The sequence below is a fragment of the Xanthomonas sp. NCPPB 2632 genome, assembly GCF_041228075.2.
Taxonomy (GTDB): Bacteria; Pseudomonadota; Gammaproteobacteria; order Xanthomonadales; family Rhodanobacteraceae; genus Luteibacter.
This window is the reverse complement of record NZ_CM192979.1, coordinates 459,105-516,775: the sequence shown is the minus strand read 5'-3', so window position 1 is coordinate 516,775 and position 57,671 is coordinate 459,105. Positions and strand designations below refer to the sequence as shown.

The window sequence follows — 57,671 nt, the reverse complement described above, 5'->3', positions numbered from 1 at the left end:
AATGACCCAGCAGGCCCGATTAGGGCTGCGAGGAGGATTCGATCGCCGGAACTGAGACTCCACCATTCGGTCATCTTCGCTCAATGAGCGTTTACGGCGAATCGATCCGGTGTCCGACTGAAGACCGAACAGCGCGAGAATCTGATATACGTCGGATGCGGGCATCCCCTCCAACTCGGTATAGGAATAAGACCCGAGTCCTTTTCTGGCGAAGACAAGCGATTCCAGAAAGCTTTCCATGGCGGATGCGCCTAGCCGATGAATCGGCGAATCAGGATGCGTCTCGAGATAACTGTCGAGCTCAGCCTTCGAGTGGATGGGCGCTACCATCACATCAAGCAGTACGCGCCGCGTAGCTGCGTCCATATTATTTCCGGCATCTTCCGCGTGAAGAACTCCGGTTGCTGCCAGGCCAAGACCCAGCAGCATGGCAAGTCGTTTCATATCGATCTCCTTCGGTGTGAGAGGTTCAAGGTCGTAGAGCCACCAAGTACCCGAGCGTTTCGTTTGTTCCGCTTGCTATGCACCTCATCTAAAAAGTGTTTTACGAGGCAAAACGAGGATGCACCCGCACTCAATTAAACAAAGCCAGCACACTCAGACGGGTGATGTCAGGCCACGCACCCCAGCACGTGAGGACACGCGAACGAGCCAAGCGGACTTGCGGCCAGCGCCGGCAACTCCGATGCTTGTTTGTCCCCACCCCAAGGATTCATCCATGCAGTCCCTCGGCGCCATCACCTTCCTCGTCCACGATTACGACGAGGCCATCGCGTTCTTCGTCGATGCACTGGGCTTCTCGCTGGTGGAGGACACGCCCCAGGGCGAGGGCAAGCGCTGGGTCACGGTCGCGCCGCGGGGCTCGGAAGGGACGAAGCTTCTGTTGGCCCGCGCCATCGACGACGGTCAGCGCGCCCAGGTCGGCAAGCAGGGTGGCGGCCGCGTCTTCCTGTTCCTGCACACCGACGACTTCGCCGCCGATCACGCGCGCATGCAGGCACACGGCGTACGCTTCCGGGAAACACCGCGCCATGAGCCCTACGGCACGGTCGCGGTGTTCGACGATCTCTACGGCAACGGATGGGACCTGATCCAGCCGGCCGGCTGACAAGGAACATGTATGAACGACCCGATTCGCGTGGCGGTGCTGGATGACTACCAGAAGGTCGCGCGCACCAGCGCCGACTGGTCGGCCGTGGAAGCCAGGGCGGAACTCACCGTCTTCCACGACCACCTGCACGATCACGAGGCGCTGGTGCGTCGACTGGCCCCCTTCGATGTCATCTGCGTGATGCGCGAGCGCACGCCGATGACAGCCGCCCTGATCGCCGCCCTGCCCCGCCTGCGGCTGATCGCCTCCACCGGAGCGGCCAACGCGTCCATCGACACCGAGGCCGCGGCGGCGCATGGAATCACGGTGGTACACACCGGCTACGCGTCCACGCCCACCATCGAATTCACCTGGGCCGCCATCCTCGGGCTGGCGCGCGACATCGCCGGCGAAGCGGCTTCCGTGCGCACCGGCGGCTGGCAGGTCGGACTGGGCAGCGAACTGCATGGCAAGACACTCGGCATCCTGGGCCTGGGCCGTATCGGTTCGGCGGTGGCGAGGATCGGCCAGGCCTTCGGCATGCATGTCATCGCATGGAGCGAAAACCTCGAGGACGAAACCGCCAGCGAGCTCGGCGTACAACGCGTCGACAAGCGGGCACTGTTCTCGCGATCCGACTTTCTCACCATCCACACACGGCTCAGCGAACGGACGCGAGGCCTCGTCGGCGCGGTGGAGCTGGCGACCATGAAACCGACCGCGCGGCTCATCAACAGCTCACGCGGGCCGATCGTGGACGAGGCCGCCCTGGTAGATGCACTGATAGCCGGACGCATCGCCGGCGCCGCGGTGGATGTTTTCGAGACCGAACCGCTACCGGCCAATCACCCTTTCCGCGACCTGCCGAACGTGCTGGCCACGCCGCACATCGGCTACGTTACCGAGGAGATGTACCGGACGTTCCACGGCGACACGGTGACCAACATTGTGGCCTGGCTGGACGCGCTGCCCTGAGTCGTCGCCTGGGCCGGCCGCCGGCACGCGCAACCGCAGGCGGGCAGCGACGTGCCTAGCCCAATCGGGCCGGCTACCGGGATGCCACCTTGGCGCCGTCCTTCGCTGCCGATGTCCCGTCCTTCTTGCTGTCCTTGGGCTTGATCGTCATCAGCTCCAACGGCTTGCCGTCCGGCTGACGTACCGTCCAGCCACGCTGGAGATCGGCCAGGTCGTTGAGTTGCGGGCAGATCTGGTCGGAACGATGCTCCAGCGCCTTCGACCGTTTGTCCATGGCGCCGTCCAGCGATTTTTCGAGCGACTCGGCACGGGCCTGCAGCGCCGCGACCTTACTCGCATCGCCAGACAGGGCGGCCGTGACGGCACTGGACGTGACCGAGCCGACCAGTTCGCCGACGGTATCGGAAACGGAGCCCCCGACGGTTTCCGCCATGTGGTCGTTCGACCAGTGCCCGGCGCCCACGCCTTCGTCGATCTGGCGCAGGGCCTGGGCCTGTTTGCGCTTGAGCTTTTCCAGCAGGCTGGCGCGCTGCTCGCCATCGGCGAAGGACAGCGTAACGGTGGTCATGGCCGAGAAGCCGAGCTGCACACCTTCGCGCGCGATGGCGGCAACCTCGGGGACCAGCTTGCGCACGCCGGCCTCGTAGCGCCTTAGCGCGTCGGCATCGGCGGATGACACCGTCGTCTGGCGGCCATCGATACGAACGCTGCCGTCGTGCAGGAAGATATCCGCCGGCGCGCCCGTCTTGCGATGGAACGACAGACCCGCATCCGTGACATCCACGTCGTACGGGGTGGAGTAATCGCTCTTGCAGGTGTCCGTGCTGAAGTTGATCGTGCCGGCGTGAGCTGTCGTGGCGGACAACGCAAGGGCGACGGCAAGGCTTCCGGCAATCGGCGAATGGCGCATGATCCTGCTCCCTGGGAGATGACACCGGCTTGGATGCGCGCGGCTTGCCTTTGGTTTAAACCCCATCGGCATCCCACGCATGGGCCTGAGGTCACGGCATGACCTTCGGCAGGGTCAGGAGGCGATGCCTCGTTCGCGGGCATATTCGGACAGGCGGCTGTCGTGATCGAGGCCGAGTTTGCGCATGGCATCCCGCTTCTGCCGGCTGACCGTCTTGACGCTACGGCTGAGGCGTTCGGCGATCTGCGTGATCGACATCCCCCCGACGTATAGCCTGACCACCTCCATCTCGCGGGCGGAGAGGCGCGACGCGTCACACGGCGCCTGGACACCGGCGATGTCGAACTGGCGACGAATGGTGTCGCTGAGGTAGGGGCGTCCGGCCGCGGCCTGCCTGACCGCCACCGCGACCTCCTTCAACGGTGCCCGCTTGTCGCACAGGCCGAGTGCGCCGCGCGCACGCATGGCCTGGAGCACCGCGGCGTTGTTGACCATGGTGAGCACGACCACGGGAAGCCGGGGATAACGACGACGCATCAGGTCGATCAGGGCCAGCCCGTCACCGTGTCGTCCACCCGGCATCGAGAAGTCGGTGACCACGACATCGCAGGGGCGCGTGGTCAACAGGTCGAGCAACTGGTCGCCGTTGGCGGCTTCACCGACCACCTCGATATCCCCCGTCGCCTCGAGCGCGGCACGCGTGCCCATCAGGACCACCGGATGATCGTCGGCAATGATCGTTCGCAGAACCATGTCTTCCCTCGACGGCGGAAACGCGCAGCCGTTTTCCATGCCATGTGTCCTATTGCGTAAAAGCTTTCATATTTAGCCTAAAAGGTTGCAGTAATTTGCGTAAAAGATTGCAGCGATTCGGTCGGGAGCACGGGCGTCACGGCATGTAGGGAGACTAGCGGCACGCGACCATCTGTCGCCGGTCTTCGACCCGTCGGTCCAGGGCGAAAGCGAAGGCTTTTGGAACCGCAAAGCGGACGCAGTGCGTGTCGCCCTAAGGCTCTCGGGGGGCAGGCTTTCCGTACACCGGTTCTACATCTGGCACGACGTCTTCGAGAGCGTTCCTTGGTTGGACCTGTCGTCAGGAGTGTTATCCCGGGATTCTCTTCCAACCAGACATTCTTTGCCTCTCTTAAATCTGAGCTTTCCATTGACATAACCTATGGAACACTCGGGCGAGGTCGCGGCGGGCTGGGTCGCCAGGAGTCTTCAGTTAAACATATAGGTACACGCAGCCGGCTAGCTTTGAAGACTTAAAGGGTCGGGACGACGGAGCTCAACCAGGCATGGCGACACAGGCCCGTATCTACGCCGATGCGCTGTCTTCCGGTGGCCCGGGAGCACGCCGCGGGGTCGCCCCGAGGGCCCTAAGCGCTCAAGTTGCTAGCGAGTGTATTGCGTAACGCGACAGGCAACATTATAACTGGGCGGATCGCAGCCAGCCGGGACGGACCATGTCGACCAACCAGCATCCTGGCAAACACATTCGAGAGGAAGTAATTCCACCCGCGCTCAGCGTGACTGCCGCGGCGCAGCTGCTGGGGGTCGGGCGGCCCGCACTGTCGAACCTACTTAATGGACGATCATCCCTGTCGCCAGATAGATGACTTGGCCGGACGGATACACTCTTCGCTGGGTCCAGTGGTCTACAGAGTAACCGGAAAAAGAGCATCGATAGGTCGCGGGCGAAGCGAGAAACTCCTCAATAGCTCTGGCGAAATCGCCCCTGGTCGATCTGGTCACCCAGGTCACCAGGGGATATCTGCATACGTTACCGCCTTCGACAGATCTTACGCTCGCAGTGGATGAAGGAACTCCGGCACCCGTGCTCCTCACAAAGTGCGCCGCCGCCTCTGCGCGGACCAACTAGAACGAGCCACGCGTGTCGATCAGTCGAATCGCGCTGCCACGGCTTGCATCGCTCGAAATCCATCAGGTCGCAAAGTGTTCGACCCTTCGCGAGCAAAAACCTTGTCGTCGACAACCGATACAGCACGCTGAGCGGGAACCCAAACGCATAGCACCGACTTGCCCCTGTAGTCGATGCAGTCTATGAGTCCCAAGACGGATGAGCGCAGTGGCTCGCTAAGTCCAGAATTCTGAAAATGCGAAACCACGCGCTGCTTGTATGCATCCAGCGTCTGATTTAGCGGCGTCAGCTCCCTCTCAATACCGACCACGAACCTCGTTCCGACCATCAGCGCATCGACGTTATCCAAAGCCTTGATTCGATCAGCAGCGGCGCCATTGTCCGCGACGCCCACAAAAATCGCGCCGCTGGACTGAGGACCAATGTTAGCGATTCCGCACGCAGTTTCCACTAAGCGATCCAATAGATCGGTGTTTAGCTCCCTGCCGGGCGATAGGGAACAAAAGCCCTGCTTACATTCGTAAGCTGCAGTCTCAACTTTCGATCTTCGTAAGGCGTTCTCGAAGCGAACTGCCAGTCCCATCCCTTGCTGGGCGACACCTGGGTTTCTCTCCTCGAAGAATTCCTGGATAAGCCCCTTGGTGATCGCTATGTTCTGTTGCCGCGGTCCCGAGCGAATCTGACCCGCCGCGACGTTGAGCCGCCCCTGCAGATTCGAAAGAGCACGCATGATCCCGGTACCGTCGAAAGGGGTCTTTCCCTCCCTGAGGCAAAGCTCGTAGAAGGCCATAAAGATCGCATAGAAACCGGTTTTAATTGGGTTGCCGCCCGCGTCAGGGTGGATGACCCTACGGAGGGTATTCGGACTCGAGTCATATCTTTCAACGGTTTCCCTCACAACGGAAAACGTGGTCACAATCGCGTTCTTCAATGCATCCACGCCATACGCGAACATGCGAGCATTTATATCCCGAGATGCCTCCGATTGAGGGTCGTAGTACTGGTCAAGCGCGCTACCGCTGAAAGCGAATGGACGCTGCTCAAGAATGGATACAGCAAGGTCGGCAAGCATCTGCTCGTCTTCGGCCTCCCTTAGCTGGTTCTTCCGAATCACTCCCTGCTTGCACCAGAACGTCGCGTCCGCACGAACTCCGTAGCTATTGTCGTCGTCCCCCTGCACGTCGATGCTGATTTGGGGCATCGAAGCAAGATCTAAGTAGGTAGCGGATGCATCGCCGCGAAGCTCGGCCGCGATCTCACGAATGAAGTTAGCAAAAGGCGATATAACGCCTGCCTGGCGCTTCTCCTGGTCACTGAGCTGTCTACCGTACGCATTGATTCGCCCAAACACGTCGTTGACGGATTCCGGGTCGACGACGGGGAACTCTGTGACTGCGAACGTGTACTCGAGCAGACGGGCGCACGCTTGTGCGTCCAACAGCCGATCAGCATCCGTGGTCGCGACAAAGCGGCCCTCCTCCGAGACCTGCTTCGCCCTAGCGAGCTGTTCAACGTCAAAATATCGTCCGTCCGAAGAGAACTGGTTCTCTATGAACGAGAAAACAGCGTTCAACCGCTGCATTCCATCGACGATCTCGAAGACCTTAGAGCCATCCTCTTGATTCTGCGTAGCAAGAAGAATGAGAGGAATAGGGTAGCCGCGCAATATGCTGTCGATCAGCCGGGCCTTCTCAGCAACGGTCCAAACGAGTTTTCTCTGGTATTGGCGATTTACCATGAAGTTACCGGCGACATACTCTCGATATGCCTCCTGCACTGACATACCACGTGGCGTCACACTCATTCGACCCTTCTCCCTGTGGCAGCGATTGCCCCGATTCGAATTCATCTTATTCTACAGCCCGTCTAGTTGCGACAGCCGCGACCCTAGCCCCCCGGGTGTGTCGCCATAATGGACACGAGACCGACAAGGGCCATGATGAAAATAATACCGTCGGCCATGTGCAATCTGCGTTCTACCCCGCCGTACACGGCGATCATACCCTTGCGGCGATTTGCCGACGAAAGGCGGATAACAATGCCCAAGGCCAAGAATGCCGCCACGGTTACGTTAGGGTGCGCCTGCACTACCTCGGCTAGCCCTTGCCGAAAATCCACGCCAAAGCGCTTCATCAGCCACAGCACACCGGAGGAGTACAACGCGAACCAAATAGCTCCGGCGGAAGTGTTCACGATAAAATATCGATAGGGCGCGACAAAGACATTGCCGTCCGAGGCCATCCACCGCCCGGCCAGGGCTCTGTGGAATGCCCACCGGAGAAACGCAAGCGCGTAGATCAACGCTACAAGGCAGGCGATCATGCCGTAGGCAATGTAGTCAACGTACGAGAGGAAAAGATCGACGGATGCATCGGTCGTTCCAACAGCCGCATATTGATGAAAGCCAAACCAGATGAGGAACGATTTAACAGAGTTGGCAAAGATTGGCGCTGGGACCAGCGGCAAGGTGGTTATCCACTTATACCGAGCGTATCGCGGGCGGGGTGCGCCCTTCCGCAGCGCGAAATCTTCAGGCTTGGCGAAGAGCACTGTGCCTAGAAGATAGACGACCTTAAAGGGCCGAGATTCTAGGAATGACTTCGTAATACGTTTCGAGGACAGATTCACGGGGCGACCCAGGCTATGCATTTATAGTCGGCATTGTTATAGAAAGTTCGAGGAGCCGACCAACAGGTCATGGTTGCCCCCGTCGGTCGCCGAGCGTCAGCGCCTCTCGACTAGGCGATCGATGTCGGTCACTCTTCCGTCAACAATTTGGATCACGATTCCGGGGCATGGGGCTGTACTGTTCCAGCACCGGTATGTGACCTCCCGCTGCACGAGCGCGTGGTCCTTGTTCGTAAGAAAAGTATTCACGCTCCGGTCCATGCCATACGCGGCGAACGCCGCACATTCCGAGTCGCCGACGCGCACGCGACCATCCCTTACGCGATTAGCCTCCTCACTTGTCAACCTCCCGGTGCGAACCAAAAGCATGAGATTTGCCTCGATTGGCATATCGGGCCGCAAGTGGTAGAGAGAGCACGAAGCGTACGCCTGCTCGCTGGTATCGTTGCTCCAGCCGCTTGGGTAAATGCTTCGCGCAGAGTACGGCGCGCATCCGGACGCCAGAATGCTCGCGACGGCCACGAGGCTAAGCAATATTCTCGGGGCTGAATGGCTTGCCATTCGAATGCAAGACAGTGAGTGCGTACGAAGATAGCTAATAATGTCCATATCGTTCATTCCTCTTCCAGGCGCATTCTCATAGTGGAAGTGATGTATCGGCTGGTCCCCTAAAAGCTGAAAGTCATCCTCACTTGCGGGGCACTCGGCGTTAGAGGGCCACACGAGGCCCAGACGATCGATATACTGAACCGATGAACTCTAGGGAGTACAAAATCCTGCTCATCGCCGGACTGGTTCGCGAAGCTGCCGCAATGGGTGACGCCGCACTGACCTTAGACATCGATGAAGCCCGGTTCAGAGCGCAGCTAATCGCCATGCAGGCCAACGAGGCTGGCTACATTGACGTCGCCCTCGAAGCTACTCGTCTACTGCTTCTTCTAGGACCGTTGGGCACCGCCCCGTCCCCAGGATACGGCGCAGCAATGCTGCGAATGGCCGACGCGCTTGACGCGCTCGGATTCGATCCGACGTAGCCGATTGCCAACATACCGACGAGTTCCCAAATTAACGTGGCGGCCAGTTACTGGGATGACCTGTCCACACACCGTTGAGATCATCCAATCCTCCGATGCCAACACCGTCGGTGAGCATCGACAAAGACTCGTGGCCGCCAGCGAAGTGGACAATTACCAAGTCATCGGGCCACGGCTCGGTCCAAGCTTTCTCCATCCGGTTACCGGCCGCGTGTCCGGATTGAACGAGTGCCCCGGACGCACGGTCGTACTCGAACCATAACGAACGTCGGTCACCTTGTGGAATAAGCTCGCCCGCTCTAATGGCGTCGACCGAAGCTCGGATATAGCAATCGCCGCCTATTAAAAGCCAACCGATTACTGAATTGATGTCGACGGGCCGGGCGAATGTCTCCAGGAGCTCGCCACTTCTGGCGTCACGCACCATCTTCGACAACGTAGAGGGTCGCTCTTCGTACGGCGCTTTCAAGTTCGCTAACACGATGAAGCAAGGCGACAGGTGAGCCAGAGCCATCGCCTTAACGAGCGGACCCTGCCCTACGGTCAGATACCTGGCCCCCTCATGGAGGTGCCTTATGTAATAACCGACGTGAATCTTTTCGACGTCCATCTGTGACTCTCCAAGCGAGTGTGCCGATCACCTTGCATTTCTTGGCTACGCAGTCCTGTAGTCGGATCCGGCGGCCCAGGCCTGGTCATGTCGACGAAGGTCAGCTCCGCACGGGCTACGAAACGCAACGGTAGCTTCCGCGCAAAACGTCTCACCGTCTGCGACGAATCGGTCATGTCCATGGCGAGTGGCCACTTTGACACCATGCCCAGTGTCCCGAATCGCCCGGGGGCGGGTGAGCGGGTGTACGTTCGCAGCACTACGCATGGTGCGCGGTAAACACGAGTGGCATCGACGCAAAGTTCGGGCAGTACTTCTACGCTTGACATGAAGCACAGGTAGGAGAATGCTTCTGTCAGATGCTCGGGCGAGGCGTAACAGTGGCCGTTCAACGAGTCGATCAGTCGAACAATATCGACAGTACTGTCGACGAGCTTCGTTTCCCTGCAGGCAACGGATTCGCTGTCGTCCCCTACACGACGCTGTCGCACTACGTTACGGGTGTTTCTTTCGAAGGAAATCGTTGGAATCATCCCTCCTTTCGCATGACATGGCCCGAGATCGGTGGTCGATGTAGACGCGTCTTGACTCGCTCCGGGATGCGTCGACGATTTGTCGTCCCGGGCTATAGACATGGGCGCAGGGAAATCCACTGCGAGTCGACGGAAGAGCGCGATGTGGCGCTAATACTGGATTCGATGGCAAACCTCGCCTTCCAGGAACAGCCGGCGTTGATCGACTTCCTCTGGCGGGGCGAGCGCCACATACACTATCCGGACTTCGCGATCTGGTTGCCGCAGGGGCTATATTTCGTGGAGTGTAAGCGAGACGATGAGGGCCAGTCGCTCGGCATACGCGCTCGCACTGAACACCTCACGGATATCTTGGGCGAAGCCGGCATAGTCTATCGACTCCTAACGCGCGGGGAACTAGACCGCACGTTCCACGTCCAAAATGCTAAAACGCTTCGCGCGGCGCGCAACGCGAGCTTGTCGCCCTCAGACGATCGGAAGATGCGAATCGTTATATCGAAGGGCCCGTGTGCCATCAACTACCTGGTGGCAGCAATTAACCCTACAAGAAATAGGTCCATTGAAGTCGTTCAGGGAATCTACTCGGCTATTTACGCCGGAGCCCTATCGCTCGACTGGAATGTTCCTCTGGATCGGAATTCGTTGGTCGATCGCGGAGACACTGAGGCTCGCTTTCCATGGCCACTGCATCACTACGCCAAAACCAGCTGATTCGCCTTCGCGGTGCGTTGTGCAAGATGACCGCAAAACTGCCTGACGGTAGATGGCAGCTCGTTGAAATCTCTACAGGGTTAATTGACGCGCAAACTGACCTCGATCTTTTGCGCGCCTACGAGCGAAAGGAGTTGGCCTTTTGCTCCGTTGAGGATCCATCCAGGCACCCCAACGATCCACTGGCGAACCAACTATCCGAAAAGGCGCAGGATGCAGGCCTGAGCAACAGCGGGGCCAGCGCGCGCCACGAAGCGGAGATGCGGCTGAACTACGTTAATGGCACGAGGGGGCTTAGAAGTTCGGATCTGGAAGCTGCTATCGCAGCGATTCACAGGCAACTGGGCTGGCCCGACCGGGCACCGAAGATTAGATCGGTCGCTTATTGGTGCGCGGCAGCCAAAGGAGCGGCCGACCCGATCGCCGCTCTAATATCCGAACACCATCGCAAAGGCCGCTCTGGGGATCGCTATAGCGCCGAGGTGATGGATCTCATGCGCGACGTCCGAGACAACAGCTATATGAAATGTTCGCCGCGGCTGAGCGTTACAGCTGCTGTGCAGGAAGTGCAAGACAAGATTCGACTTGCCAACGCCAGCCGCCCCAAATGTGATCGTATGCCCATACCGGCGCGGCGAGCCTTTCAACGGGTCATCTCTGAAATCCCGGACTCCGACATGATTGCCGCACGGCACGGTCGAGATGCCGCGCTCGCCATCCGCCGCGCCGGCCTCGGCGGCGTCAGGACGAGTCACCCATTGGAAAGGTGCGAAGTCGACCATACTCCGCTGTCCATCGTGCTATTGGATGAGGACTTCGTTCCGTGGGGCAGAGCAAATGCCTCGATGGCATACGACCCGGCTATCGGTGGTTTAACCGGAATCTACGCGGGGCCGGAGGTGCCAAGCATCGTAAGCGTCGCGCGCTGCATGAAGTCCTCGATCACACCCAAGATTGATCTACTTGAGCCCTACGACGTAAAGGGCGACTGGCCATGCTTCGGCATAGCCGAGACCTATGTCGTCGACAACGGGCTAGAGGAACACGCGTCGGCGTTTAGGCAGGCGGCGTGGGAGATGAATTCTGTCTTGGAATTCTGCCCGCGTAAGTCGCCATGGACAAAGCCGAACATTGAGAGACATATACGCTCCATGGATGTTGACCTTCTTCAAAAGCTTCCCGGTTGCACGATGGAGAATGCGCTACAGAGGTGCAACTTCACGCCCGGACGCGACCTCCTGCTTCGACGTTCGACCTTTGACAAGATTCTCATGCGATGGATCGTCGACATTCATCTTCGGAAGGGTCGTCCTGGCCTCTTCGGGCGCGCCCCGGTCGACATCTGGAACGCGTATGCACGCGACCACGAGATCCCGATGGCTTCCAAATCCGTACTTTTAGAACGGCTCTTTCTCCGTCGTGTGGAAGGAAGACAGCTCGACCACGAGGGAGTGGAGTTTGACAAGCTGATCTACAACTCGCGCGACATGGCCCTAGTAAGAGCTAACTTAGGGTCCATTCTTAAAGTCGACATCTGGGTAAGTGACGAGGACTTAGGATTTATCAATGTGGAGCTTCCAGGAACCGACGTCTGGATTCGCGTCCCTTGTTTAGACATTGACTACGCATCGGGCACGACGCGCTGGCAGCACAACCGGGCCAAAAAAATGCAGCGCGTGGTGCGCAACGAGGGGAAAGAGCTCTCGCTCGCCGAATCACGTCAGGCGATCCGTCTGCTTATTGCGGAGGATGAGCGCGAGTTGAAACAAGCCCTGCGCAAGCGACGTGGCCGATTCACAGAACGCCCGGCGATCCCGCCGGAGCGATCCGCGAAACCGAACGACGGCTTTAAAGCACCGCGACCCGATCCGACCGATCTGCAACAAAGTGTGGCGACCGCGATCGACGTGCCCGACTTCCCGCTCCTTTCCCGAGGACCCGACGATGGCGCGTAAGACCCTCCCGCCCGAACTGCTTGCGCGGGTAAGCAACACGCGCATAGGAACACCCTACTGCGACGGAGCCCTGGCAAGGCTCGATCAAGTGTATAGAGGTAGCATGCTGGGAGCTTTGGCCAACCTCCTACTCGTCGGTGAAACCGGTACAGGAAAGACAGCTGTACTCGAGCTTTTTCGCCAACGTCATCCTCCGAGCCGAACGGCTGCGGGTGTTGTGCGCCCGGTCCTGTTCGCAAAGACACCCGCGAATCCGACGCCGATCAGCCTCATGGAGCGGTTACTCAAGGCGTTAGGTGACCCAAAGCCGACCCACGGCACGGCTGGCACTAAGAGTATGCGGATAGCCACCCTTATAGAGGGACAGGGCGTGCGTCTTCTACTTGTCGATGACTTGCAACATATGGTCGATAAGAAGACCGATTTCGCCGTGTACGAAGCCGCCGATTGCCTTAAAGAGATCGTCACTGAGTCGAATATCAGCCTTGTCGGTGCCGGCTTGTACGATGCCATGACCGTTGTGCGATCGAACGAACAACTCATTCGACGTCATCTCAGTCCCATCGTCATGCCACGGTTCGATTGGGCGGAGCACGACTCTCGCGAGTGCTTTGCGGGCCTTCTCAAAGGATTTCGCCTGAACCTTCCAGAACTGGACATGCCCGAGCTGGAATCTACGGAAATGGCTTTTCGCATCTATCTATCTAGCGGTGGCCTCGTGGGTCTGGTGGCAAACCTGTTGCAGCAGGTAGTTTGGGACGCCGTCGACAAGCAGGCCGCTGTCATTCGTCTAGCTGACTTCGCCATAGCCCATAGCAAAGCCGCCTTCGACGGCGATCAGTACAACCCGTTTCTGCCTAGGTTCGATTTGGCAAAAGGTGTGGAAGATCGGATAGCAATGGCCAAGAAAATCGCCGCCAGGGTTCCGCGGCCACGACGCGGCTCAGTACCCACGCCCAAGATTCGGTTGGCCCAAGTCGGCCTCTAGATGAACGCAGCAGTCCTCACGATTACACCGAGTCGTCATGATGACGAATCGCCCTATACCTATCTTTTGAGGCTCAGCCAGGTTAACGGCCATCGGGGACTGCGATTCATCGGCGTCGGCTTCGGCGTGAATCTGTACGGTGGAGCGGGCGGTGTCGCGGCGATAGCAACTATTTGCCGAGCGCTGGGGCGCGCCCCCGCATTCCTGAATCCAGAAGTGACGTCCGCCCTAGCAGGGGGCAGCGCCTTCTCACTTTGCGGCAGTTGTGTCGTGCGCGCAAAAAACGTCGTTTCTGTCGGCACAAAAACTTGTCCACAGTGCATGAGAGAAAAGGACTACTGCCGGACGTGGTGGGATGTGATTGCGTACGATGCGTGCACCGTTCACGGTTGCTGTTTACTCCATCAGTGCCAGCGTTGCGGATCCCCTATCCAACTCAAACGATCGCATATGGACCGCTGCGATTGTGGTGAGACGTTTTCGAGCGCAAGGACGATATCAGCTGAGCGAGCAATCGTCGGGCTAGCCGAAATTGTCGAGTGGAAACTGGGAGGTGGTAGCGATTTGTTCACTGCCCGGGCCTTAGCCTTTCCCGTCGATCAGCTTGCGAATTGCAGCTTCAATGCCGCAATTCATCTGGTTGGAGCGTTAGCCTGCGCAGCCACCTCAGATCATGAAAATCACTATGTCAGAGAATATACGAAGCGGCACGAGCTGCTGAGGTACGCGGCAGCTGCACTCGTCGACTGGCCTAGGGGTTTCCACCACTATCTAGGTCAGATGCGCGACTTGCGCTCGCCGAACGGGCCTGCGCCAAGCTACCACCGAGACATGGCCTATCTGTTGAGACCAGTAGCAGCCGCAAACGAGGATGGTTGTCTCGACTTCGTTGAGGATGAGATCGTCCGCTTCGGCTATCGCATGTGCTACGGGGTGATAAGGGCGCCTGAGCGGCTGAAGGGTCGTCTACCTGCACGTCGTTTTGGCTCCTATCGTGATGCGGCGGTCATTCTTAATGTTTCCAATGTAACCGCGGCTCGCTTCAAAGCTTCTGGCAAGCTGGACCCCTATGTGGTTAATTCCACAGGCGTACGCGGCCAGGTGGCTCTAGACCTGGATGCCGTTCGCCGCTCCGCATGGAAATACCATCGAAATGTTTCCAATCGTGTCATTGGAAGGAACAGCGGACTTCCGGTGTCCTTGGTTACTCGTGTCACGAAGCCGTATTTTGTTCGGCGATTTCGCTTGGCTGCACACGGACTCGACAACCGGTCCGTTGTCCAGGCATTTGTGGACCTCTTAGTCGAGAAATCCCGCAACGCACGCCAAGCTGAGTTCATCAACCTCGCGAAGTTCATCCAATCAAATGTGCGTGTCGAACATAAATTGTCGCTCCTTACGGCGATCGCTGAGGGAAGAGTTCTTACATCGAGTCATGGAAACACTGTTGAGTCGATTGACTTCCCGCGCAATTGGCGCGAAACGGCGCGAAAACCGAAGGATACCTCAGCGAAATGACGCCCGAACTGGACGCTGGAGCGCTAACGCTTACCCCCGATCCATTCTGGGATGAATCGCCCTATGGCTACATACTGAGGCTGACCGAGGCAAATGGTCATCGGGGACACAGCCTTATTGCTAACCTTTGCAACGGCCGGCGGAGAGTGCACGGCAGTTTCTCTGTATCGTCCGATATCGCGAAACTTCCGACCCTTCTGGGTCGACGGCTCCCATTCCATACGGAGGAGATGGATCAACTGTTGGACCAGGGGGATAAGAACCTCGGTGTGATCGCAGGACGCGTCATCCACGCGAAGAATGCGATATTCCCTCTAACGAAGCTCTGTCCACAGTGCTTCGCAGAGAGTCCCTATTGGAGGACATGGTGGGACCTTCTCTATGTTGACGCTTGCGCGGTCCACGGCTGCAAACTCGTGCAGCAGTGCGGGGCTTGCGGCGAATCTATTCAATTCAGACGCTCCTCGCTCACCGCGTGCCGCTGCGGCAATCCCTTTTCGGCTCTCAAGACGAAGTCCGGAGACATTGGCGCAATTGCGCTCGCGGAAGTCATAGAGACCACATTCGGCGGCGGCTGCGGGCTATCGACTGCTCTAGGGGCTGGACTGCCGGTTGAACAGTTATACGCGTGCGGTCCGGAGACCCTAGTCTCCACCATTGGAGTTCTAATTAACATCTCCGAGGAGCAGGGAAAGGGGCGTTATGTCAAGGCATACTCGCGTCGGAGTAAGCTCATACCGGCCGCAGCCAGCGCATTAGTAAACTGGCCAATGGGCCTCCATCGATTCATGCGTGATCGATGCACTAGAGACAGAGCTATGCACCAGCTACCGACCTTCCGGGAAGAAGTCGGTCGCTTTCTTATTACGCTTGATCTTATCAATGAGAAAGACCGTCTTCGCTTCCTTATCAACGAGCTCATGAGGTTTGCCTATCGAAACTGCTATGGGCAGATCAATGCGCCCGATGGATGCAGGGGCCCCTGGCCCGAACGTCGATTCGGCAGTACGACCGATGGAGCCGCCCTCATTGGCATTCCACACCACACGATGTTGCGTGAGATTTACCGCGGACGGATGGACGACGTGATAGCCGGTATCATTGCGAAGCCCCAAACGCGACTCCGACAGTGGGCAATTAACCTTGATGCGGTGAGGCGGCGGGACTGGTACGTTAGAACGACGGGGGATCATCGCTTGGCGGGCAAGCGCTTCGGCCTCGGAAGTGCGCTCGTCTCGGCCATCATCGACAGCCCGTTGGTACGAAAGTATGCGCTCGACATCGACGGATGCGATGCCGTGTCGGTGCTGGAGCGCCTCTGTTCGCTCGCAATCGATCGGTGTCCTTCGGAAGGACCCATCGGCCCCTTCAATCTCCTTGAGCTACTACGGTCGACTACGCAGACTCACCGAAAACTATCGCTGCTGGACGCGCTGCTTGAAGGCAGGATTGATGCGAATAGCGACGGGGCCACGTTTGGTTCGATTGGCTTGTTGCAGTCAGTCAAGAATGTTCGACTTTAAACACCTACCTGCAGATCGTACCGGCCAAACTGGACGGTCTGCGACAGACGCGAAGCGCCGGAAGCCAAGGCACCGTCCACAGATGCAGTCCCGAAGGAGGGCCGTGTTTAGGCCTCGAACCTAACGTTACAGCTGGTACGTTGCGTTCATTACATCGAGGATGGGCCATGCCAAAGTCGTATCTAAAAGGATCGGCCGAGAATCGGTAAAAGAGCGCACTGTGGCTCGTAAGTTGTTGAACTAAAATCCCTATGACGCCTATGATCCAACATCAACCGTCAGTTTGAACGGCGCAACCGATATCGTTGCGGTAATCCAATAGCTTGAAGTTCTCATCGCTCTCGGCTTGGGTTATCACGTACTCAGCCACAAGTACTGCGCGCGCACGGTCTAATTTTTTACCCTCCTTGGTTTGTGCGTTACCAGCGGCTAATCGGTCAACGCCGCTGATTTGTCCGGGCTCTCTATGGCACCAAGTATGAATTCCTTTAGCTGCTGCACGTAGAACAGGACCATGATCATTTCGAAGTCACGAACCTTCAAGATGTCCGCCTCCCACGTGAGAAGGGCTGAACTACTCGGTCGGTAGTTGTGCACGGTTTTCACCCGGTGGGAAGCTCACTGCGACGGCGACGGCGACGGAAGCGCGGGCGCGGTTCTTGAACGTTTCATCGTGGGCCCGCTGGAAACATTGCGGCGCGCACCGCTTCGTAATCCTTGGCAATCCGATCGAGATGCACTCCGACATTTTTTATCAGCACGGCTGTGCCATTTTTTATAATGCTCGCCTGGGTGAAAGCATCACCGGAATACTCGTCGACGTGCTTGCCGATAACCGGATGCTTTGAAGGGCCGGCGATGTAGGTTTCGAGGGCCGCTTCAATCAGCACGAACTTGTTAGCCATGCTCAAGATCCCACCCACACCCGCCTCCGCGCCGACCTCGTGAACCGGAATACGCTCACGTGCCTGTACAAGCCGCTGGGTGACGATCTTGTTGTAGACGGCAAGGAGGGCGATTGACGGGTCTTCATGACACATAGCCCCTCGAATCTGCTCGGCGATAGTATGGGCAGCTTCAACCACCGCGAATTGGCCCCGCGTTCGTGTTTCAGTCGCTGCGCGCTGCGCGGCGGTAACGGCATCGATCGCGGCTCGGCTTTGTTTCGCTCTCACTAGGTAGGCGATGCCGATGGCTAGTACTCAGCCGAACGCCTGCACCCAAGCCGCAAGCGTTTGGCTTGCGGGTGATGGGAGCCAGTAGGCATGCACAGCGACCGCCATGGCGCAGTCAGCTGCCAATCCGAAGAGAAGCCAAGGGATCACCTTCTTCATGCACGTGCTTTCCTTGTGCGGGCGTCCCATCGTATGACCAAACGATAACGACGCGGTAGGTCACCTGAGGAACCCGGTGGTCAGGTCGACGGCGAGACGTTAGGCACCGCTCCCGGGAGCGGTTGAAGACTGGACAACATGGATTCGATGGTCCCCCAGCGGTCCCCTTGCGCCTTCGCGTCTCGCAAGGCCTCCGACAGAGCGATTCGTTCGACGTCCCACTGCGCGCGCGCCACGGACTGCTCGCCGCGCATGGTCTCCAGATTCGCCGTCATGTAGCAGATACGCTTTTCGAGCGATCGGTTCCTCTGCTGCATTGCATTCGCTTCGGTAGCCCGCTCCTGAGCTGCTTGAAGTGCCGCCGACCTTCTCGCAGGTCCTTGTCTTGCTGTCCGGCTTGCTCGGTGAGCCGGGCGTTGTCACGATTAAGCGCCAACAGTCCCTGGTTCTTCGTCGCGAAGCTGTCGGTGGCGCGACGCAATTCGACCTGCAGGGCTTACACCGCCTGCTCGTGCTGACGGGCATCGATCTCACGCTGCTCCTTGGAGGCCTGCCGGAAGTGATCCAGGGCATCGCGTGCTTGGGCGTGTTTGGTTTCGACCGAGGCCAAGTGTTCCTCGTGCTCGGCCAGCTGTCGTTCAAGGCCAGCCATACGCTCATGCAGACCGACGATCGTGGTATCGCGTTCGCGCAGGACTTATTCGGTCGTTGCGAGGGTTCGGTGGGCGTCGGCCAAGGTGAACCGCAAACGCTGGATATGGTCGCTCGCCTCATGGGCTTGCTGGGTCAATGTGGTGACCTCGCCGTGAGCGGCGGCGACCTGCGAATTCAGGTGCTTGACTGGACGCGGGCGCGAAGGCTCGAAGCGGCATCGTTTAGTACAACGGGATTCGGACTAGTTTAGCGGCGCCGCAGTTCGCCGAACGAGCGGGTCATTGGCGCTGGCGCGTGACAGCCAATTGCATATCCCCAGAACGCAACCCCAGCGTCGACGATTGACCTCCAGAGCCCCATCGCGGCCACACGGCGCCAGCGCCGGCAACGGCGAGGCTCATTTCGAGGCTAATGCTCGGTGAGCATATGGCGCACCCCGAGAGGGGCTCCTTCCCTGCGCGAGGGGCCCGTCTCCAGCCGGCCTGGTCCGCCGAGCGGTGACCGTGTCTTCCAACTGTCACAAATCAGCCATAGAAGCGTAAAGCGTTTAACTCATCCTTCACGCTGTTGGCCCTGCTTGAGGATTTTCGGACAGAAAAGACTCAGCGGGGGCACAGGGGTCCACACACATTCCATACAGCGGAGAAATCCCATGCGTTCCAAGTTGCTCACGGTGGCCATCGCCGCCGGTTTGGGCCTGACGAGCTTCGCGACCCTCGCGGCCACGCCGAAGTCGCAGCAGCCGAGCCGCGTCACGATCGATGCGGCCACCCTTCAGCAGCTGCAGGCGCAGCTCGCCGCCCTTCAGTCACAGGTGGCCGACCTCCAGGCGAAGCAGGATGCCCAAGCCGACGCGCAGATCGAGACCGCCAAGGTCATCAACGACACGCAGGTTATTGCTGCCGATGCCACAGCCGCTGCCAAGAAGTCTTCGGACAAGCTTTCTTACAAGGGCGTAAACCTGACCCTCGGTGGCTTCCTGGCGGCGGAGTCAATTTACCGTACGCATCAGGAAGGCGCGGATATCGCGTCGAACTGGAACGCGATTCCGTACAAGAACTCCTCCGTCGGCCGCATGTCGGAAGGCCGCTTCAGCGCACGCCAGAGCCGCGTGTCGATGCTGGCCCAGGGTGATGTAAGCCCGGACACCCATGTCGCTGGCTACATCGAGGCCGACTTCCTGGGCGGCGCGCAGACCGCCAACCAGAACGAGTCCAACTCGTTCAACCCGCGCGAGCGCAACGTCTATATGACGGTGGACTGGGACAACCCGGGCCTGCACCTGCTGGCCGGTCAGAACTGGTCGCTGCTGACGCTCAACAGCAAGGGCATCACTCCCCGCAACGAGGCTGCTCCGCCGCAGATCGACGCGCAGTACCTGCCTGGCTTCGCCTGGGCGCGTCAGGCTCAGATCCGCCTGGTGAAGGACTTCAACAAGCAGTATTGGCTAGGTATCTCGCTGGAGAATCCGCAGACGACCTTCTACGTCAGCCCGAACCAAGCCAAAGCTCCGGTCACCTCCATCTACAACACGACGGCCGGCTCGGGCTATGACTCGGCCAACACGCTTTCGATCAACCACATCCCTGATGTGATCGTGAAGTTCGCGGCCGATCCCGGCTTCGGTCATTACGAAATCTTCGGTCTGGGTCGCGCGTTCTACAACCGCTACAACTCGGGCGCGGGCAACAGCAACCACAATGTGTACGGCGGAGGCTTTGGCGTCGGCATGCTGCTGCCAGTCGTCGACAAGGTGCTCGACTTCCAGTTTACCGGCATGAAGGGTCGTGGCATCGGCCGTTACGGTTCGGCGCAGCTGCCGGACGTGACCTTCAAACCGAACGGTGAAATCGCGCCGATCAAGGAAAACATGCTGCTGGCCGGTTTGACCTGGCACGCCTCGCCGGACCTGGATATCTACGGCTTTGGCGGCCGCGAACGCGAAGAGAAGCAGGACTTCGCATACAACGGCGTGGCGCTAGGCTATGGCAACAAGGCGTACAACAACGCCGGTTGCGACATCGAAGGCGGCACGTGCGTGGGCAATACCAAGCAGATCTGGAACGGCACGCTGGGCTTCTGGTGGAAGTTCTACCAGGGCAAGTTCGGCAAGGCCCAGTTCGGTGCACAGTACTCGCACACTGTTCGCACAGCGTTTGAGGGCGTCGGTGGTTCGCCGGAGGCGAAGGAAGATATGGTCTTCACCAGCTTCCGCTACTACCCGTTCTGATACCACCATCGGAAAGGAGTTCGACCCAAGGACGGCACAAGCGGCGGGCATGGCCCGCCGCTTTTCTTTTGCGCGGCAGGCCGCCCCTGTGCCAGCGCACCTTGCCGTGCGGGTTACCCGTCCGTGTCGCCGACCTCCGCCTCGCCGGAGCCCTTGCTGACCCCAGGCGCCCACCGGGCGTTGGGCCGCAGCGCCTTGAGCTTTCCTAAGAAGCGATCTCGCGCTTCCCGGGGCAGCTCAACGATGAATGCGCACCGGTCGACCAAGCCATTGAACGATGCCCCGATGGCAAATGCCCGGCGGTGGTCAAACACCCATACCCGGTCATGGAGGTCCTGGGTGAGCCGATGGATGAGCGCGATGCCGCGGCTGGCGCACACCTCGTGCAGGCCCGTGGCGATTGTAGGGTGGCGTTTCCCGGGTTTGACGAAAATCTCGAGCTGGGTCAACCCTGGCGGTAGGGCAGCATCGAGATCAATGACGTGCGCCTGAGGGGAAATCCCGGCCAGCCCTTGTAGCAAATACGGATCGCAGATGGTCAGGGTTGAGCAGTCGCCGACCGCCTTTCTCAGTTCCGTGAGCGAGCCAAGGGGTTCAACAGGGGAGGCATCCCCTTCTGGCGGGGCGGAACGGCCCGCATGAAGATCCGCCACCATGCTCGCAATGCGCTGGAGCGGGAGGGCGATGTCGGGGTCCACGGGCACCCGATAGCCGAGGTCCCCCAACTCGCGCTGGAGGGCCGTGATGGCAATCGAGCGCAGCCAAGGGTCGTCATTGCGCTCAACACCTTCGATGGCGCGGTTCAGGGCGGCGAGCAAGGCGGGCAGCGGGGCGGTCATGGGAATCCAGTAGTCGGTCGATGGGGAGCCTAATCGGCCGGTTGGGGCGGGGCAAGCGTGGCCAGGGCGCCCCGCGGTCCACACGGGGTTCGGGCTCCTACAGGACCCGGTTGACACCGGACACCGCGTCACGGCCCTGGCGTAGACTGGATGCTGGGGCACAAAAGGTTGGCAAAAGACTCCCCGGCGATCATGGTCGCTTTCGTCCCTCGAGCCCGTACCGCATGCACATCCTGTTACTGGAAGACGATATCGAGTTGGGCGAGGCCATCAAGCACGCGCTTGAGCACCAGTCCTACGCGGTGACGTGGCTCACCGACGGAAGGCAAGGCGCGGCGTCGTTGTCCGACACGGGTATCGATTTGATCTTGCTCGACCTGGGCCTACCGGGGAAAGACGGCTTGGAAGTGCTGCTCGAAGCACGCCGCGCGGGGGTGAAGACGCCCATCCTGGTGATGACCGCTCGGGATGCGACCGAGTCGCGCATCAAGGGCCTGGATCTGGGCGCAGACGATTACCTGGTCAAGCCCTTTGACTTGGGAGAACTGGCGGCACGCATTCGCTCACTGACCCGCCGCGCGCAGGGCCTGGTGGAAAATCGAGTGGAGGTGGGCAGTCTGGTGCTCGACCTGGCCACGAAGGGCGTAACCTTTCGGGGCGAACTGGTGACCTTGACCCGGCGGGAGTTCGCGGTGCTGCGCATCCTGACCGAGCGGGCAGGGCGCATCGTGCGCCGCGAAACGCTCGAAGGGTCGGTCTACGGGTACGACACAGTGGTGGATCGCAACGCCATTGAAGTGCACGTGCACTGGCTACGTCGGAAGTTGAGTTCCGAGGTTATCCACACGGTGCGCGGCATTGGCTACATGATGCCCCGGGAGCCCAAGTGACCTTCAGCAGCCTGCGCGCGCGCCTCACCTGGCTCATCATCCTCGTCCAGGTGGCCGTACTCATCCCGCTGGGGACCGTCAGCTACCAGCGCGAACTCCACGAGATGAATCAGCTCCTCGACGGGCGACTTGCGCAAGCCGGGCGAACGCTGGGCACCCTTATCGCATATGGGCATGGCAACTACGGGATGCAGGATCCTGCGAAGACCCTGCAGCTCGCCACCGAGGCGCAAAAGGGGACCGTCGTGGTCTCGGTCCATCCACGCAACTACGAGCCCGAGGTCGGCTTTCAGGCGTATGACCCTCAGCGCAAACTGGTCGCGGCAACCGCCAACCTGGCGGACTTGCCCCCGCCGGCCCCGAACGAGCGAGGGTTTCGCGACGCCGAATACCACGGTGTGCGCTGGCGGCTGTTCACGCTGACCAATCGGTTCAATCTTACTGTGCGCATCGGCGAGCGTGCGGAAAACCGGTCCGATATCACGCATGGGCTGGTCCTTGAGCACGCGTTGCCGCTCATCATCGGGTTGCCCCTGCTGGCCCTGCTGGCAGGGCTAGCGGTCAAGCAGGGACTCAAACCATTGGCTTTGCTTACCGAACTGCTGGCAGAGCGCGAACCGGGCAGCCGCAAGCTCATCTCCATTGATCGTTCGCCGGACGAGATCAAGCCGCTGATTGTGACGCTCAATCAACAGCTCGAGCGGTTGGAAGACGCGGTTGAACGCGAGCACCGATTCGCTGGAGATGTGGCGCACGAGCTGCGCACGCCACTGGCGGCCACCATGATTCACATGGAAAGCGCGCTCATTGCCGACGACCCGGCCGAGGTTCAATACACCCTCGGCAACGCTCGGCGCAGCTTGGTCCGCTTGGGGCGCCGCATCGAGCAAATTCTTGCGATCGCGCGCTTGGAAGCCGGCGCCGCCTCACAACACCGCGTGCCATTGGATTTAGTCATGGTGGCCACTGAAGTCATCGAAGAGCTGGCCCCGGTCATCGCCGAGAAAGACATTTCACTGAGCCTCAACCACGACGAGCCCGAGCTGTGGGTGTCGGGCCATGAGGTTGCGCTCACGGCAATGTTTCGCAACCTGATTGAAAACGCACTGCGCTATACCCCAGAGCGCGGCCAAGTCGATGTGGCTGTGCGTCGCCTGGACGGCAAGGTCTTGATTGCGGTCTCCGATGACGGGCCCGGCATTCCCAAGGACCGTCGGGAGGCCGCCTTTCAACGGGGATATCGTGGCGCCGACATGAAGGAGCCCGGATACGGGTTGGGGCTCAGCATCGTCCAGCGCGCGGTAGAGCTTCACGACGGGTCCATTGCGCTGCTTGAGGCCCCGTTGGGCAATGGGCTTTTGGTGCACATCCTCATGGATCCACTGACCAACGACGCCAGTAGACGCTGAGCGCCTGGCGCCAGATTCGAAACACAAAAGGTTTCCACAAGAATCGGTTCGGATAATGACCCAGGGCACTTCTGCCCGGGTCAGATCCGAGCGACACCGCCGATGAAACCTTCTGCGCCACCGCGCCATGCCCAGCGACCCGTCCGCGTCAAGACGCCGTCCTCTTTCTTGGCTCAGGGGCTCGCGGCATGCTAGCCCTCGTTCGCATCGCCCTCTCGCGTCCGTACACCTTCATCGTGCTGGCGCTGTTGATCCTCATCGCCGGTCCCCTGGCCGCCTTGCGAACGCCGACGGACATCTTTCCGAACATCGGTATCCCGGTCATCAGCGTGGTGTGGACCTATAACGGCCTGCCGCCGGACCAGATGTCGGGCCGCGTGATCTATTACTACGAACGCCAGTTGACCACCTCGGTCAACGACATCGAGCACATCGAGTCGCAGTCCTTGCCGGGCGTGGGCATCGTCAAGATTTTCTTCCAGCCGGGCGTGGATATTCGCACAGCCACAGCGCAGGTGACCTCCATCTCGCAGACGGTGGTCAAGCAGATGCCGCCGGGCATCACGCCGCCGCTCATCCTCAATTACAACGCCTCGACCGTGCCGGTGCTGCAGATGGCCCTGTCTAGCCCCATCTTATCGGAAGCCACCATCCGCGACATCGCGCAGAACTTCATGCGACCGACGCTGATTTCCGTGCCCGGCGTGGCCATTCCCACGCCCTACGGCGGCAAACAAAAGCAAGTAACGCTGGACTTGAATCCGCGCTCGCTGGCGGCCAAAGGCCTTTCGGCGCAGGACGTGGGCAACGCTTTGGCCGCACAGAACCAGATTATCCCCGTGGGCACGGCCAAGATTGGGACTTACGAGTATCACGTCCAACTCAATAACAGCCCAACGGCCATCGATGAGCTAAACAACCTGCCCATCAAGACCGTCAACGGCGCGACGATCACCATCGGCGATGTGGCCCATGTGCGCGACGGCGCGCCGCCGCAGAACAATGTGGTCCGCGTGGACGGCAAACGCGCCGTGCTGATGCCCGCACTGAAAAACGGCAACGCGTCGACCCTGGACGTGGTGGCCGGCATCAAGAAGCTGTTGCCGCTCATTGCCGAGACCCAACCCAAGTCGCTGCAGATGCATCTGCTGAGCGATCAGTCCATCTTTGTCAAAGCCGCCGTGGCCTCGGTGGCTCGCGAGGGCGTCATCGCAGCCCTTCTGACTTCCGTGATGATTCTGCTGTTCCTCGGCAGCTGGCGCTCGACGGTCATCATCGCGTTGTCCATCCCGCTGTCCATCCTGTCGGCCATTGCCTTGCTGTCGCTGTTCGGACAGACCTTGAACGTGATGACCCTGGGCGGCCTGGCGTTGGCGGTGGGCATTCTGGTCGACGACGCCACGGTGACCATCGAGAACATCAACTGGCATCTGGAACAAGGCAAGGGCGTCATGGACGCCATCATGGACGGCGCCAAGCAGATCGTGACGCCGGCCTTCGTGTCGCTGCTGTGCATCTGCATCGTCTTCGTGCCGATGTTCATGCTCGACGGCATCGCCGGCTTCCTGTTCCGCCCGATGGCCCTGGCGGTGATCTTCGCCATGGTGTCTTCCTTCATACTGTCCCGCACGCTGGTGCCAACGCTCGCGATGTTCTTGCTCAAGCCCCACCATCTGGAAGGCGGGGAGGGCGCGCATCCCGAGGACACCTATCTCAACCATCACGAGGGCGACCAGCACGGTCGCAAGCGCCGCAGTGCCGTAGTGCGCGGGCTGCTGCGGTTCCAGATGGGCTTTGAGCAGCGCTTCACGCAAGTCCGCGACGGCTACTACGGCTTGCTGGCGGTGGCTCTCGACAGCCGGAAGCGCTTTGTCGTCGGCTTCCTCGGGTTCGTCGTGGTGTCCTTTGCGCTGATTCCTGCATTGGGTCGGGATTTCTTCCCGACCGTGGATTCGGAATCGATCTCGATGCATGTGCGCGCGCCTATGGGCACCCGGGTCGAAGAGACCGCCGCCGAGTTCGATCACATCGAACGCGCGATCCGCGAGGTCATTCCGCCCGATCAGCTCGACACCATCATCGACAACATCGGCCTGCCGCTGAGCGGCGTGAACCTGGTTTACAGCAGCAGCGGTACCATCGGCTCGCAGGACGGCGATATCCAGATCGCCTTGAAGGAAGGCCATCGGCCGGCGGCCGATTTCATGAAGCAACTGCGCGAGAAGCTTCCGCGCGAATTCCCCGGCACCCAGTTCGCGTTCCTGCCGGCCGACATGACCAGTCAGATCCTTAACTTTGGTTCGCCCTCGCCGCTGGATGTCTCCATCGCCGGACGTGATCGCGTGGCCAACGAAGCCTACGCAGAAAGAATTATGAAAGAGCTGCGCAAGGTAGATGGCATCGTCGATGTCCGCTTGCAGCAAAGCTCGAGCTACCCGCAGTTGAACGTCAAAGTAGACCGAGTACGGGCGGATGGGTTGGGCATCACCGAGCGGGATGTCACCAATAGCATGGTGGCGTCTCTGGCAGGCAGCTCGCAGGTCGCCCCGGCCTTCTGGCTCAATCCGAAAAACGGCGTGTCCTACGCCATCGTGGCTTCCACACCGCAATACCTCATGGACTCGATGTCGGATCTGAAGGCGCTGCCGGTGACCTCCTCAGGCAACGGTGCCACGCAAATTCTGGGTGGTCTGGCGAGCTTCACCCGTGGGCCCAGCGATGCGGTGGTGTCTCACTACAACATCATGCCGTCGTATGACATCTATGCGTCCATCCAAGGCCGGGATTTGGGGGGCGTGGCCAGTGATGTGGAAAAGGTTCTGGCGCAGTTTGCAAGTCAGCGGCCGAAGGGCACCCTGGTCAGCCTGCACGGGCAGGTCGGCACGATGAACGAAGCCTTCAGCGGTCTGTTGTTCGGTCTGGTGGGGGCCGTGGTCCTCATCTACCTGCTCATCGTGGTCAATTTCCAATCGTGGATGGACCCGTTCGTCATCATCACCGCTTTGCCAGCGGCGCTCGCTGGCATCGTCTGGATGCTGTTTCTCACGCACACGAGCTTGTCCGTGCCCGCGCTCACCGGCGCCATCATGTGCATGGGGGTGGCCACGGCCAACGCCATCCTGGTGGTGACCTTCTGCCGCGAGCGGTTGGCCGAGCATGGGGACCCGGTCAAGGCGGCGCTCGAGGCCGGTTTCACCCGTTTCCGTCCGGTGTGCATGACGGCGCTCGCGATGATCATCGGCATGCTGCCCATGGCGCTCAGCCAGGAACAGAACTCACCGCTGGGGCGTGCGGTCATCGGCGGCCTCATGTTCGCCACGCTTGCCACCTTGCTGTTCGTGCCGGTCATCTTCGCGATCGTGCACGGCCGTCCCGCTCCCGCCTCTTCCAAACAGCCGCTTATCGGAGATCACTCCCATGTCGCATGAAGCCACCGCCGCGATACCCGGGCGGCCTCCCCGTGTCCGCTTGATTCTGGCCATCGGGATTGGCCTGGCCTCCATCGGGGTCATCGCCGGTCTGTCGTTGCGGTCCGTGGAGTCCCACGAGCTGACGACTTGGACCCAGGCGCAACTCACGCCGAGCGTGCAGGTCATTTCGGCCTCCGCGCTCAGTGCCAATCAAGGTCTGACGCTGCCGGGTCACCTCGATGCATGGATTGCCACCCCCATCCACGCGCGGGTCGGGGGGTATCTGAAGCAGTGGAATGTCGACATCGGCGAAAAGGTCAAAGCCGGCCAGGTGCTGGCGCTCATCGACACGCCGGAACTGGATCAGCAGTTCGAACAGGCCAAAGCCGAGTTGGTGCGCGCCCAAGCCAATGTGCGCTTGGCCGACACCACCGCCAAGCGCTGGCAGAACCTGCTCGCTTCGCATTCGGTGTCCAAGCAAGAGTCGGATGAAAAGTCGAGCGAAGCAGAGACGGCGCGCGCCAATCAGCTGGGCGCTCAGGCCGATGTGGACCGCCTGGCCGCGTTGGAATCATTCAAACGCATCGTCGCGCCGTTCGACGGGACGGTCACGGCGCGCAACACGGACATCGGCGACCTCATCACGGCGAACACCAACGGGGGCGAGCCACTCTTTTCCATCGCCGATACCAGCAAGATGCGGCTGTACACGCAGGTGCCGCAAAGCTACGCCTCCTCCATCGTTCCGGGCATGAAGGTGAAACTGCTGGTGCTGGGCCACGGCGGCGAGACCGTTGACGCCACGCTCATCGGTACGTCCCGGGCCATCAACCGCGCCTCCGGCACCTTGCTGGCTCAGTTCAAGGTCGACAATCCGCGCCAGGACCTTTTGCCTGGCGACTTCGCGGAAGTGCAGTTCTCCACGCACGCCGACGCCAACACCGTAACCGTCCCGGCCACGACCCTCCTGTTCCGCGCGCAGGGACCGCAGATCGCGGTGCTGGGCAAGGACAACCATGTGGTGTTGCGGGATGTGCACATAGCGATGGACATGGGCGACAAGCTGGAGATCGACAAAGGCCTTCAGCCGGACGACCGCATCATCGACCACCCAACGGATTCGCTGAGCCAGGGCGATCTGGTCCAGTTGGCACCCGCTGCCACCGACGAGAGCCACCATGCCAAGAAAGCATGATCTTGCAATCCGTGGTGGAGCATTGGTCTTGTTCGTGGCGCTGGGCGGCTGCTCGCTGGCGCCGGACTACGTGAAGCCCAACGCCGGTGCGCTGCCGGAGGCCTTTAAGGGTGCTGCCAATCCCGAAGGCTGGACGCAGGCCGATCCCAAGGACGCCGTTGCGCGCGGCCCGTGGTGGAAGGTCTATGGCGATCCCACCCTCGATGGCCTCGAATCCAAGTTGGACCACAACAACCCCGACATCGGCGTGGCCTTGGCCCGTCTGGATGCGTCGCGGGCCTATCTCCAGGAACTGGGGGCGCAGCAGTCGCCCCACGCAGGCATCGACGCCACACCGACCAACGCGCGGCAGTCCGATAACCGGCCGCTACGGGGCTCCAACCAGCCCAACGAATACGACACGCGGACGGTCGCCTTCAGTGCCAGCTACGAGCTGGACCTATGGGGCCGGATTCGCAATGAAGTGGCCGAAGGCAAGGCGCGTAGCGTTGCGGCGGAGGCGGACCTGGCCTCCGCCCGCCTGAGCCTCCAGGGGCGCCTTGCGGACTTGTACATCGCATTGCGGGGTGACGATGTGGAGCTGCGCATCGTCCAGGATTCGTTGGCCGCGTTCGGCAAGGGCCAGTCGATCACGCAAAAGCGCATGGATGGGGGCGTGTCGTCGGGGCTAGATCTGGCACGCGCGAACGCGCAATACGCCGATGCCCAGGCCCAAGAAACGGAGCTGCGTGTGCAGCGGGCACTCACCGAGCACGCCATCGCGGCGTTGGTCGGCGAATCCCCCTCGACCTTTTTCTTGGCCGCCCAGACCACGGCTCTGACCCTGCCAAGCATTCCGCTGGGTGTGCCTTCGACCTTGTTGGAGCGCCGGCCCGATATTGCTGCCGCCGAACGCCGTGCGTTCGCCGCCAACGCTGGCATTGGGGTCACGCGCGCGGCGTTCTACCCGACCATCAGCCTGGGTGCCGCCTTGGGCTGGCAGGACGTGGGGCACGGCAATCTCCTGGCGGCCAGCAACCAGTTTTGGAGCCTTGGGCCGTTGGCCTCTCTCAACTTATTGGACGGCGGCGTGCGGCGCGGCCGCGAGGCGGAAGCCAAAGCGGAGTTTGCTGCGGCCTCAGCGCAGTACCGCGGCCTGGTGCTGCACGCGTTCCAGCAAGTCGAAGACAACCTGTCCTTGCTCCAGGAGCTAGGCCGGGAAGGCCAGCAGGAAATGGCAGCGGCCGATGCCGCCAAGCAGTCCGAGACCTTGGCGACCAACCGATACAACGAGGGCGTCGTCAGCTACCTGGAGGTGGTCACGGCTCAGACCGCGGCGCTCAAGGCGCAGCGCACTGCTGAATTGGTGCGCACGCGGCAGCTGCAGGCGAGCGTAGATCTGATCCGTGCTCTGGGTGGCGGATGGCGCGCCGCTGCTCAAGACGAACCGCAGGTCAGCGCACGCTGACCCGAGGCGCTTATCACTGTTTAGCGTGACGTTCTGACGGGCTCGCGCGTCGTCCATCCGAGGAGATCTATCCGATGCAATTCAGACTCACGACTGTGCGCAGTGCTCTGGCTGTGTTCTTGGTGATGAGTGTTCTGACCGGCTGTGCTGCAGTCACCGAGACCAGCACGGTCAAGGAAAAAGACACCTACGACCTGTGGGACAAGCGGATGGACCACATTCCGTTCGTGTTTCACGATGCCGACGGTGCCGTGACCGCCTTTGACAACCGCGGCGACATCTTCAGCAAGCCCGCAACGGCTGTCGAGGCCGAGCACGGGCGCCGCGTGGAAATTTGGGTGGGGCATTTCAGCGGCCCGCTCAAGACCTTGTGCTCAGGTGCCCCCGCGTCGGTGCCCGATGCAAAGGGTCCAACGGTCGTGTCCGCGCTGTGTGATCGCGATCGATCCGTCGTCTCATTCGCTGATCGTGCGCGGGAGCGCGTAATTGCCACACGACCGGTTTACATCGCTCGTGCACGCAAACTGCTGCTCAACGGCATTTGGGAAAGCGTTGCGCAAGAGCCAGATCCGCTGCCGTACTGAAGCGGTAGCGGCAGGTGCAAGACCTATAGCCGGAGCGCTCGCGCTCTACCTGGTCGTGCTGGCGCCGTCATCTGTTCCGCTGTCGCTGGACAGCGAAACCATCGTCTTAGGAGATTCCTTGTATGCGCCTCACGCTAAGCACGCTGTTCCGCCCCATTGGGTTAGCGGCGATCGCTGTGGCCCTTGCTGGCTGCGCCACCCGCACCGAGACGCAAACGGTGCGGGACGAAGATACCTATAACGTTTGGTCGTCTCGCATCCAGCATCTGCCTTTCGTGGTCCATCAACCGGATGGACGGCTTGAGGCTTACGATGGGACAGGCGCTCCGTTTCCTAAAGCGGCTGCGATGGTGGAGGCCGAGCACGACGACCGTGTCGAAATCTACATTGGTCGCTTTGATGGGCCCGATAAGACGCTCTGCTACAGCACGCCTGATGCGTCCGAGCGCCCGAAGGGACCGAATGTGCTGGCCGCCTTGTGTGATCACGAGCGTTCCGTCGTTTCGTTGAGCGACCATTTGCGTGATCGAGCGCTCGCCGAGACCGGACCGTATATCGCGCGGACGCGACGAATCTTGCTGGAAGGAATCTTCCAAAGCGCCGCCCAGGAGCCTGCTGTGCGACCGTTTTGACGGGAGCGCCGCGTAAATAATCGATGCTTGTCTATTGCTCGGTGGCCCCGCCGATGCCATGGACCCAGCGATCTCGGTCAATCTGTGTTCGCAAGGCAGCGTGACGGGTTGACTTCCTGTGACTCGAGAGCCAACGCGCCGCCCAATGCTCGTTTGCCGGTAGTTATAAGACGATTTAATGCGCCTGCATCAAGAGGAAGGCCAGTGGAACCACCGACGCGCTCCAGTGCACTGCATCATTTGAGCGACCTCATGCCTGCATTGATCGCGCGAGCGCGCCGGGTCGAGGCGGTGCTGTCGCTGAATTCGGACGTGTTCAGCGAGCGGCTGCTTGAGGTGCTCGAACGCCGACTGAAGGCGGGCGTGGTCATCCGTTGCTTGCTCATCCATGACCACATCGGATGGGATCGCCGGGTGGTTCGGAGGGTACATGCCCTCGCGCAAGGCTTTCCGCGAACCTTTTATGCGCAGCCCGCCGGCGTTGCGTCAGAGGAGATGTTCAGCCGGTGTGCTATTCAACGCAACGGCAGCTGCATCGCGCTCATCCCGGTGCCCCCCATGCAGCCGACTGAAAGCCCGCCATGGACTCACCGGGCCGTGGTGGTCGAAGATGCCGTGGGCGCGATCCTGCTGGACACGCAGCAGCATGTGGATGCGGTCATCGGCGCGGGCGGATGGGTGCCTGTGGAGGACATCGACCTGGAGGCGCTGGTGCGCTTCGGGGCACGGGCTGATGCACTGGGCCGATTGAAGCGCCTGCGCCGCGCCGGTGGCGGGCCAGGGCCTTCTGGACTAGAGATCTTGGCGGAGTTCGCCACTGTCATGAAGAGTGATCCGTCTGGATCGGGCTTGGTGCAGCAGCGCCGCCAGCGCAAACGTACGATGCAGATTGTGCGGCGACGCATGCTTGAGTTAATTCGTCTCCATGGCTCAGGAGGCAGCAAGTTTTTGCAGCGGCATGATCACCTTCTGGCGCACCATGTGCTGACCCTTCTTGGTTCTGTGAGTGACCACCCCGAACCAACCGCCAGCGTTTCACCCGACGCGCTCTGCGCAGGCCTAGCTGCTTTGGGTGACCCCCACGTCATTGCGCCGGACGAGGCGTTTCGGACGCTCCAGGCCCATCTTGAGACGCCTGAGCGTCTCACCGCGCCACTCATCGCTCTGCTGCTTCACACGCTGAATCCCCGTCGCTTTGCGCCGGTGAGTGCTGTTGCGCTTGAAGGCCTAGCGCTTGGACTCGAGGACAGCCTGACTTGGGATCAGCACCGAACCACAGCCCCTGGTGACTACGCGGAGCATTGCCGCCGTGCTGAGCGTTTGCGCCAAGCACTAAAGCTCGCCGACTTGGCCGATCTGGACGCCTTGCTCCATTATGCAAGCCCACTTCTGTTCATGCACGACGCGTAGCACTTCATGTCTGGCAATACCTTCGTTCGGGAGGCGAGTGATGTTAGAACCTCTCGGGCGCCGGTTCCCACGGCCTCAATCCATTCGAAGCTCCGGCGGAGGCACCGTTGCCGCCGCCAAATTGGCAGGAACACTTCCTCAGGTTTCTGCACCACGGCCAAATGATTTCGAAGGTGACCATCGTGCCCGGCGAGGACGACGACGATACCCTTGAGTTTGAGTTCGGGCCGCCTGACGTCGTGATAAGCCCATTCCGGATGCCCACAAACGAGAAAGACAAAAGCAGCGGCTAGACCGGGCAGGCTTTCCGGCGGACGAATCCACAATCATCATGAGCGCCTCGATGCACGGATCGGAACTTTGTCTGCGGACTTCCGTGTGATTTCACTTGGGCCTTAAAAGATCTTCGCCTAGGCCTTCAGGCTCTGGCCCGACCGGATGACCAAGTACACAACCTCGCGATTCGACCGGAACGATGCGCTACGAAGCTGGCTTTCCAGCAAAGCCAAAGCTTCGGGCGCGTATTTTCTGTCCTCGCCGCCCTTACCTCGCAAATGCCACTTAAATGAGCTGTGACGGAACAAGCTAAGTATATTTCCAATGTCGCCCGTGATCGCAAAGTGGCGCCAAAGGATCTTGTGAGCAAGATTAAAGAGCGTGTCCATCGACTCGTTCAGAAGGTAGTGGTATCCGGCTATGACACCCATCAAGTCCTTGTCGGAAAGTGCTTTACCCCTGGACACAGTGATTTCGCACAGGCGAAACGACGCCCTCATCACATTATAGTCCTCACTGGACGAGCTGCTCGATTCCGCAATAACCTCTCGAGCAAGTTTGACCTGCTCATCATCAGTCCGCGCCTCGTACATGCATGTCAATCGGAGATTATTCGCAATCGTAGTTACGCCGCGCCGCTGCGCCGTTGCGGCAAGCCGAAGCATGCGTTGCATTCTCGCCGGATCACCCACGCTTTCGATACCTAGGATGATCGACTTCGCTTGCAATGCTTCGTTGGAGTTCTTGTCCAGAGCGATGCAATGTTTCGCGTATGAAACGGCATCCGCCATCTTGCCGAGGGATTCAGATGCAAGAGTCAGCGCAATCAGCACTCCGCTTTGTGCAGTATTCGGAATATCAGCCTCTAGGGCCCGCTTGAGATGGACGATTGCCTCTGCATGATTGTCACTCATGCGAAGCGCTCGGCCGAGGAGGGATTCAATATTGGCCCGGCGTTGGTCCTGACCATCGAGATCGCGATAGATTGCTAGGAAGTCCTGGGCCGCCCGAATGAGACTTCCATAGTGTTGTCCATTATGTAGGGCCGTGCAGTAGGCATTGGCAAGAACAGCGGCATTGGCGATGCGTGAGGCCGCACCCACATCGATAGCATCCTTGGCTTCCCGAAGGATAAGCAACGTCGCGTTGTCAATTCTCCACGTTTCGCAGGTGCGCTCGTCAAAACGCATGCCCTTCGGTGGCTTCAGCGATCCGCCTGACCACAGCTCGCCGAAATAAAGAGTTAGCGCATCACGGTTAAGCCTCTGAACTGCATCGGCGGGCAACAAGCCTGTCAAATACTCGCGCACCGGACGCTTCACGACGAGGGCTTTCCCCGAGGTCGCAAACGCGCTGCTCCCCAAGTTAACATTCTCCGTCACATCCACAAGGCCGAGCTCCCGAAGCCGGTGTACGTCTCGGGGAAAGAATGGCTTCGTGTGGTCGAAGCGACGGATCGCATCGAAATACTCCCCGCGCGGGAACAGCGTAAGCACTGAAAGGAGACTGAGTGCTCTGTTTGCCAGGCTCTCTAGCTCATCCTTGAGTTGTGCAATTGTCCCCGCCAGCCCAGGAGGCGGTATCTGTGAACTTGCGGCCTTGCCTACGACGTCGCTGTCGACCAGGTGGAGCCCGTCCAAGCCGAAAAGTTCGACATCCTTGAGCGCTTCGTCGATGCGCGGCGGCAGTCCGTCCGTGTGCCCCATTACTTTTCGCACAAACCCTTCGGTAGCCATCTCGGCACCGCCGGCGGGGTGGTGCTGGATATAGAGCATCACATCAAGTTCGTTCAGGGCCGTCAGCTCGACGACACTGAGAGCAGTCTGCGCGGGGCGCCGCCTCGATCGAAGTACCAATTGTGCATTGGGGCAATACTGAAGCACTGCCTCCGCGAGACCATCGAGGTCCTCCAAGAAACCAATGTTTGCGCTTCCGCCGCCAGTCGCAACCTCGATGTCATCGAAGATGACAACCGCATTGACCTCTTTCGATATTGCATCACAAACTCGTTGGAAGCTCGCTCCAAGGTCGCGAAATATGCCATCAAGCATGCCGTCACGATCGCGATACTGACCGAGATCGAAGATAAAGATCTTTGGCTTGAGTGCCGAGATTTGCTGAAGCATCGCGTCCAGAAATTCGTCGGAGCCAAGCCCCCATTCAGCGACCAACCAAATCATTCTGCGTTTAGAGAGTCCCTCGAGGCCCATCTGCTGTTCGACTACCCGAACGTGCTTGGCCGGCTCCGAGCGCGGCAAAACGCGTCGAAGTGTGTCCAGTACGCCCTGATCGACCTCGACGTCGAATTTTGGCTTGACTGAGGGCATTGCAGGTGTTGCGCCGTCATTGCGGTAACGAATGTCAAATGAACCATCGTCGCCCAGGTTGTACTTCAAGTTCGGAACCAGCTTCCTCGCTCCGTCAACGCCAACAATGTCTTCACGCGGCCACTGACGCATTGTGCGACCTTCGTTGGTCAGGATTATCTGGCCCAGTGAATAGCCATGGATGCGCTCGGTCCTACCGTGCTCAATCCACTCAAGTCCGAACAGCGATGCTCCTTGGAGCAGGGGACTGCCCGAGTAACCGCCTTCCGTGAGCGCGCTCGTGCGTTGCTCGTGCATGTGGCCAAACAGATGGCAATCGAATCGCTGACCGCAATAGATATCGGCCCGCCAAGAGGCGAGGCTGTCCGGATGCAGCCAGCTCTCCGGATGATGCGTGACCAAGAGGTTGACGGCGTGCCTCTTCGTCCAGGAATCTGGATCGTTCTCAGTTAAGGCCATGATCTGGCGGGGGTCGACGTGCAAGCGACCCTTGTAGTCACCATCCCCGACCTGGAGCCACGCACTGTTCAAACCGATGATTCCGATGTGATGTTCGCCTACTATGACTTCAGCAGCGATATCGCCCGGGAGTTCCCCCCGGACAAGCGCAGGGGTGGGAATTGAGGACGCACTAAGCCGCGTCATAAACTGTTCGTAGTTAGAGAACGAACGGCTTGCGAACTCGCGATAGCCTGGCTGCTTTGCCCAAAACGCTTCGGCCGTGCTGGCATCGGACCACCAGGCGCGCATGATCTTGCCGCCCATATCCGTCGCAGGTTGGCGCTCAAGGTCATGATTTCCGGGTACCGGAAAGAGAACTGGGTTAAGTCCCAAATCGCGGAAAACCGCCCAAATTTCTTCAAGTATCGTTAGAAGCTTGTCGTATTCGTCACTGGCCGCACGCTGCACAAGATCGCCCGAGAAGATGACGAGATCGAGTGCTCGGACTCGAGCCAAGAGAAGCTTAAGATCCGCAAAGAAGGCAGTTTTAACGGCCGGCCAGAGCCACGCGTCGGAAGACATGCCAACGTGAAGATCGCTTAGGTGCATGAAGGTGCAGGCCAGTTCGGGAGCTTGGCTTGCGTTGGTCGGGGCTGAGAGTCCGTTCGACATTATGCCGTTACCTGGAGGCGTGGTGCGACACTAGCAAGCAGGGCCGCTCGGCGGTAGGGGTTTCGACGGGCACCGAGGCTGCGACGACTCGATGGCGTCCTCCGAGTGCAGCTCTACAATCCTCTTCGGGCAGCCGCTTTCGCCGACAGGACAGGCGGGTGACTCCCCGATAGAAATCGAGGCGGCGTTCTACAAGCAGCGCGCGGAGACTGTCGTTGCCAGGCCTGGCGTGACGTGTGCGCCCGTTGGTTGGCCACCTTCGGCTGGGTCCGGTGCCAATCGCGGACAAGAGGCTTCCGCAGGAAATTGGTATGTTTTGCGACCTTATTCTGACGTAGTAGAAGACCCAGGAACCGCCAAGCTTCTTATCCGGACGTCAATACGGAACGTCGGTCGTGCAGCAACGACTGCGATACTTTCACTCCGGCGTAGTAGCGACTCCTGTTTCCTACGGACACAGCTCCTTCGGCAAGTTCACCAATTCGCGCGTGACCGTACCCGTCGCAATCGCTCCCGGATAATTGCTCTGAAAACTTATGCGCGAGATGTCCCTTGCACTGCAACTTTATGTGCGAAGTTAATGCAAGCTTATAGGCAAAGGCACCGCCTAAATCATTGATTTCTCGCGAGCGACACTGAACGATTCTCAGCGCAAGGACACCATGTGTTACATCTCTTCGCACGGCGGAGATTACAGTAAAGCTCCGTGCGTGGTCGAAGGAACGCCATGACGCGATTGAGAATGTTGGTCAAATCAAGCTGTATCACGATCGCATGGCAGGCCCTCGTCGGCGTCGCATACGCGGACGGTCACCCACCCCTGGCATCGGCGTCGCAATGGCAGGCCGAAACGCACGCGGCGGACGCCTACGCATGGGCGATGCCCTCAGCACGCGACGATGCACGCCACTCGGATACGCCTGCCATCGACGTGCCGTTGAACGACGAGGAGCGACGCTGGCTGGCCGACCTACCGATACTGCGCATCGGCATCGATCCCACGGCCGCACCGCTGTCGCTGCTCGATCGCGATGGTGAAGCCGACGGCCTCTCCATCGATTACCTGCAAGCGGCCCTCCATGCGCTCGGCGTACGAACCCGCACGGTCGTCACCGCGGACTGGCCGGCGACGGTGCGCGCGGCGTCCGCGGGCGACATCGACCTGCTTGCCGCGGCGTCGCCACGCAACGGCGAACTGGGCAGGCACTTCGTGTTTTCGCAGCCCTATACCGAATTCCCCGTGATGATCGTCACGTGTGAGGCGTTCCCCACCATCGGCGACGTTCACGACCTGTCCGGACGACGCATCGCGGCCAACCTGTCGCAAGGCGCCGTGGCTGCCGCGGTGGCGGCGATACCCGGGGCGATCGCCATCGACGTGAGGACGACGGCGGCGGGACTGCAGGCCGTGGCCGCGGGCGACGCCGATGCCTATGTCGGCGATATCGCCACCGCGGAATTGCAGATCCGACGCGATTATCCGGCGCAACTCAAGCTCGCCGCCCCCACGGACGAGCACGCGGCCCTCACCATGGCCGTCGCCCGCCGTTACGCGCGCCTGGCGTCACTCATCGACCGAGCCCTGGCGCGTATGCCGGAACGTCGTTCGCAGGCCATCCGCAACACCTGGCTGCGCTCGCAGTACACATGGGGCGGATCGTGGAAGGAAATCGCCCGCAAGGCCGGCCCGGCTGGCGCACCTGTCGTGTTGCTGCTGCTGGCCGTGTCCTACGCTTACCTGCGGCTTCGCCGCGAAACACGCCTGCGCCTGCGCAGCGAGGCGCAACTGGCCGACGTGACGCGGCACATGCCGGCCGTCGTCTATCGCTTCCTGTATCGGCAAGGTGGCCCCATCACGTTCGTCTATGTCGGCGGAAACCCCGAACCCATGTTCGGCATCGATGCGGCCACGATCATGGCCGACGAGCGCCGGGCCTTCACGCGCGTGGACGAACGCGACCAGGCCACCCTGCTCGCCGCCATGGCGCACAGCGCCGCAACCCTCGAGCCGTTGCATGCGGAACTGCGTGTGCGCGACAGCAATCCCGAACGCTGGGTCGCCTCGCATGCGCTGCCGCGCACCGTCGCCTGCGGCACCGAGTTCACGGGCTACTGGATCGACATTTCCGAACGCCACCGGCAGTCGGTCCAGTTGGCGGCGGCCAAGCGCGCGGCCGAAGCAGCCACGCAGGCGAAGAGCCTGTTCCTCGCCACGATGAGCCACGAGATCCGCACGCCGATGCACGGCGTCCTGGGCACCCTCGAGATACTGGGCCGGACCGACCTGGAATCCGGGCAGCGACGCATGCTCGAAACCGCGGAAAACTCGGCCGAAGCGCTCCTGCAGATCCTCGACGACATCCTGGATTTCTCGCGGATCGAGGCGGGCCATCTCGCCATCGATCCTGCCCCCGTGGACCTGCGCGAGTTGATCGCGGGCATCGTTGATCTCTTCACCTGGCAAGCCGGACAGAAAGGTCTGCGGATAGCGGCCCATGTCGACCCGCGAGTGGCGCCGGGCGTGATGGTAGACGGCAGTCGTCTTCGCCAGGTCATCGTCAACCTGGTGAGCAATGCGGTGAAGTTCACGGCGCATGGCAGCGTCGATGTACACCTCGATGTCGTCGATGCGGATGACGCCTGCCAGCGGCTGCGCTTCCGTGTGACCGATACCGGCATGGGCATCGCCGAAGCGGATGTGGCTCACCTGTTCTCTCCCTTCAGCCAGGCCGAGGCGTCGATCACCCGTCGCTTCGGTGGCAGCGGGCTGGGGCTGGCGATCTGCCGACGCCTCGTCGAACTGCTAGGCGGGCATATCGCCATGAGCGGCCTGCCCGGGGTAGGTACGAAGGTCACGGTGGAATGCGTGCTGCCTTTGGCCGTGATGCCTGCGCACGCCGTGCCGCCGCCCCAGGATCGAAGGGTGACGACGACAATCGCCCGGAACGTGCTGGTCGCCGAGGACCACCCCATCAATCGGGAACTGGTGGCGGCCCAACTCCAGCGCCTTGGGCATCGCTGCCGTATCGCGGTAGACGGCGCCGACGCACTGGCCATTGCCGGCACATGGCCAGTGGATGTGCTGCTCACGGACCTGCACATGCCCGGCATGGACGGCCACGCGCTGATCCGGGCCCTGCGTGAGCGCGGTGCCACCCTGCGCATCGTGGTCATGACCGCGGACGTCATGATGAGCGAACGCGAACGCTGCATGGAGGCGGGTGCCGATGCGTTCGTGACCAAGCCCCTCCGGCTCGCCGCCTTGCGCGAGGCGCTGGCTCCCGTTTCCTCCGGCGTCGCCGGCAAAGATGAGGAATGGACCGGCGAGGTCGACGCGTGGGATGTCGATCTGTGGCGCGACATGTTTGGTAACCTCACCGCCATGCCAGCCATGATCGATCGTTTCGAGGCCGATCTCGACGACGCGATGGATCGCCTCCGCGCATCGGCGACGGCGGACACGGCAGCCGGTCACCTGCATCGCATCCTGGGCGGCATGCGGGTTTTCGGCGCCTCAGCCGAGGCGTCGCACCTGGAAATGCTGGAGACCCGGCTCCGCGTCGAGGCGACCCGGGCCGATGCCATGCTCCGGCTGGCCTGCGTCCACGACATGCTGCGTCGCTTCGTCGGACGCTTGCGGGGCGCGGTGGCGCGACAGCTCACGGATTGAGTTTTTGCTCAAAAAATATCGGGATTTTTCAGAATTGTCTGATTAACCTCGCTGCCGCCATGCACCACCCTTCCCGATAAGCAAACCACACCACGGGGGATGGCATCATGCGCAGACCGGCTATCGAGTACCACATCGCCCAGACGGGCGAGTGCTGGGGCATCTACCGCGAGGGCACGCAGATTGCGGTGCGGTCCGATCCAGCGGATGCGATCGCGTTCGCCAACTACTTCGCCGACAGGGAAACCTTGCTGGGTTTTCGACGGGTACGCGTCTCTGCAGACACCGTCATGCATCGTACGCTTCGCGACATGCGCGCGATCAACCACCTGCGCGCAGTGGCCTGAATACCGGCAACCGGCTTGGCGGCTCCTCAGCGGCCGGTTGCGCCGCCAAGGTTGCTCATGTCCAGATGAAGCAGGCGCAGGCGCGCGATATGCCTGCCCACCGTCGCCCGGTCGCCAGACGACGCCTCCAGCTTGAGGAAAGCGTCCAGCAGGCGACGCTCCATCTGCTCCAGGGTACGAATCCAGGTCACGTCAGGGTCGTGGGAGAGCTTGACGGACGCCTCGACCACGGTACGCCTGACTCCACTCATGGCACCACCAGCCAGCGCGGGTTTCCCGCCGGTAGCGGACACCTGGCCCTGAAGGTCGCCAGCGATAGCGTTCAGTGAGTCGGCCGATTCTTCGAGGATGGCCTTGAGGCCGGGTTCCCTGACGCCCCGTGACGCCTGGCGATACAGATCGCGGTCCGCTATGACGCGGCGGATCAGCCCATTCACGACACGGATCGAAGTACGTTCCATGGGGAGGACGTTAGACCTCCTGGACTTAGCCGGTCATAAATGCCGGCAATTTTGGTCAGCTTGGGGTCATTCGCCGCTTTCGAGCAGCAGTAACGGATGACCCGAAGCGTCGTGCAGGCCCGATTGCAGGTCCAGAAGTTGCTGGACGGAAGGGCACAGCGCCTGCACGCGCGGCCTCAGCGCCGTTTCCACCCGAGCGAGAACGCGCGCCTGCCCGCCGCTGGATACCGCAGCCACGCGATCTCGCAGGGCGGCGGCTCCCTGCAAGTCACCGTTCATCGCCAGTTGCATGGCTTCACCACCTACGTCCTCCGTGAGGATGGGCGTGATATCCGACACGATCTCCTGGGCGTAGGCGCGCATGGCGTCCTCCTGCCAGTCGCGGGTGCTCTGGCTGGCGGCGATGCGCCGCTTGATGTCGGTGACCCGCGCGGACAGTGCGCGGTCGAGGTCGCCACTGGCGGCCGCCCCCGGCGCGGCCGTGGCGGCTTCGTCACGCACCCCCTTGGCCGCGATGTCCACGCCATCGCTGGCCAGGCTCTTGGCCTTGGGTACCAGCAGGCGGACGTTGCGCTCGAAAAGTGCCACGCGATCCTGCTCGTCGGGCCGTAGCGCCACGCTCCTGCCATCGGTGACAAGGGTGCCGTCCTGCATGCGGACGCTGCGCGGAGCCCCCTGCGCACGATCGAATACCAGGGAGTCCGGACGGACGGTCAGGTCGTAACTGCTTGCGATGCGGCAGCTATGGTCGATGTCCTGGGCCGTCGCGGCGCCGGCGAATCCGACGGCGAGGGCGAGAACGAGCAGGCGTGCGGTCATGGATACATCCCGGCTAAAGCCATTCGATAGCGTCGGCGGGGCGAATGGCCGCTGAACCGGTCAGAGCGCAGGCACCATGAACTGCTGGCGCACACGCAGGCTGCCCAGCGCCCAGGCCAGCCACGCCAGCAGCGGTACCGAGACCACTTTCAGCACCACACCCGCCAGCATGATGCTGCGTTGGCGACCCGCCACCATCACGAGGTCCGGCGGCAAGCCGGCCTGCCCGAGTACGATGCCCAGCTGCTGCCACTGTCCGTAGGCGAACCATGCCGTGTAGGCGGCCCACACCATAAGCAGCAGCGCCACGATACGCATGGCGCCACGTGCCCAGTCGCGCCAGCGCAGGGTGGACAACGTGACGACGATGATCGCGAACGCCGCCAGCGTGTAGCCCAGCGACCACAGCAGTGCGATGCGGGGGTCGGGACCACCCGCCACCGCCGCGGTGCTCATCGTGCCCACGGCCTGGCCGAAGACGAAGCCGGCATAGGCATTGACCACGAAGCCGGCCGCGGCCAGCAGCATCACCAGCCAGACGACAATGCGCCACGGCGCGAATGGACGGGCGTGACGGGCGCCCCGGGCGGCTTGGAACACGCTCAGGCACCCGCCTTCTTGAACTGGTCGAGGTCGGAAAGCACCTGGCCGGAGTTCTTTTCGGGATCGACATCCTTGTAGACCTTGACGATCTTGCCCGCGGGATCGATCAGGAAGGTCTCGCGGCGGGCGTACTTCATGCCAAGCGTCTTGTTCAGCACATCGTATTTGACGGCCGTGGCGCCATCGGCGTCGGACAGCAGGGGGAACGGCACGTGGTACTTCTCGGCGAACTCGGCATGCGACTTCACATCGTCCAGGCTGACGCCGACCACGTCCGCACCGGCCTTGTGCAGCTTGGCGATGTCGTCGCGGAAGGTGCAGACCTCGGTGGTGCAACCGGCGGTGAAGTCCTTCGGATAGAAATACATGACCAGCCACTTACCCTTGTGGGTATCCAGGGTATGCCAGTCGCCCTTCTGGTCCTGGAGGCGGAAATCGGGCGCCTTGTCACCGACGACGGGGGCGGCGGCCCAGGCCGCGAAGGTAACCAGGGACAGGGCGATAACGCTGAGGAGGCGACGCATGGGCAAACCTCGAAGGACGGGAAAGGTCACGAGTGTATCGGCGATGGCCGGGGAAAAGTCATAAAAAAAGGGCACCCCGTGGGGTGCCCTTCAGGAGTCGCGGCGCTTGGCTTACTTGCCCAGGCGCTCGATCTCGAACTTGCTCAGGTCCACGCCGAGGTTGAAGCCGCGGCCCGTGCCGGTAACGGCCAGCGACACTTCACCCTTGGTCATGGCGGCGCTTTCGGCGCTCTTCACGACACCGGCGTTGGCGCCGCCGGAGGCGTACTCACCGAAGATCTCGCTGATGCCCTTGACGTTGGTGAACTCGCCCTTGCCGCCTTCGATGCTGAACTTTCCGGCGGTCAGACCACCACCGCGCACGTGGATCATCACGTCGGCGCTCTGGCCGTTGTCGCAGCGCACGTGGCCGCGGCCGTCGGCCTTCTTGTAGATGGCCGCCCAGCCGGTGGTGCTGAAGGTCATGTGGCACTTGGTCGCGGCGGTGGACTCCGCGCGTGCCGGCTGCACCGTGAAAGCACCTGCCGCCGCCACTGCAATAATGGCCATACCCGCGATGCGCTTGATCATGTTCGTTCTCCGTAAGAAAGAGTGGCAGGGACTGTGTGAGGGCGGATTCTCCGCTCACGAATGTGAAGAAACACGGAGCACTCGAACGCTTGTTCATGTAGGCGCCGGTTATGTGCACAGGCGGTGAACCGCTTGGTGGGTCGCCGCGACCGACCTACCATCGACTCGTGCCTTCACCCAGAGGAATGCTCCCATGCCCAAGAAGATCCTTGTCGGCTACGACGGCTCCGAAACCGCCCGCCGGGCCTTCCACTTCGCCATCGAACTGGCCACCTGCGCCCAGGCCAGCGTGCACGTGGTGTCCGTCCGGCAGCTCGAAAACGGCGCCGATACAGCTGCCCTGCTGATGAGCGACAACGGCGCCGAGCAGCTCGACGCCTTGCGAGCCGAGATCGCCGCCCTGCATGGCGGCGACGGCCTGGACGTGGTGGTGGACATGGTCCACGGCACGCCCGGCGACGCCCTGCTCGCCTACGTCGCCCAACACGGCGCGGACCATATCGTCATCGGGCACACCGAGCGCGGCGCCCTGGCCCGCTGGCTGGTGGGCTCCACCGCCACCGATGTACTCGCCAGGGCGCATGTGCCGGTGACCGTGGTGCGCTAATCGCCCGGCTTTGTCACAATTCGGCAACGCCCACGGGGGCGACATGCTTAAGCGATCGAGGAACACCCTAAGTGAGCTACGCCGCCACCTTGCCATGGACGCTCGAAAAACTGGATTTCTCACGTATCGACGTCGAGAAGGTCAGGCACAACGAAGACCTCTTCCTCCTGCTGTGCAGCTCGTCTTTCGTCGAGAGCGGTTCCGACCTGTACACGCACAACCTGGTCGACCACTTCGCCGGTGACGACGAACTGCAATCCTGGCTGCGCGACCACTGGGAGCACGAGGAGATGCAGCACGGGCGCGCACTGGCCGCCTACGTGCGGCACGTGTGGCCCGACTTCGACTGGGACGAAGGCTTCAGGAACTTCTTCGCGCACTACGGCTCGGTATGCACGGCCGAGGAACTGGAACCCGACCGTGGCCTCGAACTGGCGGCGCGTTGCGTCGTCGAGACCGGCACGGCCAGCCTCTATCGCGCCCTCAACGATGTCACCGATGAACCCGTGCTGCGGGAACTGACCAACTACATCAAGAGCGACGAGGTGCGGCATTACAAGCACTTCTACCAGCACTTCCGCATCTACCGGCAGCGCGACGGCATCGGCCGCTTCCGCACGCTGCGCGTGCTGCTGAAACGGCTGAACGAGATCAAGAACGAGGACAGCGATATCGCGCTGCGCCACGTCTTCAACGTGCGCTACCCCGACAAGGCCACGGACGACGCGGAGTTCCGCCGCGTGATCGGCCGTGCCGAAGGGCTGCTCAAGCGCCATATCCCCGCCGAGATGACGGTAAAGATGCTATTGCGTCCGCTGGACCTCCCGGCCCGGGTCAACGCCATGCTGGAATGGCCGCTGACCCGGATCACCGAGAAGCTGTTCCTGCACTGATCACTTCTTCTTCGGCAACGGCGTCCACTTGTCGTTGTCGAAACCGCCCGTCTCGAAGGTGAGCGTGGTCTCACCGCGGCTTACCGTCACCACGTCGATGGTGAGCCGCTTCGTCTTCGCCAGGTCCTTCAGGAAGGCGGCGTCGTTGCGGAACAGCAGCGCTGGCTCGCCGGTGGGCGGACGGAACGCCTTGATCGTCTTCGCCTTGCCGTCGAAGGTGGCCTTGAGGGTGCAATCGCCCTTGCAGACGAAGCCCTTGCCGGCAGTGGCATACAGGAACACGCTCTGCCCCCAGGCGGTGTGCCGCCGCAGGATCAGGCGTACGCTTTCCTCGCCGGACGGTCGGCTGGACGTGATCGTCGCGGTGCTCTGGGTTCCCCCCTGCATCGGCGAGGTCTGGTACAGCCACAACGCCGACAGCCGGGCCTTCTCGCTGGCCTCCTTGTAACCCGACTCCAGCCCGGCAAGGGTTTTGCCAACCTCGGCCGCGGCCGGGGTGTCCGGATAGTTGTCGACGATCTCGTGACCGAGCTGCACGGCGGGTCCGTCGTTGTGCAGCTTGAGCAACTGGCGATAGGTCTCCAGTTTCTTGGCCGCCTCGTCGGCCCGTGACGTCGCCGCCGGTGCCGTGGGTGCCGGGTCGGACGGGGAGGAACACGCGGCCAGCAGGGCGGTGGCGGCGAGGAGGGTGGCGATTCGGCGCATGATCTTGCGATTCCGACAGGGAAGGACCCTAGCTTCGCCGCAGGAACCGCCGGTGGCAAGGCGGCAGGTAGACTGGCGCAAGCCTTCGAAGGAAACGCTTCATGTCGTCCACGCCGCCGGCGCCCGAGCGCCTGATGCACCATCGCGCCTTCCTGCAGTTCTGGTTCGCCAAGAACGCCTCCAGCTTCGCGTTCCAGATGATGTCGGTGGCGGTGGGCTGGCAGGTCTACGAGATCACGGGGCGGGCGCTGGACCTGGGGCTGATCGGCCTCGCGCAGTTCGTGCCTTCGGTAGTGCTCGCCCTGCCCGCGGGCCATGTGGCCGACCAGTTCGACCGGCGCCGCATCGTCACCCTCTGCCAGGCGATCGAATGGCTGGCCATCGCCGCACTCGCCGTGCTCAGTTTTACCGGGCGGCTCCACGAGGCCGGCATCCTGGCCCTGGTCTTCGTCATCGGCGTGGGCAAGGCGTTCGAGTTCCCGGCCCTGCAATCCATGCTGCCCGCCATCGTGCCCACGCATGTGCTGCCCCGGGCCATGGCCTCCACGGCCGCGGCCGGCGAGGCGGCGATGATCGTCGGACCCGCGCTGGGTGGCCTGCTCTACATCGCCGGCCCTGCCACGGTGTATGGCGTGTCGGCCGTGCTCTACCTTGTCGCCATCGTACTCATGTCGCGCCTGTCCTACGACCATGCGCCGCCGAAGCGCGAGCCGGCCACGCTGAAAAGCGTCTTCGCCGGCGTGCACTTCATCCGCCACCGGCCCGCCGTGCTGGGCGTGATCTCGCTCGACCTGTTCGCGGTGTTGCTGGGCGGCGCCACCGCGCTCCTGCCGATCTTCGCCAAGGACATCCTGCACACCGGTCCCTGGGGCCTCGGCCTGTTGCGTGCCGCCCCCGCGGTCGGCTCCCTGCTGATGTCGATCTGGCTGTCGCGGAATACGCTTGAGCGCCGCGTCGGACCCATCATGTTCGCCTCCGTGGCAGGCTTCGGCCTGTCCACGCTGGTGTTCGCGGTGTCGACATCGCTATGGCTGTCGGTCGGCGCGCTGTTCGCGCTGGGCGCCTTCGACATGGTCAGCATGGTGATTCGCGGCGCACTCGTGCAGTTGGAGACACCCGACGACATGCGCGGCCGAGTCAGTGCCGTCAATGCCATCTTCATCAATACCTCCAACCAGCTCGGCGAATTCGAGTCCGGCATCCTCGCCGCTGCGCTGGGGGCCGTGAACGCCACTCTCATCGGCGGCATCGGCACCCTGGTGGTGGTGGGGCTATGGATGTGGTGGTTCCCTTCGCTACGCCGGCGCCAGGGGCTCGTCTCCGAACCGACACCGATCGAGGGCGCCAGCGGCACGATCTGACACGCCCGCCGAAACGTGTTATTAGGGACGTCTATACCGCCAAAGGGGATGCCCGCCATGAAGCGCCTGCTCGCCACCAGCCTTCTCGCCCTTGCCGGGCCGGCTTTCGCCGGCCACCAGGGCCCCGCCAGCCTGGACGCCGCCCTGGCGCAGGGCAAGCGAGAGCACAAGCCGGTGCTCGTCGATTTCCAGGCGGTGTGGTGCTACTCGTGCTACTTCATGGCCAGCCACGTGCTCAACGGCAAGGAGTGGACCGACCTCAACACCAAGGTGGTGTTCTACGAAGCCGATGCCGACCAGCCCGCGGACAAGGCCTGGATGACGAAGTGGAACGTGCACTTCCTGCCGACCTACGTGGCCATCGGCCCTGATGGCGAAGAACTCGGCCGCATCCTGGCCGAGCGCCCGCGCGACGTCTTCTACAAGGAGGTCGACGGACTGCTTTCCGGTGACGCGCGCCTGTCGAAGCAAAAAGCGAACGCCAGCAAGGGATCGATGGCGGCGGTCGCCGACGTGCTGGATACCTACCAGCAGCGTTACCAGGGCACGGAAGGCATGGCCTGGTTCGACACCTTGCCGCCGCTGGTACGCAACGTGTCCGACAAGGACAAACGCGTCGCCCTCGCCAAGCAGCGCCTGCTGCTTCTGCAAGCCAAGGACAAGAAGGCCAATCCCGCCATCGCGGCCGCGGCGAAGACCATCCTCGCCGGCGATATCGGTTGCGATCGACCCTACGTGCTCGACGACCTCCTCGAGGCCACGGCGGCCAACTACCCCGAGTCACGACAGGCGGCCCTGACCCCGCAAAAGGCGCCTTACGAGACCTTCCTCGCCACGCAGGTATTCACCGCCACGCCTGCCTGCGCCGACCAGCGCAGCGCCGTGCTCACGGCCGCCGACCTCGATGCCGCACTGAACGACGCCGCCGGCGAGCAGGCCGTGCTGCGCAAGGCGATCGACCTCAGCCGCGAGAAACTGCACGGCGACCTGAAGAGCGACCGCAACGTCGCCGACAACCTGCGCGTGTACCTGGTCCGCGCCAAGGCCGGCGCCGAACTGGATACCTTCGAGAAGCAGCTCATTGCCGCCTATCCGGACGACTACGTCTACAGCTACCGCTACGGCAAGCGCCTGGTGGAGTCGGGCGATGCCGCAGGCGGCCTGCCCTACCTCGATGAGGCGGCCAGGAAAGCTTATGGAGCCAATCGCATCAGCGTGGCGACCTATCGCGTCAAGGCGCTGAAGGCGCTGCACCGCGACGCGGAGGCGAAGAAGGTGGTCGCCGATACCGTGGCCACCGAGGGCAAGGCGTTCCCCGAGCAGACGAAAAAGCTCCGCGAGTCGCTCACCGCGGCGGGCTGATACCGACGCACCGCGCCGTCAGTCAGCTTTGCGACGTGCCGTAGACCACCGAGTCCAGGTGCTCCACCCGGGCGATCGTGTCCAACGGCACGGTCGCCGACCATGCGGGCCGTGCCGCATCGACCAGCTTCACGACGCCGTTGATGCCCTCGGTGCCCTCCGCATCGACAAAAGTCTGCACCGTAGGCACCACGGCGACCATGCCGGTCAGGCTCGATCCATCCCGCAGGTGCAGGGTCACTTTCGCATTGTCGCGCAACTCGGCGATCAGGGCATGCAGGCGATCGATCTCCCCCGCGCCCTGATGGATCGTTTCGGCTTCACGGCTCATGGCAAGGTTCCTGTTGGACGACATGAACGCCGACGCTACTCCGCGCGCGTCGATGGAATGTCTACATCGCCTGCATCGCACGCTGCTACCCTGCCGGCTCCTCTCCACGAGATGTCGCCATGATCACGGTCCATCACCTGAACAACTCGCGCTCGCAGCGCGTCCTCTGGCTGCTGGAAGAGCTGGGCCTGCCCTACGAGATCGTGAGCTACGAGCGCGACCCGAAAACGATGCTGGCACCGAAGTCGCTGCGCGCCATCCACCCGCTCGGCAAGTCGCCCATCGTGGTCGACGGCGATATCACCGTGGCGGAGTCCGGTGCGATCGTGGAGTACCTGGTGGACCGCTATGGCGAGGGGCGCCTCAGGCCCGCGGCCGGCACGGCAGACGCGCGGCGCTACACGTATTTCCTGCACTACGCGGAAGGCTCGGCAATGCCTCCGCTGCTGCTGAAGCTGGTTTTCATACGGATGGAAACGGCGCCCGTGCCGTTCTTCGCCAAGCCCGTGGCACGCCTGATGGCCAAGGGCGCGCAGAAGACCTTCATCGATCCGCAGCTCAACCTGCACCTGGACTACCTGGAAAACGAACTGGGCGCGTCGGGCTGGTTTGCCGGAGACGACTTCACCGCCGCGGATATCCAGATGAGTTTTCCGCTGGAAGCGGCGGCGAGTCGCGGCGGCCTGGACGCCTCGCGCCCACGACTGACCGGCTTCCTGGCACGCATCCACGCCCGTCCGGCCTACCAGGCCGCACTGAAACGCGGCGGCGACTACGATTTTGCGCCGAAGCCGACCGGCTGAATCGCGGCTCAACCGACCGGCGCGTATTTACACCTTGCTCACGGGGGCGCCCTCACAGTCGGTTCCCGTACGAATCACATGACGAGGGATCCACCATGAGCAGAAATCGCGAGTTTGCGCGTCAGGTCGAAAGCACCGTCAACGATGTGTCGGGACGCGTCCGTCACTATGCCGACGAGGCTCACGGCGCCGGTAGCGACCTGCTCGACCGCACCCGCCGCATCACCAACAAGTTCGCCAGCCAGAGCACCAGCAAGCGGGCGCGTTACATGGCTGAAGACCTCGCCGACGAGGCCAGCTACCAGTACCGCCGTCTGCGCAAGCAGGTTCGCCGCAATCCGGGCGTCACCATCGGCATCGCCGCCGCCGCGATCGGCACGTTCCTGCTGATCCGCCACGCGCTGCGCAGCGACGACTGATCTTCCGCATCGGATCACGAAAAAAGGGCCGGACATCGTCCGGCCCTTTTTTTGGCCTGAAAACAATCCCGACCGATCATTCCGCCACGGGATGCTGCTCGACCACCTTGTCGACATGCCACGTCACCGGCGACGTGCCCGCCATAGGCGACCGGACGTGAACCTCGGTGACCTTCAACAGGTACTCGTTGCCTGCCTTCCAGTCCAGGCCCTCGAGGGGCGCCGAGGTAACGTGCCACGGCTCCTTCGGCGTCTCGCGGTACTGCAGGCAGTCGTTCTTCACGGCGCCGGGGGTGCATGGCGCCTTGGTGCCGGCGATGTACAGCAGCCGGGAACGCGACCCGCTGTCGGGAGCGGTGGTGGCGCAGGCGGCAAGCGAAAGGACGGCGGCAGAAAGCAACACGAGGCGCATGGCGGATATCCGAAGTCGTATGCGAAAGAGAAATAGCAGCATCGTCGTGGCAACGCCATGGACGGTGCGTGATGCCGAACGGGGCATCGCCAAAAAAAGGGGCCGGATAGTTCCGGCCCCTTCGGGGTGGCGTGTAAAGGGCGCGGGCCCGGTCAGACGGTCATCGGGTTCGGCTTGTCCATGTCGAGCTTGTACTCCTTGATGGCGCGGCTGACGTCCTTGGCGTTGACCTTGCCTTCCTTCGCCAGCGCGGACAGGGCCGCCTGGGCGATCCAGTAGCGATCGACCTCGAAGTGGCTGCGCAGGTGGGCGCGGGTATCGCTACGGCCGTAGCCGTCCGTGCCCAGCACCGTATAGCGCATGCCGTCCGGCATGAACGCACGCACCTGGTCGGCGAACTCGCGGACGTAGTCGGTCGCGGCGATGGCCGGGCCCTGGCGGTCGGCAAGCAGACCGGTGATGTACGGCACGCGCTGCGGCGATTCCGGATGCAGGCGATTCCAGCGCTCGGCGTCGAAACCCTCGCGACGGACCTCGGAGAAGCTCGGCACCGACCAGATGTCCGACGACACGCCGAAGTCCTTCTCGAGCAACTCGGCCGCGGCGATGACTTCGCGCAGGATCGTGCCCGAACCCATCAGCTGGACGCGCGGCTCGTTCTTCTTCGCCTTACCGCCGTCCTTGAACAGGTACATGCCCTTGACGATGCCTTCCTCGCTGCCCTTGGGCAGGTCGGGGTGGGCATAGTTCTCGTTCATCACGGTGATGTAGTAGTAGACGTCTTCCTGCTCCTGCATCATGCGGCGCGTGCCGTCCTGCATGATCACGGCCAGCTCGTAGGAGAAGGTCGGGTCGTAGGAGACGACGTTCGGGATCGCGCCGGAGAGCAGGTGCGAGTGACCGTCTTCGTGCTGGAGGCCTTCGCCGTTGAGCGTGGTGCGACCCGAGGTGCCGCCGATGAGGAAGCCCCGCGCGCGCATGTCGCCGGCGGCCCAGCAGAGGTCACCGATGCGCTGGAAGCCGAACATCGAGTAATAGATGAAGAACGGCAGCATCGGCACGTTGCTGATGCTGTAGCTGGTGGCAGCGGCCAGCCAGGCGCTCATGCCGCCGGCCTCGCTGATGCCTTCCTGCAGCACCTGGCCCTTCTGGTCCTCACGGTAGTACAGCAGCTGGTCGGCGTCCTGCGGACGGTATTTCTGGCCGAACGGCGCGTAGATACCGATCTGGCGGAACATGCCTTCCATGCCGAAGGTGCGGGCCTCGTCGGCCACGATCGGCACGATGCGCGGGCCGAGCTCCTTGTCGCGCAGCATGAGGTTCATGCCACGCACCAGCGCCATGGTGGTGGAGATCTCGCGATCGCCGGTGCCCTTGGTGATCTGCTCGAACGAGGCGAGGTCAGGCGCCTTGAACGACTGGTCGGACTTGCGGCGGCGCTGCGGCAGCGAGCCACCGAGCGCGCGACGGCGCTCGAGCATGTACTGCACTTCCTCCGAGTCCTTGCCCGGGTGGTAGTACGGCACGTCTTCGAGCTTGTCATCGGATACCGGGATGTTGAAGCGGTCGCGGAAGGCGCGGATGGCGTCCAGATCCATCTTCTTCTGGTTGTGCGCCGGGTTCTGCGACTCACCGGCGGCGCCCATGCCGTAGCCCTTCACCGTCTTGGCAAGGACCACGGTCGGCATGCCCTTGGTGTTCACGGCCGCGTGGTAGGCCGCGTAGACCTTGTGCGGGTCGTGACCGCCACGGTTGAGGCGCCAGATGTCGTCGTCGGACATGTTGGCGACCAGCGCGGCGGTTTCCGGGTACTTGCCGAAGAACTTCTCGCGGGTATAGGCGCCACCGAAGGCCTTGCAGGCCTGGTACTCGCCGTCGACGGTTTCCATCATCAGCTGGCGCAGCTTGCCCGAGGTGTCGCGGGCCAGGAGCGGATCCCAGTAGCTGCCCCAGGCCACCTTGATGGCATTCCAGCCGGCGCCACGGAACACGCCTTCCAGTTCCTGGATGATCTTGCCATTGCCACGGACGGGACCGTCGAGGCGCTGCAGGTTGCAGTTGATGACGAAGATGAGGTTGTCGAGGCCTTCGCGACCGGCCAGCGAAATGGCGCCGAGCGATTCCGGCTCGTCGGACTCGCCGTCGCCCATGAAACACCAGATCTTGCGATCGGACTTGGGAATGAGGCCGCGGTGCTCGAGGTATTTCCAGAACTGCGCCTGGTAAATGGCCTGGATGGGGCCCAGGCCCATGGAGACGGTGGGCACCTGCCAGTAGTCCGGCATCAGCCAGGGATGCGGGTAGGACGACAGGCCACGGCCCTTGCCCTCCACTTCCATGCGGAAGAGGTCGAGCTGGTCTTCACTGATGCGGCCTTCGAGGAACGAGCGCGCATAGACGCCGGGCGCCGAGTGGCCCTGGTGGAACACCAGGTCGCCCGGGTGGTCCGCGCTGGGCGCGCGCCAGAAATGGTTGAAGCCGACGTCGTACAGCGTGGCCGACGAGGCGAAGCTGGAAATATGACCGCCGAGGTCGCCGGGCTTGCGATTGGCGCGCACCACGGTGGCCAGGGCGTTCCAGCGGACCAGTGAGCGGATGCGCCACTCGATGGCGGCATCGCCGGGGCTGCGCGCTTCCATGTGCGGCGGGATGGTGTTGACGTACTCCGTGGTCGGGTCGAACGGCAGGTAGCCGCCCGCGCGACGGGTGGAGTCGACCATGCGCTCCAGCAGGTAATGCGCGCGCTCGGTGCCGTCGTGGTTGATGACGGCGTTGAGCGACTCGACCCATTCACGGGTCTCGGTGGGGTCGAGATCCTGGTTCAGGATATCGTCGATCTGGTCCATGGAAGCTCCGCTGGCGCGTCACGCGCGCTCATGGGGGTCTGAAGAGCCCGCGGGGTAGCGGGAAAACCTTTCCATGATACCGCAACGTATTCACATACGCGGCGGTATGGGGATTTGCCTCGTGGCAAACCGGACGATCAGTCGTTGACGACCGTCCTCGGCTTGCCGGCGCGGATCTGCGCCTCGACGCAGGCCACCGAGGTCATGTTGACCACCCGGCGCACCGTGGCCTGGGGCGTCAGGATGTGGGCCGGCTTGGCCACGCCCATCAGGATCGGGCCGATGACCACGCCGTCGCACAAGGTACGCACCATGTTATAGGCGGTGTTGGCAGCGTCCAGGTTCGGGAAGACGAACACGTTGGCCTTACCCTCCAGCCGCGAGTTCGGGAAGATCCGCTCGCGCAGCTCGGGGTTGAGCGCCACGTCGGCCTGCATCTCGCCTTCCACTTCCAGCTTGGGCACCGTCTTGCGGATCAGGCTGAGGGCCTCGCGCATCTTGCGCGAGTTGCGCGTCTCGCGGCTGCCGAAGTTGGAGCTGGACAGCAGGGCGATCTTCGGCTGGATGCCGAACAGCTTGAGGCGGATGGACGCCTGCAGCGTGGCCTCGGCGATCTGCTCGGCGCTGGGATCTTCCTGCACGTAGGTGTCGAGGAAGAAGAAGGTGCCCTTCTCCGTCGCCACCGCGGCCATGGCCGAGGCCTCCGAAACACCCTCGTCCAGGCCGATGATGTCGGCGATGTATTCCAGCTTGCTCTGGTAGGTGCCCACCAGGCCGCAGATCATCGCATCGGCTTCGCCGCGCTCCACCATCAGCGCCGCGATGACCGTGGGACGCGAACGCACCACCGCCTTGGCCGACGCGGGGGTGACGCCACGGCGCTCCATGATCGAGTGGTACAGGCGCCAGTAGTCCTCGAAACGCGGGTCCGAGTGGATGTTGCACATCTCGAAATCGACGCCCGGACGCAGGCGCAGGCCGGCCCGTGCGATGCGCTTCTCGATCACGTCGGGGCGACCGACCAGGATCGGCTTGGCCAGGCCTTCGTCGACCACGGTCTGCACCGCGCGCAGGGTGGTTTCCTCTTCGCCCTCGGCATACACCACGCGCTTGGGATCGGCCTTGGCGCGCTCGAACACCGGCTTCATCAGCAGGCCGGTGCGGAAGACGAAGCTGGTCAGGGTTTCGATGTAGGCGGGAAAATCGGTGATGGGGCGCTCTGCCACGCCGGAGTCCATCGCCGCCTGGGCGATCGCCGGCGGCAGCTGGATCAGCAGGCGCGGGTCGAACGGCTGCGGAATGAGGTAGTCCGGGCCGAAGCTCGGCGGCTTGCCGCCGTACGCCCGCGCGCTGACGTCGGAGGCTTCACGACGCGCCAGCTCGGCGATCGCCTTGACGCAGGCCACCTTCATCGGCTCGTTGATCACCGAGGCGCCCACGTCCAGCGCGCCGCGGAACAGGTACGGGAAGCACAGCGCGTTGTTGACCTGGTTGGGGTAATCCGACCGGCCCGTCGCCATGATGCAGTCGGGGCGCACGGCCTTGACGTCTTCGGGCAGGATTTCCGGATTGGGATTGGCCAGCGCGAAGATGATCGGCCGCGCGGCCATGGTGGCGACCATCTCCGGCTTGAGGATGCCGCCTGCCGACAGGCCCAGGAAGATATCCGCGCCCTCGACGATCTCGGCGAGCGTGCGCTTGTCGGTGTCCCGCGCGTAGCGCTGCTTGTCCGGGTCCAGGTCGGTGCGCCCGGTGTGCAGCACGCCGTCGCGGTCGAAGGCGAAGATGTTTTCCGGCTTCAGGCCGAGGGTGACCAGCATGTCCACGCAGGAAATGCCCGCAGCGCCCATGCCGGTGGTGGCCAGCTTCACGTCTTCGATCTTCTTGCCCGTCACCATCAGGGCGTTGATCACGGCGGCGCCCACGATGATCGCCGTGCCGTGCTGGTCGTCGTGGAACACCGGGATCTTCATCCGCTCGCGCAGCTTGCGCTCGACGATGAAGCACTCCGGTGCCTTGATGTCTTCCAGGTTGATGCCGCCGAAGGTGGGCTCGAGGCTGGCGATGATATCTACCAGTTTTTCCGGGTCCGTCTCGTCGATCTCGATGTCGAATACGTCGATGCCGGCGAACTTCTGGAACAACACGCCCTTGCCTTCCATCACCGGCTTGCTGGCCAGCGCACCGATGTTGCCCAGGCCCAGCACCGCGGTGCCGTTGGTGATCACGGCGACCAGGTTGGACCGCGCGGTGAGCTCCGCGGCGGCGGACGGATGCGCGACTATTTCGTCGCACGCGGCGGCCACGCCCGGGGAATAGGCCAGCGAGAGATCGCGCTGGGTCAGCAGCGATGTCGTGGGCGTGACCTTGATCTTGCCCGGGCGCGGAAGCCGGTGGTATTCGAGAGCGGCTTGCCTCAGTTCCTCGGAGATGGCCATGGCGTCCTGTGGGGGCTTTGGGGAGAGGGGGCCGGCGCGAACGGTACCGCGCGCCGGTAGCACACGATGTTAGCACCGCGACCGCGACGATCCGGCCTCGGGGTGTGTTGCATTGCGACATCCAGTGATATGAAAAACCTACGTTTACTCACCTGAAAGGCCGACAGACCTGCCGCCCCGACCGACCTACCGTGACCGGCCCACGCCATCACAGGGACTGTCATGAAACGTCTGGTCATCGCCGCCACGCATGTCTGCATCCTCCTTCCCACGCTTGCCACCGCGTCCCCGCCACCCCTGGACGAAGCAGCGTTGCGACGGCGCCTGCTCGCCCTGCCCGCGCAGGGCTCGCGCGAGGCTACCGTTGCACTTCGCGTCGACGACGGCCCCGCATGGCCGTTCCGGATACGCGACTCCCGCACGCTCCCGCCCGCCTTGCTCAAGCGGCATCCGTGGTTGCGCAGCTTTCGTGGTGCCGACGACAAGGGCCGCACGCTTCGCCTCGATCTTTCGCCATCGGGCATGCGTGGCAGTATCCGCGACGGCAGCCACACCTGGACGTTCCGGCCCGGACAGGCCGCGTGGCGTGAGCACATGGGGCATGCATCTTCGATACCGCGTCCTGCGGGCATGTCGGCCATGCCGGGCAGCGCGTCGGCGGCCTCCTCGACCTCCCCCGACGCCAGCGCGCCGGTCACGGCCACACTGGCCCGTGGCGCCGGCGCGCTCCGTCACGATTTCCGCCTGGCGGTGGCGGCCGGCAGCCGCTACGTCGCCCGCACGGGTGGCACGGTGGACACCGCGCTCGCGGAGATCGCCCACGCCGTCAACCAGGCGAATGAAGTGTTCGAAACCGACGTCGGCGTGCACTTCACCCTGGTCGACCGCAACGACCGGATCATCCGGCCCGATCCGGAACGCGACCCGTTCGAGACCCACGATCCCGGCATGGCCGCGGTCATGCTCATCGATAAGGAAATCGGCGCCGGGCGCTACGACATCGGGCACGCCGTCCTGACCTACACGGGCGGCGAGAGCCACGTCGGCACCTCCTGCAGCGACGCGCGCGACGCCGACTTCTTCGCCACGCACAAGGCCGCGGCCTGGAGCGGTCACCCGGCGCCGGCCAGCGAACCCTTCGCCACCGGCTATCTCATCCATACCCTGGGCCGCCAGCTCGGCGCCTGGCCCACCGCGAACGGCTGCCGTCACGACACCCTGGACGACCGTGCGGTGGAGCCCGGCGGCGGCAGCACGGCCATGGGCTACGCGCCCGCCGGTTGCGGCGGTGAGGGCCAGTGGTTACAGGCCCGGTCGGATCGCTACTTCCACGCCGCCAGCATCGAGCAGATGCAGGCGTGGCTGGCCTCGCGGGGAGGCCGCTGCGCCGCCAGGCGACTTCGCGCCGTGGCGGCGCCCTGGATCGATCCCGAATCGCTGGCGGATACCGCGGTGATACCGGCCCGCACACCTTTCACGCTCGAAGCGCGCGTGGAGCCCGCCATGCCCGGTCGCCGCCTGACCTACACGTGGGAGCAGATGGATCCCGGCACGGGCCAACGCGGCCCCTTGCACGACGCCGGCGCCGGCCCGCTGTTCCGCTCGTTCCCGCCCTCGCCCGTCAGCCAGCGAGTGTTCCCGCGCATGGCCGCCGTGCTCGGGCACGAGGCCGCCGAACCCGGCGAAACCCTGCCCACCACGTCACGCCCGCTCGCCTTCCGCCTCACCGTGCGCGACAACGGCGGCGACAGCGCCACGGTCGCGTCGGCCGATACGCGTCTTCGCGTGGTGGACACAGGCCGGGCCTTCGCGGTCACCGCGCCGACGGCGGGCAGCACGGCCCTGGCAGGAGGGCGCGTGCGGGTGGGGTGGGACGTGGCGGGAACCGACACCGCGCCCATCTCGTGCCACTTCGTCGTCATCGACCTGTCGCCGGACGGGGGCCTGTCCTGGCTAACGCCCGCCCTGGCCGTCGACGAGCGCAACGACGGCGAAGCGGACGTCACCCTTCCCGCCCACCTGGGGGCCACCGACGCGGCCAGGCTGCGCGTGCGCTGCGACTGGCGGCCCTTCTTCGCGGTGTCGCCGGGCGATTTCCGCATCGGCTGAGCAGGCCGCACCCGCCGCAGGGCCAGAGTCCGGGCGCCGCGTTCACAGGCCGAGCGAGATTTCCTCGGCTTCGACACCCGCCATGTGGATGTGGTTGACGAACAACGAAAAAGCCAGCTTCCCGGCCAGCCCGTGCACGTGCTGCATCCAGGGCGGCAGGTAGCGCGGCGCGGCGATGTCGCCGGTGCCGAAGTGGGCTTCCAGGCTCATCACGTCGTGAAGCGCCAGCTTGCCCGCGAACAGGTTGCGAAGCAGGTCGAGGCGGCGCTGGCGGAGCGCCCAGC

Annotated in this window: 46 protein-coding genes and 1 pseudogene (2 of these 47 cut by a window edge); 26 read left to right on the top strand and 21 right to left on the bottom strand. The window is 62.4% G+C overall.

From position 1 onward, the window contains the following. Window positions 1-444, bottom strand: partial view of a hypothetical protein gene (locus AB8808_RS02220; protein ID WP_369926377.1) — the 5' portion only. Its footprint begins 66 nt before the window's first position; 444 of the gene's 510 nt are visible here — the first part of the coding sequence; it begins with the start codon at window positions 442-444; its stop codon lies beyond the left edge, outside the window. A gap of 274 nt (window positions 445-718) precedes the next feature. Here AB8808_RS02220 and AB8808_RS02215 point away from each other — a divergent pair, with 274 nt between their 5' ends. After that, complete coding sequence (locus AB8808_RS02215) at window positions 719-1,108, top strand: VOC family protein (protein WP_369926375.1); 390 nt, start codon at window positions 719-721, stop codon at window positions 1,106-1,108. 12 nt (window positions 1,109-1,120) lie between these two features. Next, window positions 1,121-2,065 carry a D-2-hydroxyacid dehydrogenase family protein gene (locus AB8808_RS02210; protein ID WP_369926373.1) on the top strand — a complete coding sequence of 315 codons (945 nt, stop codon included), beginning with the start codon at window positions 1,121-1,123 and terminating at the stop codon, window positions 2,063-2,065. 73 nt (window positions 2,066-2,138) lie between these two features. Here the strand turns inward: AB8808_RS02210 and AB8808_RS02205 are convergent, their stop codons facing one another. The 5 genes from AB8808_RS02205 to AB8808_RS02185 form a co-directional block, all read right to left on the bottom strand. Next, complete coding sequence (locus AB8808_RS02205) at window positions 2,139-2,975, bottom strand: DUF2884 family protein (RefSeq protein ID WP_369926371.1); 837 nt, start codon at window positions 2,973-2,975, stop codon at window positions 2,139-2,141. A gap of 114 nt (window positions 2,976-3,089) precedes the next feature. Continuing rightward, the gene (locus AB8808_RS02200; protein WP_369926369.1) at window positions 3,090-3,767 is read right to left on the bottom strand and encodes a response regulator; all 678 of its coding nucleotides are present in this window, start codon (window positions 3,765-3,767) and stop codon (window positions 3,090-3,092) included. A 1,109-nt stretch (window positions 3,768-4,876) separates the two neighbouring features. Further along, window positions 4,877-6,661 (bottom strand): DUF262 domain-containing protein, encoded by a 1,785-nt coding sequence (locus AB8808_RS02195; protein ID WP_369926367.1) that lies wholly within the window; start codon window positions 6,659-6,661, stop codon window positions 4,877-4,879. A gap of 83 nt (window positions 6,662-6,744) precedes the next feature. Further along, window positions 6,745-7,323, bottom strand: coding sequence for a hypothetical protein (locus tag AB8808_RS02190; protein WP_369926366.1), 579 nt, complete (start codon window positions 7,321-7,323; stop codon window positions 6,745-6,747). Between the two features lie 1,227 nt (window positions 7,324-8,550). Further along, the gene (locus AB8808_RS02185) at window positions 8,551-9,129 is read right to left on the bottom strand and encodes a hypothetical protein (protein ID WP_369926364.1); all 579 of its coding nucleotides are present in this window, start codon (window positions 9,127-9,129) and stop codon (window positions 8,551-8,553) included. Between the two features lie 1,210 nt (window positions 9,130-10,339). On the opposite strand from AB8808_RS02185, the gene AB8808_RS02180 reads away from it, so the two are divergent. The 5 genes and pseudogenes from AB8808_RS02180 (at window position 10,340) to AB8808_RS02160 (ending at window position 16,357) form a co-directional block, all read left to right on the top strand. Beyond that, complete coding sequence (locus AB8808_RS02180) at window positions 10,340-12,328, top strand: TnsB C-terminal domain-containing protein (protein ID WP_369926362.1); 1,989 nt, start codon at window positions 10,340-10,342, stop codon at window positions 12,326-12,328. After that, the gene (locus tag AB8808_RS02175) at window positions 12,318-13,316 is read left to right on the top strand and encodes a TniB family NTP-binding protein (RefSeq protein ID WP_369926360.1); all 999 of its coding nucleotides are present in this window, start codon (window positions 12,318-12,320) and stop codon (window positions 13,314-13,316) included. Before AB8808_RS02180 ends, AB8808_RS02175 begins: the two co-directional genes overlap by 11 nt. Then, complete coding sequence (locus tag AB8808_RS02170; RefSeq protein WP_369926358.1) at window positions 13,317-14,834, top strand: hypothetical protein; 1,518 nt, start codon at window positions 13,317-13,319, stop codon at window positions 14,832-14,834. Beyond that, window positions 14,831-15,190, top strand: a pseudogene (locus AB8808_RS02165) (TniQ family protein); the annotation flags it as partial. The gene AB8808_RS02170 and the pseudogene AB8808_RS02165, both read left to right, overlap by 4 nt. Window positions 15,191-15,652: 462 nt before the next feature. After that, on the top strand, window positions 15,653-16,357 hold the full coding sequence (locus AB8808_RS02160) for a hypothetical protein (RefSeq protein WP_369931360.1): 705 nt from the start codon (window positions 15,653-15,655) through the stop codon (window positions 16,355-16,357). 668 nt (window positions 16,358-17,025) lie between these two features. On the opposite strand, the gene AB8808_RS02155 is transcribed toward AB8808_RS02160, so the two are convergent. Both AB8808_RS02155 and AB8808_RS02150 read right to left on the bottom strand, forming a co-directional pair. Then, window positions 17,026-17,442 (bottom strand): hypothetical protein, encoded by a 417-nt coding sequence (locus AB8808_RS02155; RefSeq protein WP_369926356.1) that lies wholly within the window; start codon window positions 17,440-17,442, stop codon window positions 17,026-17,028. A 117-nt stretch (window positions 17,443-17,559) separates the two neighbouring features. Beyond that, entirely contained in the window at window positions 17,560-17,691 is a 132-nt protein-coding gene (locus AB8808_RS02150; RefSeq protein ID WP_369926354.1) for a hypothetical protein, read from the bottom strand. Window positions 17,692-18,046: 355 nt separating this feature from the next. On the opposite strand from AB8808_RS02150, the gene AB8808_RS02145 reads away from it, so the two are divergent. Together AB8808_RS02145 and AB8808_RS02140 are read left to right on the top strand one after the other, a co-directional pair. Next, a complete protein-coding gene (locus tag AB8808_RS02145) occupies window positions 18,047-18,595 on the top strand; it encodes a hypothetical protein (RefSeq protein ID WP_369926352.1) in 549 nt (182 codons plus the stop codon). A 423-nt stretch (window positions 18,596-19,018) separates the two neighbouring features. Continuing rightward, window positions 19,019-20,575 carry a vWA domain-containing protein gene (locus AB8808_RS02140; protein ID WP_369926350.1) on the top strand — a complete coding sequence of 519 codons (1,557 nt, stop codon included), beginning with the start codon at window positions 19,019-19,021 and terminating at the stop codon, window positions 20,573-20,575. Window positions 20,576-20,688: 113 nt separating this feature from the next. Here the strand turns inward: AB8808_RS02140 and AB8808_RS02135 are convergent, their stop codons facing one another. Further along, window positions 20,689-21,414, bottom strand: a complete 726-nt coding sequence (locus AB8808_RS02135; RefSeq protein ID WP_369926348.1) for a hypothetical protein — start codon at window positions 21,412-21,414, stop codon at window positions 20,689-20,691. A 224-nt stretch (window positions 21,415-21,638) separates the two neighbouring features. Between AB8808_RS02135 and AB8808_RS02130 the strand changes: the two genes are divergently transcribed. The 8 genes from AB8808_RS02130 (at window position 21,639) to AB8808_RS02095 (ending at window position 32,391) form a co-directional block, all read left to right on the top strand. Further along, window positions 21,639-22,304: a response regulator gene (locus AB8808_RS02130; RefSeq protein ID WP_369926346.1), complete on the top strand. Its 666-nt coding sequence runs from the start codon at window positions 21,639-21,641 to the stop codon at window positions 22,302-22,304. Then, the gene (locus AB8808_RS02125; protein ID WP_369926344.1) at window positions 22,301-23,713 is read left to right on the top strand and encodes an ATP-binding protein; all 1,413 of its coding nucleotides are present in this window, start codon (window positions 22,301-22,303) and stop codon (window positions 23,711-23,713) included. The genes AB8808_RS02130 and AB8808_RS02125 overlap by 4 nt, the downstream gene beginning before the upstream one ends. Before the next feature lie 188 nt (window positions 23,714-23,901). Beyond that, the gene (locus AB8808_RS02120; RefSeq protein ID WP_369926342.1) at window positions 23,902-27,141 is read left to right on the top strand and encodes an efflux RND transporter permease subunit; all 3,240 of its coding nucleotides are present in this window, start codon (window positions 23,902-23,904) and stop codon (window positions 27,139-27,141) included. Continuing rightward, window positions 27,131-28,318: an efflux RND transporter periplasmic adaptor subunit gene (locus AB8808_RS02115; RefSeq protein WP_369926341.1), complete on the top strand. Its 1,188-nt coding sequence runs from the start codon at window positions 27,131-27,133 to the stop codon at window positions 28,316-28,318. The genes AB8808_RS02120 and AB8808_RS02115 overlap by 11 nt, the downstream gene beginning before the upstream one ends. 34 nt (window positions 28,319-28,352) lie before the next feature. After that, window positions 28,353-29,765 carry an efflux transporter outer membrane subunit gene (locus tag AB8808_RS02110; RefSeq protein WP_369931316.1) on the top strand — a complete coding sequence of 471 codons (1,413 nt, stop codon included), beginning with the start codon at window positions 28,353-28,355 and terminating at the stop codon, window positions 29,763-29,765. Between the two features lie 74 nt (window positions 29,766-29,839). After that, window positions 29,840-30,349 carry a hypothetical protein gene (locus AB8808_RS02105; protein WP_369926339.1) on the top strand — a complete coding sequence of 170 codons (510 nt, stop codon included), beginning with the start codon at window positions 29,840-29,842 and terminating at the stop codon, window positions 30,347-30,349. A 122-nt stretch (window positions 30,350-30,471) separates the two neighbouring features. Further along, entirely contained in the window at window positions 30,472-30,981 is a 510-nt protein-coding gene (locus AB8808_RS02100) for a hypothetical protein (RefSeq protein WP_369926337.1), read from the top strand. A gap of 252 nt (window positions 30,982-31,233) precedes the next feature. Then, a complete protein-coding gene (locus AB8808_RS02095; RefSeq protein WP_369926335.1) occupies window positions 31,234-32,391 on the top strand; it encodes a hypothetical protein in 1,158 nt (385 codons plus the stop codon). A 410-nt stretch (window positions 32,392-32,801) separates the two neighbouring features. Here the strand turns inward: AB8808_RS02095 and AB8808_RS02090 are convergent, their stop codons facing one another. After that, window positions 32,802-36,107 carry a metallophosphoesterase gene (locus AB8808_RS02090; protein ID WP_369926333.1) on the bottom strand — a complete coding sequence of 1,102 codons (3,306 nt, stop codon included), beginning with the start codon at window positions 36,105-36,107 and terminating at the stop codon, window positions 32,802-32,804. An 880-nt stretch (window positions 36,108-36,987) separates the two neighbouring features. Here AB8808_RS02090 and AB8808_RS02085 point away from each other — a divergent pair. Both AB8808_RS02085 and AB8808_RS02080 read left to right on the top strand, forming a co-directional pair. Further along, on the top strand, window positions 36,988-39,777 hold the full coding sequence (locus AB8808_RS02085; RefSeq protein WP_506193241.1) for an ATP-binding protein: 2,790 nt from the start codon (window positions 36,988-36,990) through the stop codon (window positions 39,775-39,777). A 107-nt stretch (window positions 39,778-39,884) separates the two neighbouring features. Next, window positions 39,885-40,124, top strand: coding sequence for a hypothetical protein (locus tag AB8808_RS02080; RefSeq protein ID WP_369926331.1), 240 nt, complete (start codon window positions 39,885-39,887; stop codon window positions 40,122-40,124). A 26-nt stretch (window positions 40,125-40,150) separates the two neighbouring features. Here the strand turns inward: AB8808_RS02080 and AB8808_RS02075 are convergent, their stop codons facing one another. The 5 genes from AB8808_RS02075 to AB8808_RS02055 all read right to left on the bottom strand — a co-directional run bounded on the left by AB8808_RS02075 (window position 40,151) and on the right by AB8808_RS02055 (window position 43,101). Next, window positions 40,151-40,585, bottom strand: coding sequence for a PA2169 family four-helix-bundle protein (locus tag AB8808_RS02075; protein WP_369926330.1), 435 nt, complete (start codon window positions 40,583-40,585; stop codon window positions 40,151-40,153). A gap of 66 nt (window positions 40,586-40,651) precedes the next feature. Then, window positions 40,652-41,404: a DUF2884 family protein gene (locus tag AB8808_RS02070; protein ID WP_369926329.1), complete on the bottom strand. Its 753-nt coding sequence runs from the start codon at window positions 41,402-41,404 to the stop codon at window positions 40,652-40,654. Window positions 41,405-41,464: 60 nt separating this feature from the next. Beyond that, window positions 41,465-42,004, bottom strand: a complete 540-nt coding sequence (locus AB8808_RS02065) for a hypothetical protein (RefSeq protein ID WP_369926327.1) — start codon at window positions 42,002-42,004, stop codon at window positions 41,465-41,467. A gap of 2 nt (window positions 42,005-42,006) precedes the next feature. Then, complete coding sequence (locus tag AB8808_RS02060) at window positions 42,007-42,531, bottom strand: peroxiredoxin (protein WP_036138060.1); 525 nt, start codon at window positions 42,529-42,531, stop codon at window positions 42,007-42,009. A 111-nt stretch (window positions 42,532-42,642) separates the two neighbouring features. Continuing rightward, window positions 42,643-43,101 (bottom strand): hypothetical protein, encoded by a 459-nt coding sequence (locus tag AB8808_RS02055; protein WP_285404104.1) that lies wholly within the window; start codon window positions 43,099-43,101, stop codon window positions 42,643-42,645. A 193-nt stretch (window positions 43,102-43,294) separates the two neighbouring features. Between AB8808_RS02055 and AB8808_RS02050 the strand changes: the two genes are divergently transcribed. Then, a complete protein-coding gene (locus AB8808_RS02050) occupies window positions 43,295-43,708 on the top strand; it encodes a universal stress protein (RefSeq protein WP_036138066.1) in 414 nt (137 codons plus the stop codon). A gap of 71 nt (window positions 43,709-43,779) precedes the next feature. Further along, a complete protein-coding gene (locus tag AB8808_RS02045; protein WP_036138068.1) occupies window positions 43,780-44,601 on the top strand; it encodes a ferritin-like domain-containing protein in 822 nt (273 codons plus the stop codon). Here AB8808_RS02045 and AB8808_RS02040 read toward each other — a convergent pair whose 3' ends face one another. Next, complete coding sequence (locus tag AB8808_RS02040) at window positions 44,602-45,306, bottom strand: hypothetical protein (RefSeq protein ID WP_369926324.1); 705 nt, start codon at window positions 45,304-45,306, stop codon at window positions 44,602-44,604. Window positions 45,307-45,407: 101 nt separating this feature from the next. Between AB8808_RS02040 and AB8808_RS02035 the strand changes: the two genes are divergently transcribed. Then, window positions 45,408-46,667 carry an MFS transporter gene (locus tag AB8808_RS02035; RefSeq protein WP_369926322.1) on the top strand — a complete coding sequence of 420 codons (1,260 nt, stop codon included), beginning with the start codon at window positions 45,408-45,410 and terminating at the stop codon, window positions 46,665-46,667. Between the two features lie 57 nt (window positions 46,668-46,724). Then, complete coding sequence (locus tag AB8808_RS02030) at window positions 46,725-48,029, top strand: thioredoxin fold domain-containing protein (protein ID WP_369926320.1); 1,305 nt, start codon at window positions 46,725-46,727, stop codon at window positions 48,027-48,029. Window positions 48,030-48,051: 22 nt separating this feature from the next. On the opposite strand, the gene AB8808_RS02025 is transcribed toward AB8808_RS02030, so the two are convergent. Then, window positions 48,052-48,360 carry a DUF3247 family protein gene (locus AB8808_RS02025; protein ID WP_369926318.1) on the bottom strand — a complete coding sequence of 103 codons (309 nt, stop codon included), beginning with the start codon at window positions 48,358-48,360 and terminating at the stop codon, window positions 48,052-48,054. Window positions 48,361-48,479: 119 nt separating this feature from the next. On the opposite strand from AB8808_RS02025, the gene AB8808_RS02020 reads away from it, so the two are divergent. Together AB8808_RS02020 and AB8808_RS02015 are read left to right on the top strand one after the other, a co-directional pair. After that, on the top strand, window positions 48,480-49,163 hold the full coding sequence (locus AB8808_RS02020) for a glutathione S-transferase (protein WP_369926316.1): 684 nt from the start codon (window positions 48,480-48,482) through the stop codon (window positions 49,161-49,163). 95 nt (window positions 49,164-49,258) lie between these two features. Continuing rightward, window positions 49,259-49,582 carry a hypothetical protein gene (locus AB8808_RS02015; protein WP_036138074.1) on the top strand — a complete coding sequence of 108 codons (324 nt, stop codon included), beginning with the start codon at window positions 49,259-49,261 and terminating at the stop codon, window positions 49,580-49,582. 76 nt (window positions 49,583-49,658) lie between these two features. On the opposite strand, the gene AB8808_RS02010 is transcribed toward AB8808_RS02015, so the two are convergent. The 3 genes from AB8808_RS02010 to AB8808_RS02000 form a co-directional block, all read right to left on the bottom strand. Continuing rightward, complete coding sequence (locus AB8808_RS02010) at window positions 49,659-49,994, bottom strand: DUF4377 domain-containing protein (RefSeq protein ID WP_369926314.1); 336 nt, start codon at window positions 49,992-49,994, stop codon at window positions 49,659-49,661. A 152-nt stretch (window positions 49,995-50,146) separates the two neighbouring features. Further along, a complete protein-coding gene (gene aceE / locus AB8808_RS02005) occupies window positions 50,147-52,840 on the bottom strand; it encodes a pyruvate dehydrogenase (acetyl-transferring), homodimeric type (RefSeq protein ID WP_369926312.1) in 2,694 nt (897 codons plus the stop codon). Between the two features lie 137 nt (window positions 52,841-52,977). Beyond that, the gene (locus AB8808_RS02000; RefSeq protein ID WP_369926310.1) at window positions 52,978-55,278 is read right to left on the bottom strand and encodes an NADP-dependent malic enzyme; all 2,301 of its coding nucleotides are present in this window, start codon (window positions 55,276-55,278) and stop codon (window positions 52,978-52,980) included. A gap of 222 nt (window positions 55,279-55,500) precedes the next feature. On the opposite strand from AB8808_RS02000, the gene AB8808_RS01995 reads away from it, so the two are divergent. After that, complete coding sequence (locus AB8808_RS01995; RefSeq protein ID WP_369926308.1) at window positions 55,501-57,387, top strand: reprolysin-like metallopeptidase; 1,887 nt, start codon at window positions 55,501-55,503, stop codon at window positions 57,385-57,387. A 42-nt stretch (window positions 57,388-57,429) separates the two neighbouring features. Here AB8808_RS01995 and AB8808_RS01990 read toward each other — a convergent pair whose 3' ends face one another. Beyond that, window positions 57,430-57,671: the final stretch of a peptidase MATCAP family protein gene (locus AB8808_RS01990; protein WP_369926306.1), read on the bottom strand. Its footprint extends 1,039 nt past the window's final position; 242 of the gene's 1,281 nt are visible here — the last part of the coding sequence; its start codon lies beyond the right edge, outside the window; its stop codon occupies window positions 57,430-57,432.

What these genes read in the sequence shown, in the direction of transcription:
- AB8808_RS02215 (WP_369926375.1), top strand. Translation starts at nt 719, where the DNA reads ATGCAGTCCCTCGGCGCCATCACCTTCCTCGTCCACGATTACGACGAG.
- AB8808_RS02210 (WP_369926373.1), top strand. Translation starts at nt 1,121, where the DNA reads ATGAACGACCCGATTCGCGTGGCGGTGCTGGATGACTACCAGAAGGTC.
- AB8808_RS02205 (WP_369926371.1), bottom strand. Translation starts at nt 2,975, where the DNA reads ATGCGCCATTCGCCGATTGCCGGAAGCCTTGCCGTCGCCCTTGCGTTG.
- AB8808_RS02200 (WP_369926369.1), bottom strand. Translation starts at nt 3,767, where the DNA reads ATGGAAAACGGCTGCGCGTTTCCGCCGTCGAGGGAAGACATGGTTCTG.
- AB8808_RS02195 (WP_369926367.1), bottom strand. Translation starts at nt 6,661, where the DNA reads ATGAGTGTGACGCCACGTGGTATGTCAGTGCAGGAGGCATATCGAGAG.
- AB8808_RS02185 (WP_369926364.1), bottom strand. Translation starts at nt 9,129, where the DNA reads ATGGACGTCGAAAAGATTCACGTCGGTTATTACATAAGGCACCTCCAT.
- AB8808_RS02180 (WP_369926362.1), top strand. Translation starts at nt 10,340, where the DNA reads ATGGCCACTGCATCACTACGCCAAAACCAGCTGATTCGCCTTCGCGGT.
- AB8808_RS02175 (WP_369926360.1), top strand. Translation starts at nt 12,318, where the DNA reads ATGGCGCGTAAGACCCTCCCGCCCGAACTGCTTGCGCGGGTAAGCAAC.
- AB8808_RS02170 (WP_369926358.1), top strand. Translation starts at nt 13,317, where the DNA reads ATGAACGCAGCAGTCCTCACGATTACACCGAGTCGTCATGATGACGAA.
- AB8808_RS02160 (WP_369931360.1), top strand. Translation starts at nt 15,653, where the DNA reads ATGCACCAGCTACCGACCTTCCGGGAAGAAGTCGGTCGCTTTCTTATT.
- AB8808_RS02150 (WP_369926354.1), bottom strand. Translation starts at nt 17,691, where the DNA reads ATGAAGAAGGTGATCCCTTGGCTTCTCTTCGGATTGGCAGCTGACTGC.
- AB8808_RS02135 (WP_369926348.1), bottom strand. Translation starts at nt 21,414, where the DNA reads ATGACCGCCCCGCTGCCCGCCTTGCTCGCCGCCCTGAACCGCGCCATC.
- AB8808_RS02130 (WP_369926346.1), top strand. Translation starts at nt 21,639, where the DNA reads ATGCACATCCTGTTACTGGAAGACGATATCGAGTTGGGCGAGGCCATC.
- AB8808_RS02120 (WP_369926342.1), top strand. Translation starts at nt 23,902, where the DNA reads ATGCTAGCCCTCGTTCGCATCGCCCTCTCGCGTCCGTACACCTTCATC.
- AB8808_RS02115 (WP_369926341.1), top strand. Translation starts at nt 27,131, where the DNA reads ATGTCGCATGAAGCCACCGCCGCGATACCCGGGCGGCCTCCCCGTGTC.
- AB8808_RS02105 (WP_369926339.1), top strand. Translation starts at nt 29,840, where the DNA reads ATGCAATTCAGACTCACGACTGTGCGCAGTGCTCTGGCTGTGTTCTTG.
- AB8808_RS02100 (WP_369926337.1), top strand. Translation starts at nt 30,472, where the DNA reads ATGCGCCTCACGCTAAGCACGCTGTTCCGCCCCATTGGGTTAGCGGCG.
- AB8808_RS02095 (WP_369926335.1), top strand. Translation starts at nt 31,234, where the DNA reads ATGCCTGCATTGATCGCGCGAGCGCGCCGGGTCGAGGCGGTGCTGTCG.
- AB8808_RS02090 (WP_369926333.1), bottom strand. Translation starts at nt 36,107, where the DNA reads ATGTCGAACGGACTCTCAGCCCCGACCAACGCAAGCCAAGCTCCCGAA.
- AB8808_RS02085 (WP_506193241.1), top strand. Translation starts at nt 36,988, where the DNA reads ATGCCCTCAGCACGCGACGATGCACGCCACTCGGATACGCCTGCCATC.
- AB8808_RS02080 (WP_369926331.1), top strand. Translation starts at nt 39,885, where the DNA reads ATGCGCAGACCGGCTATCGAGTACCACATCGCCCAGACGGGCGAGTGC.
- AB8808_RS02075 (WP_369926330.1), bottom strand. Translation starts at nt 40,585, where the DNA reads ATGGAACGTACTTCGATCCGTGTCGTGAATGGGCTGATCCGCCGCGTC.
- AB8808_RS02070 (WP_369926329.1), bottom strand. Translation starts at nt 41,404, where the DNA reads ATGACCGCACGCCTGCTCGTTCTCGCCCTCGCCGTCGGATTCGCCGGC.
- AB8808_RS02060 (WP_036138060.1), bottom strand. Translation starts at nt 42,531, where the DNA reads ATGCGTCGCCTCCTCAGCGTTATCGCCCTGTCCCTGGTTACCTTCGCG.
- AB8808_RS02055 (WP_285404104.1), bottom strand. Translation starts at nt 43,101, where the DNA reads ATGATCAAGCGCATCGCGGGTATGGCCATTATTGCAGTGGCGGCGGCA.
- AB8808_RS02050 (WP_036138066.1), top strand. Translation starts at nt 43,295, where the DNA reads ATGCCCAAGAAGATCCTTGTCGGCTACGACGGCTCCGAAACCGCCCGC.
- AB8808_RS02040 (WP_369926324.1), bottom strand. Translation starts at nt 45,306, where the DNA reads ATGCGCCGAATCGCCACCCTCCTCGCCGCCACCGCCCTGCTGGCCGCG.
- AB8808_RS02035 (WP_369926322.1), top strand. Translation starts at nt 45,408, where the DNA reads ATGTCGTCCACGCCGCCGGCGCCCGAGCGCCTGATGCACCATCGCGCC.
- AB8808_RS02030 (WP_369926320.1), top strand. Translation starts at nt 46,725, where the DNA reads ATGAAGCGCCTGCTCGCCACCAGCCTTCTCGCCCTTGCCGGGCCGGCT.
- AB8808_RS02025 (WP_369926318.1), bottom strand. Translation starts at nt 48,360, where the DNA reads ATGAGCCGTGAAGCCGAAACGATCCATCAGGGCGCGGGGGAGATCGAT.
- AB8808_RS02020 (WP_369926316.1), top strand. Translation starts at nt 48,480, where the DNA reads ATGATCACGGTCCATCACCTGAACAACTCGCGCTCGCAGCGCGTCCTC.
- AB8808_RS02015 (WP_036138074.1), top strand. Translation starts at nt 49,259, where the DNA reads ATGAGCAGAAATCGCGAGTTTGCGCGTCAGGTCGAAAGCACCGTCAAC.
- AB8808_RS02010 (WP_369926314.1), bottom strand. Translation starts at nt 49,994, where the DNA reads ATGCGCCTCGTGTTGCTTTCTGCCGCCGTCCTTTCGCTTGCCGCCTGC.
- aceE (WP_369926312.1), bottom strand. Translation starts at nt 52,840, where the DNA reads ATGGACCAGATCGACGATATCCTGAACCAGGATCTCGACCCCACCGAG.
- AB8808_RS02000 (WP_369926310.1), bottom strand. Translation starts at nt 55,278, where the DNA reads ATGGCCATCTCCGAGGAACTGAGGCAAGCCGCTCTCGAATACCACCGG.
- AB8808_RS01995 (WP_369926308.1), top strand. Translation starts at nt 55,501, where the DNA reads ATGAAACGTCTGGTCATCGCCGCCACGCATGTCTGCATCCTCCTTCCC.